This window comes from Micromonospora sp. NPDC047620 (assembly GCF_043205005.1).
Classification (GTDB): domain Bacteria; phylum Actinomycetota; class Actinomycetes; order Mycobacteriales; family Micromonosporaceae; genus Micromonospora.
On sequence record NZ_JBIDDG010000004.1, the window covers coordinates 56,777 to 113,947 of the forward strand.

General features: G+C 73.2%; 51 protein-coding genes (2 of these 51 only partly in view). 30 read left to right on the forward strand and 21 right to left on the reverse strand.

Annotation, left to right across the window (positions count from 1 at the left end):
- The 3 genes from ACGF5C_RS05880 to ACGF5C_RS05890 all read right to left on the reverse strand — a co-directional run.
- Positions 1-895, reverse strand: the 5' portion of a protein-coding gene (locus ACGF5C_RS05880; RefSeq protein WP_393297086.1) for an N-acetylglutaminylglutamine amidotransferase. It extends 890 nt beyond the left edge of the window; the window shows 895 of its 1,785 coding nt (coding positions 1-895); it begins with the start codon at positions 893-895; its stop codon lies beyond the left edge, outside the window.
- A gap of 203 nt (positions 896-1,098) precedes the next feature.
- On the reverse strand, positions 1,099-1,761 hold the full coding sequence (gene msrA / locus ACGF5C_RS05885; protein WP_393297088.1) for a peptide-methionine (S)-S-oxide reductase MsrA: 663 nt from the start codon (positions 1,759-1,761) through the stop codon (positions 1,099-1,101).
- Between the two features lie 82 nt (positions 1,762-1,843).
- Positions 1,844-2,263, reverse strand: a complete 420-nt coding sequence (locus tag ACGF5C_RS05890) for an HIT family protein (RefSeq protein ID WP_393297090.1) — start codon at positions 2,261-2,263, stop codon at positions 1,844-1,846.
- Between the two features lie 112 nt (positions 2,264-2,375).
- On the opposite strand from ACGF5C_RS05890, the gene ACGF5C_RS05895 reads away from it, so the two are divergent.
- From ACGF5C_RS05895 to ilvA, 3 genes are all read left to right on the forward strand, one after another.
- Positions 2,376-3,518 carry a cystathionine gamma-synthase gene (locus tag ACGF5C_RS05895; RefSeq protein WP_393297092.1) on the forward strand — a complete coding sequence of 381 codons (1,143 nt, stop codon included), beginning with the start codon at positions 2,376-2,378 and terminating at the stop codon, positions 3,516-3,518.
- 15 nt (positions 3,519-3,533) lie between these two features.
- A complete protein-coding gene (locus ACGF5C_RS05900) occupies positions 3,534-4,931 on the forward strand; it encodes an amidase (protein ID WP_393297094.1) in 1,398 nt (465 codons plus the stop codon).
- Positions 4,932-5,078: 147 nt separating this feature from the next.
- Complete coding sequence (ilvA, locus tag ACGF5C_RS05905; RefSeq protein WP_393297096.1) at positions 5,079-6,299, forward strand: threonine ammonia-lyase; 1,221 nt, start codon at positions 5,079-5,081, stop codon at positions 6,297-6,299.
- A 91-nt stretch (positions 6,300-6,390) separates the two neighbouring features.
- Here ilvA and greA read toward each other — a convergent pair whose 3' ends face one another.
- Positions 6,391-6,888: a transcription elongation factor GreA gene (gene greA, locus ACGF5C_RS05910; RefSeq protein WP_357462509.1), complete on the reverse strand. Its 498-nt coding sequence runs from the start codon at positions 6,886-6,888 to the stop codon at positions 6,391-6,393.
- Positions 6,889-7,040: 152 nt separating this feature from the next.
- Positions 7,041-7,475, reverse strand: coding sequence for a DUF4307 domain-containing protein (locus tag ACGF5C_RS05915; RefSeq protein WP_393297098.1), 435 nt, complete (start codon positions 7,473-7,475; stop codon positions 7,041-7,043).
- Between the two features lie 194 nt (positions 7,476-7,669).
- On the opposite strand from ACGF5C_RS05915, the gene mca reads away from it, so the two are divergent.
- From mca to ACGF5C_RS05955, 8 genes are all read left to right on the forward strand, one after another.
- The gene (mca, locus tag ACGF5C_RS05920) at positions 7,670-8,551 is read left to right on the forward strand and encodes a mycothiol conjugate amidase Mca (protein WP_393297100.1); all 882 of its coding nucleotides are present in this window, start codon (positions 7,670-7,672) and stop codon (positions 8,549-8,551) included.
- Positions 8,552-8,599: 48 nt separating this feature from the next.
- Positions 8,600-8,893 (forward strand): hypothetical protein, encoded by a 294-nt coding sequence (locus ACGF5C_RS05925; RefSeq protein ID WP_393297102.1) that lies wholly within the window; start codon positions 8,600-8,602, stop codon positions 8,891-8,893.
- A gap of 241 nt (positions 8,894-9,134) precedes the next feature.
- Positions 9,135-11,603, forward strand: a complete 2,469-nt coding sequence (locus ACGF5C_RS05930) for a putative bifunctional diguanylate cyclase/phosphodiesterase (RefSeq protein ID WP_393297627.1) — start codon at positions 9,135-9,137, stop codon at positions 11,601-11,603.
- 83 nt (positions 11,604-11,686) lie between these two features.
- Positions 11,687-13,681, forward strand: a complete 1,995-nt coding sequence (locus tag ACGF5C_RS05935; protein WP_393297104.1) for a thioredoxin domain-containing protein — start codon at positions 11,687-11,689, stop codon at positions 13,679-13,681.
- A gap of 77 nt (positions 13,682-13,758) precedes the next feature.
- On the forward strand, positions 13,759-14,940 hold the full coding sequence (locus ACGF5C_RS05940) for a 5-(carboxyamino)imidazole ribonucleotide synthase (protein WP_393297106.1): 1,182 nt from the start codon (positions 13,759-13,761) through the stop codon (positions 14,938-14,940).
- 29 nt (positions 14,941-14,969) lie between these two features.
- Positions 14,970-15,461 carry a 5-(carboxyamino)imidazole ribonucleotide mutase gene (purE, locus tag ACGF5C_RS05945; RefSeq protein WP_393297630.1) on the forward strand — a complete coding sequence of 164 codons (492 nt, stop codon included), beginning with the start codon at positions 14,970-14,972 and terminating at the stop codon, positions 15,459-15,461.
- A gap of 252 nt (positions 15,462-15,713) precedes the next feature.
- Positions 15,714-16,250, forward strand: coding sequence for a hypothetical protein (locus ACGF5C_RS05950; RefSeq protein WP_393297108.1), 537 nt, complete (start codon positions 15,714-15,716; stop codon positions 16,248-16,250).
- Positions 16,243-17,046 (forward strand): MerR family transcriptional regulator, encoded by an 804-nt coding sequence (locus tag ACGF5C_RS05955; RefSeq protein ID WP_393297110.1) that lies wholly within the window; start codon positions 16,243-16,245, stop codon positions 17,044-17,046. Before ACGF5C_RS05950 ends, ACGF5C_RS05955 begins: the two co-directional genes overlap by 8 nt.
- 38 nt (positions 17,047-17,084) lie before the next feature.
- Here the strand turns inward: ACGF5C_RS05955 and ACGF5C_RS05960 are convergent, their stop codons facing one another.
- The 3 genes from ACGF5C_RS05960 to ACGF5C_RS05970 form a co-directional block, all read right to left on the reverse strand.
- Positions 17,085-17,429: a cupin domain-containing protein gene (locus ACGF5C_RS05960; protein WP_393297112.1), complete on the reverse strand. Its 345-nt coding sequence runs from the start codon at positions 17,427-17,429 to the stop codon at positions 17,085-17,087.
- Positions 17,430-17,478: 49 nt separating this feature from the next.
- Entirely contained in the window at positions 17,479-22,395 is a 4,917-nt protein-coding gene (locus ACGF5C_RS05965; protein ID WP_393297114.1) for an SCO7613 C-terminal domain-containing membrane protein, read from the reverse strand.
- A 164-nt stretch (positions 22,396-22,559) separates the two neighbouring features.
- Entirely contained in the window at positions 22,560-23,987 is a 1,428-nt protein-coding gene (locus tag ACGF5C_RS05970) for a UDP-glucose dehydrogenase family protein (RefSeq protein WP_393297116.1), read from the reverse strand.
- 247 nt (positions 23,988-24,234) lie between these two features.
- Between ACGF5C_RS05970 and ACGF5C_RS05975 the strand changes: the two genes are divergently transcribed.
- Complete coding sequence (locus ACGF5C_RS05975) at positions 24,235-25,398, forward strand: acyl-CoA dehydrogenase family protein (RefSeq protein WP_393297118.1); 1,164 nt, start codon at positions 24,235-24,237, stop codon at positions 25,396-25,398.
- A 41-nt stretch (positions 25,399-25,439) separates the two neighbouring features.
- Here the strand turns inward: ACGF5C_RS05975 and ACGF5C_RS05980 are convergent, their stop codons facing one another.
- Entirely contained in the window at positions 25,440-26,099 is a 660-nt protein-coding gene (locus tag ACGF5C_RS05980; RefSeq protein WP_393297120.1) for a hypothetical protein, read from the reverse strand.
- 23 nt (positions 26,100-26,122) lie between these two features.
- Here ACGF5C_RS05980 and ACGF5C_RS05985 point away from each other — a divergent pair, with 23 nt between their 5' ends.
- Positions 26,123-26,641 carry an acyl-CoA thioesterase gene (locus ACGF5C_RS05985; RefSeq protein WP_357692349.1) on the forward strand — a complete coding sequence of 173 codons (519 nt, stop codon included), beginning with the start codon at positions 26,123-26,125 and terminating at the stop codon, positions 26,639-26,641.
- Positions 26,642-26,848: 207 nt separating this feature from the next.
- Positions 26,849-28,837, forward strand: a complete 1,989-nt coding sequence (locus ACGF5C_RS05990) for an acetoacetate--CoA ligase (RefSeq protein WP_393297122.1) — start codon at positions 26,849-26,851, stop codon at positions 28,835-28,837.
- A gap of 141 nt (positions 28,838-28,978) precedes the next feature.
- Here the strand turns inward: ACGF5C_RS05990 and ACGF5C_RS05995 are convergent, their stop codons facing one another.
- Positions 28,979-29,659 carry a TIGR03089 family protein gene (locus ACGF5C_RS05995; RefSeq protein WP_393297124.1) on the reverse strand — a complete coding sequence of 227 codons (681 nt, stop codon included), beginning with the start codon at positions 29,657-29,659 and terminating at the stop codon, positions 28,979-28,981.
- A 151-nt stretch (positions 29,660-29,810) separates the two neighbouring features.
- Between ACGF5C_RS05995 and ACGF5C_RS06000 the strand changes: the two genes are divergently transcribed.
- Positions 29,811-30,956, forward strand: a complete 1,146-nt coding sequence (locus ACGF5C_RS06000) for a glycosyltransferase family 1 protein (protein WP_357462467.1) — start codon at positions 29,811-29,813, stop codon at positions 30,954-30,956.
- Between the two features lie 62 nt (positions 30,957-31,018).
- On the forward strand, positions 31,019-32,110 hold the full coding sequence (locus ACGF5C_RS06005) for a mannose-1-phosphate guanylyltransferase (RefSeq protein WP_393297126.1): 1,092 nt from the start codon (positions 31,019-31,021) through the stop codon (positions 32,108-32,110).
- Here the strand turns inward: ACGF5C_RS06005 and ACGF5C_RS06010 are convergent.
- A complete protein-coding gene (locus ACGF5C_RS06010; protein WP_393297128.1) occupies positions 32,079-32,705 on the reverse strand; it encodes an NUDIX hydrolase in 627 nt (208 codons plus the stop codon). The two genes, ACGF5C_RS06005 and ACGF5C_RS06010, sit on opposite strands and share 32 nt — an antisense overlap.
- Before the next feature lie 39 nt (positions 32,706-32,744).
- Here ACGF5C_RS06010 and ACGF5C_RS06015 point away from each other — a divergent pair, with 39 nt between their 5' ends.
- Together ACGF5C_RS06015 and ACGF5C_RS06020 are read left to right on the forward strand one after the other, a co-directional pair.
- Positions 32,745-33,779, forward strand: coding sequence for a hypothetical protein (locus tag ACGF5C_RS06015; RefSeq protein ID WP_393297130.1), 1,035 nt, complete (start codon positions 32,745-32,747; stop codon positions 33,777-33,779).
- A gap of 308 nt (positions 33,780-34,087) precedes the next feature.
- Positions 34,088-35,092 carry an ArsR/SmtB family transcription factor gene (locus tag ACGF5C_RS06020; RefSeq protein WP_393297132.1) on the forward strand — a complete coding sequence of 335 codons (1,005 nt, stop codon included), beginning with the start codon at positions 34,088-34,090 and terminating at the stop codon, positions 35,090-35,092.
- An 84-nt stretch (positions 35,093-35,176) separates the two neighbouring features.
- Here the strand turns inward: ACGF5C_RS06020 and ACGF5C_RS06025 are convergent, their stop codons facing one another.
- Entirely contained in the window at positions 35,177-36,265 is a 1,089-nt protein-coding gene (locus ACGF5C_RS06025; protein ID WP_393297133.1) for a coenzyme F420-0:L-glutamate ligase, read from the reverse strand.
- Positions 36,262-37,245 (reverse strand): 2-phospho-L-lactate transferase, encoded by a 984-nt coding sequence (gene cofD, locus ACGF5C_RS06030; protein ID WP_393297135.1) that lies wholly within the window; start codon positions 37,243-37,245, stop codon positions 36,262-36,264. The genes ACGF5C_RS06025 and cofD overlap by 4 nt, the downstream gene beginning before the upstream one ends.
- Before the next feature lie 99 nt (positions 37,246-37,344).
- On the opposite strand from cofD, the gene ACGF5C_RS06035 reads away from it, so the two are divergent.
- The 3 genes from ACGF5C_RS06035 (at position 37,345) to ACGF5C_RS06045 (ending at position 42,367) form a co-directional block, all read left to right on the forward strand.
- Positions 37,345-38,280 carry a hypothetical protein gene (locus ACGF5C_RS06035; protein WP_393297137.1) on the forward strand — a complete coding sequence of 312 codons (936 nt, stop codon included), beginning with the start codon at positions 37,345-37,347 and terminating at the stop codon, positions 38,278-38,280.
- Between the two features lie 243 nt (positions 38,281-38,523).
- On the forward strand, positions 38,524-41,031 hold the full coding sequence (locus ACGF5C_RS06040; protein ID WP_393297139.1) for a bifunctional FO biosynthesis protein CofGH: 2,508 nt from the start codon (positions 38,524-38,526) through the stop codon (positions 41,029-41,031).
- Between the two features lie 1,078 nt (positions 41,032-42,109).
- A complete protein-coding gene (locus tag ACGF5C_RS06045; protein ID WP_007455784.1) occupies positions 42,110-42,367 on the forward strand; it encodes a WhiB family transcriptional regulator in 258 nt (85 codons plus the stop codon).
- Positions 42,368-42,453: 86 nt separating this feature from the next.
- Here the strand turns inward: ACGF5C_RS06045 and ACGF5C_RS06050 are convergent, their stop codons facing one another.
- Positions 42,454-42,903: a metallopeptidase family protein gene (locus ACGF5C_RS06050; RefSeq protein WP_089001916.1), complete on the reverse strand. Its 450-nt coding sequence runs from the start codon at positions 42,901-42,903 to the stop codon at positions 42,454-42,456.
- Between the two features lie 155 nt (positions 42,904-43,058).
- Between ACGF5C_RS06050 and ACGF5C_RS06055 the strand changes: the two genes are divergently transcribed.
- Positions 43,059-43,427 (forward strand): DUF3499 domain-containing protein, encoded by a 369-nt coding sequence (locus tag ACGF5C_RS06055; protein WP_393297141.1) that lies wholly within the window; start codon positions 43,059-43,061, stop codon positions 43,425-43,427.
- A 137-nt stretch (positions 43,428-43,564) separates the two neighbouring features.
- Here ACGF5C_RS06055 and ACGF5C_RS06060 read toward each other — a convergent pair whose 3' ends face one another.
- From ACGF5C_RS06060 to ACGF5C_RS06080, 5 genes are all read right to left on the reverse strand, one after another.
- A complete protein-coding gene (locus ACGF5C_RS06060; RefSeq protein ID WP_393297142.1) occupies positions 43,565-43,720 on the reverse strand; it encodes a hypothetical protein in 156 nt (51 codons plus the stop codon).
- Between the two features lie 37 nt (positions 43,721-43,757).
- Positions 43,758-44,522, reverse strand: coding sequence for an NAD(P)/FAD-dependent oxidoreductase (locus tag ACGF5C_RS06065; protein WP_393297144.1), 765 nt, complete (start codon positions 44,520-44,522; stop codon positions 43,758-43,760).
- On the reverse strand, positions 44,503-44,955 hold the full coding sequence (locus ACGF5C_RS06070; protein WP_393297146.1) for an NAD(P)/FAD-dependent oxidoreductase: 453 nt from the start codon (positions 44,953-44,955) through the stop codon (positions 44,503-44,505). The genes ACGF5C_RS06065 and ACGF5C_RS06070 overlap by 20 nt, the downstream gene beginning before the upstream one ends.
- 286 nt (positions 44,956-45,241) lie before the next feature.
- Entirely contained in the window at positions 45,242-46,189 is a 948-nt protein-coding gene (locus ACGF5C_RS06075) for an aldo/keto reductase (protein ID WP_393297148.1), read from the reverse strand.
- Between the two features lie 87 nt (positions 46,190-46,276).
- Entirely contained in the window at positions 46,277-47,191 is a 915-nt protein-coding gene (locus ACGF5C_RS06080; protein WP_393297150.1) for an aldo/keto reductase, read from the reverse strand.
- A 166-nt stretch (positions 47,192-47,357) separates the two neighbouring features.
- Here ACGF5C_RS06080 and ACGF5C_RS06085 point away from each other — a divergent pair, with 166 nt between their 5' ends.
- Positions 47,358-48,230, forward strand: a complete 873-nt coding sequence (locus ACGF5C_RS06085) for an AraC family transcriptional regulator N-terminal domain-containing protein (RefSeq protein ID WP_393297152.1) — start codon at positions 47,358-47,360, stop codon at positions 48,228-48,230.
- Positions 48,231-48,528: 298 nt separating this feature from the next.
- On the opposite strand, the gene ACGF5C_RS06090 is transcribed toward ACGF5C_RS06085, so the two are convergent.
- The gene (locus ACGF5C_RS06090) at positions 48,529-49,875 is read right to left on the reverse strand and encodes an aspartate aminotransferase family protein (RefSeq protein ID WP_393297154.1); all 1,347 of its coding nucleotides are present in this window, start codon (positions 49,873-49,875) and stop codon (positions 48,529-48,531) included.
- A 635-nt stretch (positions 49,876-50,510) separates the two neighbouring features.
- Between ACGF5C_RS06090 and ACGF5C_RS06095 the strand changes: the two genes are divergently transcribed.
- On the forward strand, positions 50,511-51,281 hold the full coding sequence (locus tag ACGF5C_RS06095) for a Scr1 family TA system antitoxin-like transcriptional regulator (protein WP_393297156.1): 771 nt from the start codon (positions 50,511-50,513) through the stop codon (positions 51,279-51,281).
- Positions 51,272-51,472, forward strand: a complete 201-nt coding sequence (locus tag ACGF5C_RS06100) for a DUF397 domain-containing protein (protein ID WP_393297158.1) — start codon at positions 51,272-51,274, stop codon at positions 51,470-51,472. The genes ACGF5C_RS06095 and ACGF5C_RS06100 overlap by 10 nt, the downstream gene beginning before the upstream one ends.
- Positions 51,473-51,514: 42 nt before the next feature.
- Here the strand turns inward: ACGF5C_RS06100 and ACGF5C_RS06105 are convergent, their stop codons facing one another.
- Positions 51,515-52,027, reverse strand: coding sequence for an Lrp/AsnC family transcriptional regulator (locus tag ACGF5C_RS06105; protein WP_393297160.1), 513 nt, complete (start codon positions 52,025-52,027; stop codon positions 51,515-51,517).
- Between the two features lie 204 nt (positions 52,028-52,231).
- On the opposite strand from ACGF5C_RS06105, the gene ACGF5C_RS06110 reads away from it, so the two are divergent.
- The 5 genes in view from ACGF5C_RS06110 to ACGF5C_RS06130 are tightly spaced (at most 5 nt apart) and all read left to right on the forward strand, a layout consistent with a single transcriptional unit that may run on beyond the window.
- The gene (locus ACGF5C_RS06110) at positions 52,232-53,416 is read left to right on the forward strand and encodes an extracellular solute-binding protein (RefSeq protein ID WP_393297162.1); all 1,185 of its coding nucleotides are present in this window, start codon (positions 52,232-52,234) and stop codon (positions 53,414-53,416) included.
- 5 nt (positions 53,417-53,421) lie between these two features.
- The gene (locus ACGF5C_RS06115) at positions 53,422-54,597 is read left to right on the forward strand and encodes an ABC transporter ATP-binding protein (RefSeq protein ID WP_393297633.1); all 1,176 of its coding nucleotides are present in this window, start codon (positions 53,422-53,424) and stop codon (positions 54,595-54,597) included.
- Positions 54,594-55,505, forward strand: a complete 912-nt coding sequence (locus ACGF5C_RS06120) for an ABC transporter permease (protein WP_393297164.1) — start codon at positions 54,594-54,596, stop codon at positions 55,503-55,505. The genes ACGF5C_RS06115 and ACGF5C_RS06120 overlap by 4 nt, the downstream gene beginning before the upstream one ends.
- A complete protein-coding gene (locus ACGF5C_RS06125) occupies positions 55,502-56,311 on the forward strand; it encodes an ABC transporter permease (protein ID WP_393297166.1) in 810 nt (269 codons plus the stop codon). The genes ACGF5C_RS06120 and ACGF5C_RS06125 overlap by 4 nt, the downstream gene beginning before the upstream one ends.
- Positions 56,308-57,171, forward strand: partial view of an NAD(P)/FAD-dependent oxidoreductase gene (locus ACGF5C_RS06130; protein WP_393297168.1) — the 5' portion only. The gene runs 597 nt beyond the window's last position; the window shows 864 of its 1,461 coding nt (coding positions 1-864); it begins with the start codon at positions 56,308-56,310; its stop codon lies off the right edge, out of view. The genes ACGF5C_RS06125 and ACGF5C_RS06130 overlap by 4 nt, the downstream gene beginning before the upstream one ends.

Sequence of the window (57,171 nt, forward strand, 5' to 3'; positions counted from 1 at the left end):
CGACGGAGTCGAAGCCGATGGAGAAGGTGGCGAGTCCGCGCTGGCCCTCGCCGGCGAGCAGGGCGACCACCAGGCTGGAGTCCAGGCCACCGGAGAGCAGCACGCCGACCGGCACGTCGGCGACCATCCGCCGGCGCACGGCGGTGGTCAGCGACTCGAGCAGGGCGTCCTGCCAGTCCTTCTCGGACCAGCCGGCCCGCTCGGCGGCGCGGGTGAAGGCCGGGTCCCAGTAGACCCGCTCGGAGGTGCGGCCGTCGGCCTCGTAGACCCGTACGGTCGCCGGGGGCAGCTTGGCGACGCCGCGCAGGATGGTGCGCGGCGGCGGCACGATGCTGTGGAAGCTCAAATAGTGCGCGAGCGCGACCGGGTCGATGGTCGTGTCGATCCCGCCGCCGGCCAGCAGCGCGGGCAGGGTGCTGGCGAAGCGCACCACGCCTGGCGTCTCGGCCACGTAGAGCGGCTTGATGCCGAGCCGGTCCCGGGCCAGCACCAGCCGGCCGGTGTCCCGTTCGCTGATCGCCACGGCGAACATGCCGACCAGATGGTCGACGAAGTCGAGCCCCCACTCCGCGTACGCCTTGAGCACGACCTCGCTGTCACCGGAGGAGAAGAAGCGGTGGCCCTTGTCCTGGAGCTCCTCGCGCAGCTCGCGGTAGTTGTAGACGCACCCGTTGAAGACTCCGGTCAGCCCCGCGCCCGGGTCGACCAGCGGCTGCCCGCTCGCGGCGGAGAGGTCGATGATCTTCAGTCGTCGGTGTCCGAGGGCCGTCGGGCCCTGGGCCCAGACGCCGCTGTCGTCGGGCCCCCGGTCGCTCATCGTGGCCGCCATGCGCTCCACCGCCGACACGTCGGCGCGCGAGCCGTCACGGCGGAACTCTCCCGCAAGTCCGCACATGCGGGGCAATGCTGCCAGAGGCTGGTGCGGTTCGCCCGTTGAGCTGATGTCGGGGGAGTGGGCGGTTGCTAGGATGCGCGCCTTCGCGTGTCAAGCCCCCGGGCTGGCCGGAGTTTTCCCGCCCGGCATCGCCTGGTGCCTGATTGGAAACGGGTCTGCGGTGTGACAAACACCGCAGACCCGTTCACGGGCGTCGCGCGGGCTCAGCCGGCGGTGCGGGCGATGCCCACCGGGCAGCTCAGCCCGTTCGGGCCGTGGTTGCAGTACCCGTTCGGGTTCTTCGTGGGCGCGAGGTACTGCTGGTGATGATCCTCGGCAAAGTAGTAGGCGCCGAGCCGGTCGATCTCCGTGGTGATCTCGCCCTTGCCGGCGCGCGCCACGATCGGCGCGAACGCGTCCCGCGACGCCTGCGCGGTGGCGAGCTGCTCGTCGGTGGTGGCGTAGATCGTCGACCGGTACTGGGTGCCCACGTCGTTGCCCTGGCGCATGCCCTGGGTCGGGTCGTGGTTCTCCCAGAAGACCTTGAGCAGGTCCTCGTAGCTGATCGTGCTGGGGTCGTAGACCACCTGGACCACCTCGGCGTGCCCCGTCATGCCCGAGCACACCTCCTCGTACGTCGGGTTCGGCGTGATGCCGCCCGCGTAGCCGGCCGACGTGGTGAACACGCCGGGCAGGGTCCAGAACAGCCGCTCGGCACCCCAGAAACAGCCCATGCCGAACACGGCCACCTGCGAGCCCTCCGGGAACGGACCCTTGAGGGGGGTGCCCAGCACCTCGTGCCGATCCGCGACGGGCATCGCGATCAGACGACCCGGCAGGGCCTGGTCGGGGGTGGGCAGCTCGGCCTTCATACGGCGCAGGAACACGGTGGGACTCCTCTCGTACCTCTCCCAGCGTGCAACACCTCCGGACCCGCCTTCCTTACCCGCCCCGCCGCCACTCAGGCCGTCAGGCGGGGGCCAGGGCGACGGTGATCCGGGTGGCATACGCCCGCGCATCGGCGTCGTCGGCGTAGCGGGTGCGGGGCCAGAAGAAGCCGCGCAGACCGTCGCCCTTCGTTCGGGGCACCACGTGGGTGTGCAGGTGCGGGACCGACTGGGACACCTTGTTGTTCATCGCCACGAACGTGCCACCGGCCCCCAGACCGGTCTCCACCGCCAACGCGAGCCGCCGGACCAGACCGAAGTAGCCGGCCAGCCCCTCGGCGGGCAGGTCGGCCATGGTGACCAGGTGGGTGCGCGGAACCACCAGCACGTGCCCCTTGAAGACCGGCCGGGTGTCCAGGAAGGCGACCCCGTCCGGCTCGTCGGCGACCCGGAACGCCGGCACCCCGCCCGCCACGATCCCGCAGAACACGCACCCGCCCACCCGGGCAGGGTAACCGCCGCCGCGAAGGGCGGTCGTGCGGTGGCAGAGCCGGGTGATCCGTCGGGCGCGGGTTGTGACGCCTCCTGCGGTCCCGGCGACTAGCCTCACGGGAATGAGTCACGGCTTCGAGACGCTCGCCATCCACGCCGGTCAGGACCCGGAAGCCCGCACCGGCGCGGTGATCCCTCCGATCTACCAGACCAGCACGTACGCCCAGGACGCCGTCGGCGCGCCCCGGCTGGGCTACGAGTACAGCCGCTCCGGCAACCCGACCCGCGACGCGCTCCAGGAGTGCCTCGCCGCGCTGGAGGGCGGGGCGGTCGGCCTCGCCTTCGCCAGCGGACTGGCCGCCGAGGACACCCTGCTGCGCACCGTCTGCAAGCCGGGCGACCACGTGGTGATCCCCGACGACGCGTACGGCGGCACGTACCGGCTCTTCGCCCGGGTCGCCGAGCGCTGGGGCCTGGACTACACCCCGGCGCGGGTCTCCGACCCGGACGCGATCCGGGCCGCCGTCGAACCCGGCCGGACGAAGATCGTCTGGGTGGAGACGCCCACCAACCCGCTGCTCGGCATCGCCGACATCGCCGCGCTGGCCGGGGTCGCGCACGACGCGGGCGCCCTGCTGGTGGTCGACAACACCTTTGCCTCGCCGTACCTCCAGCAGCCGATCGCGCACGGCGCGGACGTGGTGGTGCACTCCACCACCAAGTACGTCGGCGGTCACTCCGACGTGGTCGGTGGCGCGTTGGTCACGGCCGACGCGGGGCTCGGCGAGGAACTGCGCTACCACCAGAACGCGATGGGCGCGATCAACGGCCCCTTCGACGCGTGGCTCACCCTGCGCGGCATCAAGACCCTCGGCGTCCGCATGGACCGGCACTGCGACAACGCCGAGCGGATCGCGGCCTACCTGGACGGGCACGCCAAGGTCGGTCAGGTCATCTACCCGGGGCTGCCCTCGCACCCCGGCCACGAGATCGCCGCGAAGCAGATGCGCCGGTTCGGCGGCATGATCTCGTTCCGGGCCGCCGGCGGCGAGGAACACGCCGTGGAGATCTGCAACCGGGCGAAGCTGTTCGTGCTCGCCGAGTCGCTGGGCGGCGTGGAATCCCTGATCGAGCACCCGGGCCGGATGACACACGCAAGTGCTGCCGGCTCGCCGCTTGAAGTTCCCGGCGATCTCGTGCGACTGTCTGTCGGCATCGAGACGGTCGACGACCTGCTCGCCGATCTGGAGCAGGCGCTGGGCTGACCGCTGGCTGGGAGGGTGGCCGTGCAGGACATCATGCCGACCTGGGTGGGGGCGACCGCCAAGCAGATCGCCCGGGGCGTACGCCGGGGCGACGTCACGGCCACCCAGGTCGTCGCGGACCACCTCGACCACATCGCCCGGGTCGACGCCGACCTCGCCGCGTTCCGCACGGTACGCGGCGGGGAGGCGATCACCGAGGCGGAGAAGGTCGACGAGCAGGAGGACCTGGCCAACCTGCCGCTGGCCGGGGTGCCGGTGGCGGTCAAGGAGAACACCCCGGTCGCCGGCCTGCCCACCTGGAACGGGTCGGCCGCGGTCCGTACGCCCGTGGCCGAGGCCGACCACGAGGTGGTCCGTCGGCTGCGCGGCGCCGGTGCGGTGATCCTCGGGGTGACCCGGATGCCGGAGCTGGGCCTCTGGGGGATCACCGACGACGAGACCGCGGTCACCCGCAACCCCTGGGACGCCGGGCGTACCCCCGGCGGCTCCTCCGGCGGCGCGGCCGCCGCGGTCGCCGCCGGGCTGGTGCCGATCGCCCACGGCAACGACGGCCTCGGCTCGATCCGCATCCCGGCGGCCTGCTGCGGCCTGGTCGGGCTCAAGCCGGGGCGGGGCGTGGTCCCGTGCCAGCTCGGCGCGGAGGACTGGTTCGGCCTCACGGAGCACGGCATGCTCACCAGCACGGTCGCCGACGCGGCCGTCGGCTTCTCCGTGCTGGCCGGCCGCCGCCCGGAGACGCTGGTCCCGCCGCAGCGGCTGCGGGTGGGCGTCTCGCTCCGCTCGCCGGTGCGGGGCGTGCACCCCGACCAGCCCAACCGGGACGCGGTCGCCGCCGCCGGCCGGCTGCTCGCCGCCGCCGGTCACGACACGGTGCCGGCCGATCCGGTCTACCCGACCGCGCTGGGCCTGCAGGGGATCGCCACCTGGTTCGCCGCGGCGGCCGCCGACGTGCGCGCCGCCGGGCTGGACCGGCGCGGCCTCCAGCGGCGCAGCCGCCGGCACGTCGCCCTCGGCGAGTGGGCGCAGCGGCGCGGGTACGTCCGGGAGGCCGACCGGGCCGCCTGGCGTGAACGCTCGATCGGCTTCTTCGCCGACCACTCGATCGACCTGCTACTCACCCCGGCCCTGGCCACCGTGCCGCCGGAGGCCGCGAGTTGGTCCGCCCGGTCCTGGCGGGCCAACATGCTGGCCAACATCCGGTACGCCCCGTTCGCCGCGCCGTGGAACGTCGCCGGCCTGCCCGCCCTGGTGGTGCCGGTCGGTCGCCGTCCGGACGGGCTGCCGGTCGGCGTGCAGCTGATCGGCCCGCCCGGCTCCGAGTTGCTGCTGCTCGGCGTCGCTGGCCAGTTCGAGATGCAGGCCCCCTGGTCCCGCCACGCCCCCACCTACCCCCGCACCCCCGCCCCCGTCTAACCCCCCGCCCCGCGATCTTGCGGTTTCCGCCCCGGCAAATGGGGATGAACGGTGCGCTTCTTTGCGGGCCCAAGGTGCAAGATCGCGGATGATTCTGGTGTGGGCGTCGGTGCGGGCGGCGGGGGCGGCGGGTGGCACGATCAGGGCATGACGGAACTGGTCGGTCTCGCCGACGTACGCGCCGCGCGGGAACTGCTCGCGGGCGTCACCCGGACGACCCCGCTGGAGCCCTCCCGCCCGCTCAGCGCGGCGCTGGGCGGGCCGACGTGGCTCAAGTGCGAGAACCTGCAGCGCGCCGGCTCGTACAAGGTGCGCGGCGCGTACGTGCGGATCTCCCGGCTGTCCGAGGCGGAGCGGGCCAACGGCGTGGTCGCGGCGAGCGCCGGCAACCACGCCCAGGGGGTGGCGCTCGCCGCCGGCCTCGTCGGCACGCACGCCACGGTCTTCATGCCGGTGAACGCGCCGCTGCCGAAGGTCGCCGCCACCAAGGGGTACGGCGCCCAGGTCGAACTCGTCGGCAACACCGTCGACGAGTCCCTGGTCGCGGCGCAGACCTTCGCCGAGCGGACCGGGGCGACGCTCATCCACCCGTTCGACCACCGGGACGTGATCGCCGGCCAGGGCACGGTGGCCCTGGAGATCCTCGAACAGTGCCCCGAGGTCAGGACGATCGTCACCGGGGTGGGCGGCGGTGGGCTGGTCTCCGGCATGGCGGTGGCCGCCAAGGCGTTGCGGCCCGACGTGCGCGTCATCGGCGTGCAGGCGGCCAGCGCGGCAGCCTTCCCGCCCTCCCTGGTGGCCGGCGAGCCGGTACGCCTCCCGTCGTTCAGCACGATCGCGGACGGCATCGCCGTCGGGCGGCCGGGGGAGATCACCTTCGCCCACGTCCGCAAGCTGGTCGACGAGATCGTCACGGTCTCCGAGGAGGACATCTCCCGGGCGCTGTTGATGCTGCTGGAGCGCGGCAAGCAGGTGGTGGAGCCGGCCGGCGCGGTGGGCGTGGCGGCGTTGCTGGCGGGCGCGGTCGAGGTGGAGCCGCCGGTCGTGGCGGTGCTCTCCGGCGGCAACATCGACCCGCTGCTGATGCTCCGGGTGATCGAGCACGGCCTCGCCGCGGCCGGCCGCTACCTGCGGGTGACCGTGCGCTGCACGGACCGCCCGGGGCAGCTCGCCTCGCTGCTCAGCGAGATCGCCGAGCACCGGGCGAACGTGGTGGACGTGGAGCACCAGCGGGCCAACCCGCACCTGCGTCTGGGCGAGGTGGAGGTGGCGCTGTCGGTGGAGACCCGGGGCGTCGAGCACTCCGACACGCTGATCAGCGCGTTGCGGGCCAGCGGCTACCAGGTGGTCTTCGCGGCTGAGGCGTGACACCGGTCGGTGTCACGCCTCAGCGGGGTGTGCGGAGTGTCGTCCGGCTCTCACCGCCGTCTGGCGGCGTGCGAGTGCCGGGCGGTGCGGATCAGCCGGAGAACGGCTCGAAACCGACCACGGTCACCTTGATGTCGGCGCCGCTGGGGGCCGTGTAGGTGCAGGTCTGACCGGCCCGGCCGCCCAGGATCGCCTTGCCCAGCGCCGACTCCGGGCTGTAGACCGTCAGGTCGGTGGTCGACGCGATCTCCCGGGAGCCGAGCAGGAACGTCTCGGTGTCGTCCTTGTCGTCGTCGAAGTAGATCGTGACGACCATGCCGGGGGACACCACGTCGGCGGTCGGCGCCTCGCCGACCTGCGCGGTGCGGAGCAGCTCCTTCAGGTAGAGGATGCGCCCCTCGGCCTTGCCCTGCTCCTCGCGGGCCGCGTGGTAGCCGCCGTTCTCCCGCAGGTCGCCCTCCTCGCGCCGGGCGTTGATCTCGGCGGCGATGACCGGCCGGTTGGCGATCAGCTCGTCGAGCTCGGCCTGGAGCCGGTCGTATGCGTCCTGGGACAGCCAGGTGGCGGGCGCCTCGTTGCCAGTGGACACAGGCGGTCTCCTCAGATGTGCGTGCTGGCTGACAGGTGAACCTCCAAGCTACCAGTGCGGTACGACACGGGGGTGTCGACGATCACCGGCGGCACCCCGTCCGGCGCCGCCGTGTCGCCTGTGCCGGCGCGTCCGGCCCGCGTCGTGGCTGCTCAGGCCGGGGGCCGGCAGCGCACCACCTCGCCGATGAAGGGGCGGGCACTGGTGACCAGCCGGTGCTGCGCCGTCACCTGCCGCTGGCCCGGCCGGGCGGTCACCGTGACCTTTTCCTTGGCCACCTCGGCGCCGGCACGGTCCCGGGCGCGCAGCAGGCACACCGCCGACCCGCCCTCGGGCACGATGACCCGGAAGTCGACCAGCACATGGCTGTCGGTGATGCCGGTGTAGGTGATCACCTGGGCGTCGTAGTTCGGGTCGCCGTACTGCCGGTAGAGCCGGACCGTGACCAGGCTCAGGACCGCGACGAGGACGACCACGAGCAGCGCCGCCAGCAGCGGCCGGCGGCGGCCCGGTTCCCGGCGGCGGCCGTACCGGCCGGGCGGGAAGGCCGGCGCGCCCGGCGGAATTGTGGCGTGCGTCTCGGTCACCGGCGGGTATCTCCTGGCGTTGTTGTCGGCGGCATCGGCAAGAATGGCAGAGTTCCATCCTCCCAGCCCGTCCCGTCGTCAAGAATGACACGTCGGCACCGCCAGGTCCCGGCGCGGGGGGAGGATGCCGGCAGGTCAGCCGGGCGGTCCCGCGGGGGGTCCGCCGGCAGAGCCAGAGACGAGGAGCGCCGACGTTGGCAGAGCGACTGCGACTGATGGCCGTTCACGCACACCCTGACGACGAGTCGAGCAAGGGCGCCGCGACCACCGCGAAGTACGTGGCCGAGGGGGTCGACGTCCTGGTGGTCACGTGCACCGGCGGCGAGCGCGGCAGCGTGCTCAACCCGAAGATGGACCGGCCCGACGTCTGGGCCAACATCGCCGAGATCCGCCGGGGTGAGATGGACGCCGCGCGGGCCATCCTCGGCGTCGAGCAGGCGTGGCTCGGCTTCGTCGACTCCGGTCTGCCCGAGGGCGACCCGCTGCCGCCGCTGCCGGAGGGCTGCTTCGCCCTCCAGGACGTCGAGGTGGCGGCCGGCCCGCTGGTGCGGCTGATGCGCCAGTTCCGCCCGCACGTCGTCACCACGTACGACGAGCAGGGCGGCTACCCGCACCCCGACCACATCATGACGCACAAGATCAGCGTGGCGGCCTTCGACGCCGCCGGCGATCCGGAGCGCTACCCGGAGCTGGGCGAGCCGTGGCAGCCGCTCAAGCTCTACTACGACATCGGCTTCTCCAAGGGCAAGATCATGGCCCTGCACGAGGCGATCCTCGCCACCGGCCGGGAGTCGCCCTACGAGGAGTGGCTCACCCGCTGGGAGGACCGGCCCGACAAGGGCCCCCGGATCACCACCCGCGTGGAGTGCGCCGACTACTTCCCGGTCCGCGACGACGCGCTGCGGGCCCACGCCACCCAGATCGACCCGGACGGCTTCTGGTTCCACGTGCCGATGGAGGTGCAGCGGCGCGCCTGGCCGACGGAGGACTTCGAGCTGGTCCGCTCGCTGGTCGACAGCCCGCTGCCCGAGTCCGACCTCTTCGCCGGGGTGCGCGAGACGGTCCATGCCCGCTGATCGGGCGGGCGGCTACGCTGGTCACCAACCGCACACCGGAGGAACGCCATGCTGACCGCTGCACAGGTGCTCGCCCAGAACAACTTCGGGGACACCCGCTCGGGTGGCCTGGCGGGGCCGATGGGCCTCTTCCTCATCCTGGTCCTGGCGACGGCGACCATCCTGCTGATCCGCAACATGAACGCCCGGCTGCGCCGGCTGCCCGACCGGTTCCCCGAGCAGGGGCCGTCTGTCGACGCGCACCGGGCGGACGCGGCGGTCGTCGATCCGACAGACGGGACGCCGGCGCAGAATTCATCCTCGGACGCTTCCAAAGGGCGTCAGCAGCGCCGCAACGGGTAGTCCACGCATGATTCACGTCGAACCGGGTCGTCGCCCCCTGTTGCGGCCACCGGGTTTGCCTTAGCCTTCCGCCGGGGGACCAAGAGTTCCCGAGCCGTGCGCGGAAGGGGGCGCCGATGACCACTACAGCAGCGGCCGCCCGGCGTACCGGCGATCGGCCCGCGGGCGGAGGGGATCGGTGACCTCCGGCAGGGCCGGCGAGCCGCCCGACCGGCTCGAAGACCGCGGCACCCCGCCGCGGCTGCTCCTGCTCACCGCCGCCGTCGCGCTGACCGCCCTGGTCGCCGCCGCGGTGGGGTGGACCCTGCCGACGCGCCTCCCCGCCGACGACGCGATCGGCGGGCCGGCCCGGTTCGGCATCGCCGTCGTCGTGTTCGCCGTCGCCCAGCTGGCCCGGCTGCGGTTCCGCACCGCCGCCGGAATGGTGAGCATCACCTGGGGCGAGGCCGCGCTGATCATCTGCCTCTACCTCGCGCCCGCCGGCTGGCTGCCCTCCGCCACGCTCCTCGGCGCCGGGCTCGCCTGGTCGGCGATGTCGCTGCTCGGCGACCGCCGGCCGGTGCTGGAGGTCGTCCGGATCACGGCCTCGCTGACCGCCGCCACCGCGCTGGCCGTCTCGGTCACCATCGCGCTCGGCCGGCCGCTGCTGGCCGCGCCGACGCCGGGGCTCGCCCTGGCCGTGGTCGCCGGGTCGGTCACCTACCTGCTCGCGACCGCCTGGCTGGGCGGGGCCACCCTGGCGCTCCGGCACGGCGTCCCGGTCGCCCCGCCGCTGCTCGCCGCGCTCCGCGGAAAGCTGCTGATGTTCGTCGGCAACGTCGCCGTCGGGCTGGTCGTGGTGGCGCTGCTGGAACTCGACGCGCGCTGGCTGCTGCTGCTCCCGCCGCCGCTCTGGCTGCTCCAGCAGACCTACCGGCACCGGCTCCGCGCCGACCAGGAGCGCCGCACCTGGCGGACCTTCGCCGAGGCCACCGCCGCGCTCAACCAGCTCGACGAGCGGGGTGTCGCCACCGCTGCGGTGACCGGGGCGCTGGCGCTGTTCAACGCCGAACTCGTCGACGTCGACGTCGCCCGGGGCGACGGCCGGTGGCGGCGCTACCGGGGCGACCCGGGTGGTCACCTGGTCGACCGGGAGGTCGCGCCGCCGGGCCGGAGCGACCCGGAGGGGCACGAGCTGGTCCGCGCCCTCACCGTGGGCGCCGCCCGGGTCGGCGAGCTGCGGGTCCGCTTCCCGCGCTCGGCCCCGCCCAGTGCCCGGGAGCGCGACGCCGTGGCAGCGTTCGGCGACGCCCTCGCTGCCGCCCTGCACGACGCCGCCACCCACCGGGAGCTGCGTCTGGTGACCGCCCGCTCGTCGTACGAGGCGGTGCACGACCAGCTCACCGGGCTGGTGAACCGGTCGGCCATGCTCAGCAAGGGCGACCAGGCGCTGCGGCAGCTCGCCCACGACCATCCGGTGGCGCTGCTGCTGCTCGACATCAACCAGTTCAAGGAGGTCAACGACACCCTCGGGCACGCCGCCGGCGACCAGTTGCTGCGCTTGACCGCCAACCGGCTGGGCACCCTCGCCCGCCCCGGGGACCTGCTCGCGCGGCTCGGCGGCGACGAGTTCGCCCTGCTGCTGACGTCGGTCCCGGTGCTCGGCGACCGCGCCGCCGCGATGGCGTACGCGCTGCGGCAGGCCCGCGAGATCGCCGAGCGGCTCGCCGCGCCGACCGAGGTGGCGGGGGTCCGGATGTCCGTCGAGGTCTCCGTCGGGGTGGTGGTCGCCGCCGCCGGCACCGCCGACCTGACCGAGCTGCTGCGCCGGGCCGACATCGCGATGTACCAGGCCAAGGAGGGCGGCGGCAGCGTCGCCGCGTACGACGCCACCAGGGACGCCGCTAGCACCGACCAACTGGCCCTGCTGGCCGAGCTGCGCGAGGCGCTGAAGGCCGACGACCAGCTGGTGCTGGCGTTGCAGCCCGCGGTCGACCTGGCCACCGGCGCGCCGACCGGGGTGGAGGCGCTGATCCGCTGGCGGCACCCGCGCCGGGGCTGGCTCGGCCCGCACGACTTCATCCGGCCGGTGGAGAACAGCGAGCAGCTCGGCAGCTTCACCCGCTACGTGCTGGACAAGGCGCTCGCCGTCGCCGCCGGCTGGGCCCGGGACGGGGTCGACGTGCCGATCTCGGTCAACCTGTCGGCGCGCAGCCTGCTCGACCCCCGCCTGCCCGCCGAGATCGCCGAGGCGCTGCGGCGGCACGAGGTGCCGCCGCAGCGGCTGGTCCTGGAGATCACCGAGACGGTGGTGATGAGCGAGCTGGAGGTCATCGACGAAGTGCTCACCACGCTGCGGTCGATGGGCGTGCAGCTCGCGGTGGACGACTTCGGCACCGGCTTCTCCTCGCTGACGTTCCTCACCCGGATCGCCGTGGACGAGCTCAAGGTGGACCGTTCCTTCGTGATCCGGATGGCCGACTCGCCGGAGGCGGCGGCGATCGTACGGACCACCGTCGGCCTGGCCCACGAACTGGGGCTGCGGGTGGTCGCCGAGGGCGTGGAGACCGCCGAGCAGCGGTCCGCCCTGGCCGAGCTGGGCTGCACGGCCGCGCAGGGTTACCACTTCTTCAAGCCGATGCCGGCCGACAAGATCGGCGCGGTGCTGGGCACCCTGCTCGACGAGGCCCGGCCGAACGTCTTCCCACTGCGCGCCGACGGCGCCTCCTGACCCGGCCCGGCGCACCGCCCCGCTCGGGCGGGCGCCCCCGCGGAGCGCGGGCGGGCGGGGCACCGGCTGGTTATGGTCGTCGGGTGAACCGACTCGCTGACGCCACGAGCCCGTACCTCCTCCAGCACGCCGACAACCCGGTCGACTGGTGGCCGTGGTGCGCCGAGGCGTTCGCCGAGGCGAAGCGCCGGGACGTGCCGGTGATCATCTCGGTCGGCTACGCCGCCTGCCACTGGTGCCACGTGATGGCCCACGAGTCGTTCGAGAACGAGCAGGTCGGCGCCCTGATGAACGACGACTTCGTCTCGATCAAGGTGGACCGCGAGGAGCGACCGGACGTCGACGCCGTCTACATGACCGCCACCCAGGCGATGACCGGGCAGGGCGGCTGGCCGATGACCGTCTTCGCCACCCCGGACGGCACCCCGTTCTTCTGCGGCACCTACTTCCCCCGGCCGAACTTCGTCCGGCTGCTCCAGTCGGTCGCCACCGCCTGGCGGGACCAGCGGGACGCCGTGATCACGCAGGGCGCCGCCGTGGTCGAGGCCATCGGCGGAGCCCAGGCCGTCGGCGGCCCCACCGCGCCGCTGGACGCCGCGCTGCTCGACGCCGCGGCCGACCAGCTCGGCGGGGAGTACGACGAGGTGAACGGCGGCTTCGGCGGCGCGCCGAAGTTCCCGCCGCACATGAACCTGCTCTTCCTGCTCCGGCACCACCAGCGCACCGGCTCGGCGCGGAGCCTGGAGGTCGCCCGGCACACCTGCGAGGCGATGGCCCGCGGCGGCATCTACGACCAGCTCGCCGGCGGCTTCGCCCGCTACTCGGTCGACGCGCACTGGACCGTGCCGCACTTCGAGAAGATGCTCTACGACAACGCGCTGCTGCTGCGGACGTACACCCAGCTCTGGCGGCTGACCGGCGACCCGCTCGCCGCCCGGGTGGCGGCCGAGACCGCCGCCTTCATGATCGACGACCTGGGCACGCCCGAGGGTGGCCTGGCCTCCGCGCTGGACGCGGACACCGAGGGCGTCGAGGGGCTCACCTACTCCTGGACCCCGGAGCAGCTCGTGGAGGCGCTGGGGGAGGACGACGGCCGCTTCGCCGCCGACCTGTTCGCGGTCACCGAGGAGGGCTCGTTCGAGCACGGCACGAGCGTGCTGCGGCTGGCCCGGGACGTGGACGACGCCGCCCCGGACGTGGCCGCCCGGTGGGAGCGGATCCGGGCCCGGCTGCGCGAGGTCCGCGACACCCGGCCCCAGCCGGCCCGGGACGACAAGGTGGTCGCCTCCTGGAACGGGCTCGCGGTCACCGCGCTGGTCGAGCACACCGCGCTCACCGGCGACCCGGTCACCGCCGCCGCCGCGGTCCGGATCGGCGAGGTGCTCGCCGATCGGCACATCGTGGACGGGCGGTTGCGCCGGGTCTCCAGGGCCGGCGTGGTCGGCGAGCCGGCCGGCGTGCTGGAGGACCACGGCTGCGTGGCCGAGGCGTTCTGCGCGCTGCACCAGCTCACCGGGGAGGGGCGCTGGCTGACGCTGGCCGGTCGGCTGCTCGACGTCGCGCTGGAGCGGTTCGCCGCCCCCGGCGGCGGGTTCTACGACACCGCCGACGACGCCGAGCGGCTGGTCACCCGCCCCGCCGACCCCACCGACAACGCCACCCCGTCCGGGCGCTCGGCGATCGTCGCGGCGCTGGTCGCGTACGCGGCCCTGACCGGTGAGACCCGCTACCGGGAGGCCGCCGAGGCCGCGCTGTCGACCGTGGCGCCGATCGTCGGCCGGCACGCCCGGTTCACCGGCTACGCGGCCACCGTCGGCGAGGCGCTGCTCTCCGGGCCGTACGAGATCGCGGTGGTCACCGAGGAGCCGACCGGCGACCCGCTGGTGGCGGCGGCGCACCGGCACGCCCCGCCCGGCGCGGTGATCGTGGCGGGCCGCCCAGGACAGGCCGGGGTGCCGCTGCTCGCCGACCGGCCGATGGTCGACGGCCAGCCCACCGCGTACGCCTGTCGGGGTTTCGTCTGCGAGCGCCCGGTGACGACGGTGGAGGACCTGGTCGGCCAGCTCGGCCGGCGCTGAGGCCCACGGCCGCGGCGGTGTGCGATCGGCCATCCGGCGGGGCGGGGGACGGGTCGCCCGGATAGGCTGGCGCCGCTATGGATTCCCGTACCGGTCTGCCCGTTGTCGGCATGGTGGGTGGTGGCCAGCTGGCCCGGATGACCCACCAGGCCGCGATCGCCCTCGGCCAGTCGCTGCGCGTGCTCGCGCTGGCCCCCGACGACGGCGCCGCGCTGGTCGCCGCCGACGTCCAGTACGGCGACCACACCGACCTCGCCGCGCTGCGCACCTTCGCCAAGGGCTGCGACGTGGTCACCTTCGACCACGAGCACGTCCCCACCGAGCACATCCGGGCGCTGGCCGCCGAGGGCGTGAAGCTCTTCCCGCCGGCAGACGCGCTGCAGCACGCGCAGGACAAGCGGGTGATGCGGGAGCGGCTCGGCGAGCTGGGCGCGCCGAACCCGGCGTGGCGGCCGGTCGCCGAGCCCGCCGACCTGGTGGCCTTCGGCGACGAGACCGGCTGGCCGGTTGTGCTCAAGGCGGCCCGCGGCGGGTACGACGGCCGGGGCGTGTGGCTGGTCGGCGACGCGGCGCAGGCCACCGAGCTGGCCGCGACGCTGCTCGCCGGCGGCACCCGGCTGATCGTCGAGGAGCGGGTGCCGCTGCGCCGGGAACTCGCCGTGCAGGTGGCCCGCTCCCCGTTCGGGCAGGTCGCCGCGTACCCGGTGGTCGAGACGGTGCAGCGGGACGGCATCTGCGTCGAGGTGCTCGCCCCCGCGCCGGGCCTGCCGGAGGAGCTGGCGGTCGCCGCCCAGCAGCTCGCCATCGACCTGGCCACCGCGCTCGGCGTGGTCGGCCTGCTCGCGGTGGAGCTTTTCGAGGTCGCCGACCCGACCGCGCCCGCCGGCAGCCGGATCGTGGTGAACGAGCTGGCGATGCGGCCGCACAACTCCGGGCACTGGACCATCGAGGGCGCGCGCACGTCGCAGTTCGAGCAGCACCTGCGGGCGGTGCTCGACTACCCGATGGGGGACACCGCGCTGACCGCGCCCGTCGTGGTGATGGCGAACGTGCTCGGCGGCGAGCCGGGCGGGATGTCGATCGACGAGCGGCTGCACCACCTCTTCGCGGCGGAGCCGGGCGCCAGGGTGCACCTCTACGGCAAGCAGGTGCGACCCGGCCGCAAGATCGGGCACGTCACGGTGCTCGGCGACGACCTGGACGACGTACGGACGCGGGCCGCGCGGGCCGCCCGCTGGCTGCGGGAGGGACACCAGTGAGCGTGACCGGTGAACGTGCGGACGCCGCTGTGGGCACCGTCGGGCTGATCATGGGCAGCGACTCGGACTGGCCGACCATGAAGGCCGCCGCCGAGGTGCTGGACGAGTTCGAGGTGTCGTACGAGGTCGGTGTGGTCTCCGCGCACCGCACGCCGACCAAGATGATCGAGTACGGCCGCGCCGCCGTCGACCGGGGCCTGAAGGTCATCATCGCCGGGGCCGGTGGCGCCGCGCACCTGCCCGGCATGGTCGCCTCGGTGACGCCGTTGCCGGTGATCGGCGTGCCGGTGCCGCTCAAGCACCTCGACGGCATGGACTCGCTGCTCTCCATCGTGCAGATGCCGGCCGGCATCCCGGTCGCCACCGTGTCGATCGGCAACGCCCGCAACGCCGGGCTGCTCGCCGTACGGATCCTGGCCGCCGGCGACCCTGCCCTGCTCGACCGGATGGCGGCCTACCAGGCGGACCTGGAGCAGCTGGTCGCCGAGAAGGACGCCGCGCTGCGCGCCTCCCTCGCCTGACCTGCGCGCTTCCCTCGCCTGGCTTGCGCGCCTGCCTCGCCTGACCTGCGCCCTCGGCGCTGTCGGGCATGGGCATGCCAACGGGCCCCGGTCCTGACCGGCCTGGCGGTCGGGGTGCGGGTGACGGCACGGCCCCGCGCCGGCCCCGACCTAGGTGTACCCGGCCACGACGTGGGTCGCGTCGCAGCGATAGGACCGGATCCACGGGGCCCGGCTTGACCCTTACGTTGCGTGAGGCCGGAGGGTGGGTGCATGAGCGACTACTACAACGCTTTTGAGATGAGCCCCGTGCCCGATCCCGGCCCGGATGCGGTTGCGCCGGAGCCGTTCCGGGGCATCTATGGAATGCCCGCGTTCGTGACGATCCCCACGAGCGATTTGGCGGCGTCGGTGGACTTCTGGATTCGTGGGCTCGGGTTCTTCGAGCTGTTCAGCATCCCCGGCAGCCTTGTGCATCTGCGCCGGTGGGCGTTCCAGGACGTACTCCTCGCCTCCGCGGCGAGCGTTCCGGAGCAGGCACCAGCGATGAGCGTCAGTTTCTCGTGCGTGCTTAGCCAGATCGATTCCCTTGTCGAGGCCTGTCGTGCGTTGAGCCCGAACTCGGTCGATGGCCCACGGGAAACTCCCTGGAACACCCGCGATGTGGAGGTGATCACCCCCGAGAACGCACGGATCGTTTTCACTGCGGCGAAGCCCTTCGATCCGGCCAGTCAGGAGGCGCGGAACCTTGAAGCCATCGGGATCACCCCACCGGGCGTCGGTCGCGGCGACAATGAGGATCATGCCTGATGCCACTGACGTCGATGGCCTGACCGTCGGTCAGGTCTCGACGCGTCTGGGCGTGACAGTCCGCGCGCTGCACCACTGGGACGACATCGGTCTGGCGCGACCGTCGCTGCGCACGACTGCCGGATACCGGCTCTACACCGCTGGCGATCTGGAACGCCTACACCGCATCGTCGTCTATCGGGAGATCGGCCTCGACCTGGACAGGATTCGGGCCATCTTGGACGACTCGACCGCAGACGTGCCCGGAGCACTGCGCGCGCAGCGCACCCAGGTTGCCCAACGGATCGACCGCCTCCAGCAGCTCAGCGCCGGCCTGGATCGGATGATCGCCGCCCACGAGCGCGGCCTGCTGTTGACCGTCGAGCAGCAGGCCGCGATCTTCGGCCCCGGGTGGAACCCGGACTGGCCCGCCGAAGCCCGTCAGCGCTACGGAGACACGACGCAGTGGCAGCAGTACGCCGAACGCTCAGCCTCTCGCAGTCCGGAGGAATGGCAGGCCATCGCCGACACCGTTGCTGACCTCGACCGTGCCCTCGGGGACGCGATGGACACCGGTGTCACCCCTGGCAGCCCAGAAGCGCATCAACTCGTCGAGCGGCACCGTGAGGTGTTCACTTCGTACTTTCCCCTCACGAGGCAGATGCAGGTCTGTCTCGGCCGCATGTACGAGGCAGATCCGGCATTTGCTGCCCACTACGACGGCATCCGCGCCGGCCTTGCCACATGGTTCCGTCAGAGCATCGACGCCAGCGCACGCGCCCACGACATCGACCCCGACACCGCCACCTGGCAGTAGAGCGCGGGTCCGGAAACCTGCACTCGTGGGGCGTACACCTAGGCGTCCCTCCGGGTCGGCGTGCGTGACCCGTACGCCGGGCCGAACACCACCAGCAGCGCCAGGTCCTCGGTCACGTCCTCGAACCGGTGCTCCTCGCCCGCGGGCACGAAGATCACCGAGCCGGGGCCGACCTCGGCGGTGGCGTCCGGGGTCACGATCCTGGCCCGCCCCGCGGTCACCACGTAGACCTCGTCCTCGGTGTGCGGGCTCTGATCGTCGAGTCCACCGGCCGGAATGCAGTACGTCCCCACCGACAGGTCCGGCACGCGCAGGTGCTCCACCCAGTCGTTGGCCGCCCCCACGGGCGGGGTCCACGCCCCGGCGCCTTCGATGATCTGCATGGCCGGAGCGTAGCCAACCCCGGCCCGGGCCCGGGAGTGCCCGGAAGCCTCATCTCATGCCGCGCAGGGCGGTCTGCAGGCGCTCCTGGGCGCGGCGGCGGCGCTCGTTGCTCGCGCCGAGCACCAGCAGCAGGAGCCCGACCGGGATCAGCGCCAGCCACGGCCCGAGGCTGAACAGCGCGTGCACCGCCGCGATCGCGGTGACGGCGGCGCCGACGATCACCGGCGCCTGCTGCTGGCTCGTCGAGCCGAAGATGAGCACCGCTACCGCGCCGAGCAGCAGCAGCACCTGGCGCAGCGTGCTGGAGTCGGTGGCCAGCACGATCGCCAGGGTCGGCACGAACGCGGTGACCAGCGCCGGCCCGTACGCGACCCAGCTGCTCAGGTCGGGCCGGTGCCGCAGCTCCAGCACCCCGACGAGCAGGGCGAGCGCCGCGAAGGGCAGCGTGTACGCCTCCGGCAGCGCCACGTCGGCCACCCGCATCAGGATCCACCAGGCGGCGATCTCGCAGACCACAACCGCCCAGAACAGGATGCGCCGCTCCACCGGCCGGCGGCCCGGCCGGGTGGCCGCGACGCCGAGGACCGCGCCCCAGGCGGCCAGCAGCGCCGCGATGTGCCGGGGCGAGTCGAAGGCCAGGGCCAGGGCGATCAGGGCGGCGGCGTGCCCGCTCCACTCCACGGTGGCCGCCTCGCGCTGGGCCTCGGGACGGCGGAGCCGGGGCACGGTCGCGGCGAACACCTGTAGGGCCGCGCCGACCGCCAGCACACCGAAGGCGGACCAGACGGCCGCGAGCCCGGCCACCAGCCCGACGGTGAGCACGAACAGCTGCGCCATCAGCGAGGCGAAGAGCCAGCCGAGGATGCGTGCCCGCTGGGTGGTGCCGAACAGCGCCGCCACCGTGCCGACGCCGACCGCGCCGCCGAGCGTGAAGAGCGTCAGCTCCCGGGTGGCGAGGCTGCCGGCCAGCCCCGCGCCCCCGGCGGCCAGCCCGATGGCGAAGACCAGCACCCGGGTCAGCCGCAGGGAGCGGGCCGGCTCGACCAGCGGCGGGGGCGGGGTCAGCGCCAGGCCCAGCATCGAGATGGTGAACACGGCCAGCGCCGCGAGGGTGCTCGCCGGCCAGCCGTTGCCCAGCGCCACCGGGGTGATCAGCAGGGTCACGGCCGCGCCGGGCAGCACCACGGGCACCGCCCGGGAGCGCCGGCCGCCGCTGAACCCGGTGGCGGCCAGCGCGGCGGTCGCGGTGAGCAGCAGCGCGGTCAGCACGTGGGTGGCGTCGACCGCGCCGGGCGGCGGGGTGAGCAGCTCCGGCGGTGGCCCCTGCCAGACCCGGGCGAGGCTGCGGTGCGGCTCCACCAGGGCGACGACCAGGGACGGCGCGATCGACACCAGCGCCAGGACGGTGGGCAGCGCGGCGACGGCGAGCGCGCCGGCGGCCGGGCTGACCCGCCAGCGCCGCGTGCCGTCGTCCGGCAGCCGCCGCAGCGCCCCGTCGAGCAGCACCGACCAGCGCCGTACCGGCTGGGCCGAGCCGGCCGGCGGTTCGGTCGCGCCGCGGACCAGCTCGGCGAGCACCCCGAGCAGGGCCGCGGCGGCGGCGTAGACCCCGACGGGCAGCCCGGCGGGGACGGCGGCCAGCGCGGTCACGGTGGCGCCGCCGGCCACCGCCGCGCTCGCCCAGGGCAGGTACTGCGGAACCCGTCGCCGGGCGGCGGCCACCGCCGCCAGGCCCAGGCTGGACGCGGCCAGCGCGGCGGTGAGCACCACCTCCGGCGAGTGGCCGAACTCGGCCGCCAGCGCCGCGACCGCGCCCGGGGACGCGAGCAGGGCGGCGCCGGCCGCGGCGCCCCCGATCTGCGCCAGGTGCGGCGGCATCCCCTCGGCCTCGATGTCGTCGACCAGCGGCACGGCCAGCGTCCGGGCCAGCGCCGCCACCACCACGCCGATCAGCGCGATGCTGCCCAGCGCCAGCGCGGTGGTCCACGGCCGGACCAGGCCGGCCCCGGCGGCGTGCAGGGCCACCACGCCCGCCACGACCGCCCGGGACAGCCCGGCGCGCGGGTCGGTCGCCGCCACGGCGGCCATCCCGAAGACCGTGGCGACCATGCCACCGACCAGGACCGGCGACCACCACGGCAGGTCGAACGCGGCCGGCGCGCCGATCGTGGCGAGCACGGCCGCCGCCCCCGACACGTCGTACTTCCAGGGCGGCGGCAGCAGGACCGCGGCGGCGACGCCGAGCAGGGCCAGCGCGACCGGCGCCTGCCACGCCGACCCGCCGGTCGGCGCGGCCGGCCAGCCGGTCAGGTCGCCGGCCCAGATCGGGCCGGGGGTGGCGAGCACCCCCAGCCCGCCGCGCAGCGCGCTCCAGCCGGCCAGCACGCCGATGAGCACGCCGCCGACGGTGAGGCCGAGGATCGGCCCGCGCCGCCACTCCTCGGGCATCGCGCGGGCGGCCACCGCGACCACCAGCACCAGCCCGGCGGCGACGGCGAGCTGGCCGCCGGGGGCGAGCACCGCCGCGATCCGGGCGAGGGTGGCGATCAGGGCGGCGGTCACCGCCGCGGCGGCGAGGTCGGAGCCGTCCAGGGAGACGTCGGAGCGCCGGCCCGCGTCGATGGGGCCGGCGAACACCACCATCGCGGCGGCGACGAGCAGCAGCCCGCCGACCCAGGCGTCGGCGGCGGTGGCGCCGGGGGCCCCGAACGCGGCGGCGGTGACCACGACCGTGCCCAGGGCGGTGCCCACCGCCAGCGGCGCCGGGACGTGTCGCTGGGACACCTGCACGATGGCGGCGTAGCCGAGGGTGACACAGACCGCGAGGAAGCTGGCCGCCAGCACCGGGACGGTGGCCTCGCGCAGGCTCGCCGGGGTGGGCGTCGGGTCGGTCGGCACGGTGGCGGCGACGAAGGCGGCCACCGCGCCCGGCAGCGCGAACGCCGCGCCGCCGGCGGCCCAGGCCGAGACGGTGTCGGCCGCGGCCGGGGCGAGCCGCATCCGGGGCGCCACGGCGACCAGCACCCCGGCGGCGAAGAGCGCGAGCAGGGCCGCGGTCGTCAGCGGCGGCCGGGCCAGGGCGGCGCCCGCCCCGAACAGCCCGACGCTGGCCGCGGCGGCCGCGTGCGCCACCGCCGCCCGTCCGGTCCGGGCGGAGAGCCCGACGACCCCGATGCCGATCGCGGTCAGCACCATCGGCCACGGCGCCACCGCCCACCCGAGACCGAACGACGCGGGTACGGCGAGCGCGGTCAGCGCCGCGCCGACCACCGCGAACTCCCGGCGGATCTCCGGCGGCAGGGCCAGCACCGCGGCCACGGTCAGCAGGAAGGCGCTCGCGGCGAGCTGCCAGGCGGCCGGGCCGACCGCGGCGGCCAGTTCGGCCGGGTAGCGGTCGAGGTCGGCCGCCCAGGCCGGCAGCGCGGCTCGGACGGGGGCGACCCCGGCGCGCAGGGCCCCGCCGGCGACGACCACCCCGCTGACCGTGAGCGCCACCGCCGAGGCGAGCTGCGGGCCGCGCCGGGCGGCCTCCGGCACCGCCCGCACGGCGAGCCCGGTGACGGTGATGACCGCCGCGATCAGCAGCAGCGCCCGGCCGGGCAGCGCCACCGAGGCGATCCGGCTCAGCGCGCCGATCACGGCCAGGGTGAAGATCCCGGCGCCGAGGTCGGGCAACGGCGGCCGGCGCAGCACCAGCGTCCCGGCCAGGCCCACGGCGGCGGCCAGCAGCAGCGCCAGCCCCGCTCCGGCCGCGGCCGGCACGGTGGTCGCCCGCAGCAGGGCGGAGACGGCGTACGCGAGGGCGACGGCGACCGCCATCCCGTGCAGCGTCCAGGTCAGCTCGCGCAGCCACGGCACCGCCCGGGCGGCCGGGGCCGGCGTCGCCTGCTCCGGCGGGCCACCGTCGAGCACCTCGCCGGCCTCCTCCGGGTCCCCCTCCGGCCGGCCCTCGGCGCGACGCTGCCGGGGCGTGGCCGGTGCCGTCGACGTGGCGGGGGCGGCCGGCGGCTCGGGCAGGTCCCGGCGGACCGGCCGCTCCACGGTGACCGGTGACCGGGCCAGCCAGAGGTCGAGCACGGCCACCGCGGTCAGCACCAGCGCCCAGCCGCCGGGGCCGGTGACCCGGTCGTACGCGAACAGCGGCAGCACCGGCTGGGCGGCCAACACGGCGGCGAACCGGGGCGCGCGCAGCCCCGTCCAGCCCGCGTAGCCGAAGGAGACACCGGCGGTGACGGCGAAGATCACCCCGGCGAAGACGGCGCCCGAGGCGCCGCCGTTGCCGACCCGGTCCACCGCCCACAGTGCGTAGCCGGCGAGCGGCACCAGCAGCAGGCCGACGGCGGAGATGGTCTCGGCGGTCGACGTGAGCCCGCGTCGTGCCAGCACGGGCGGGGCGAGCAGCATCAGCACGGTCGCGAGCAGCAGGATGCCCAGCCGGGCCAGCGCGTCCATCGAGCTGGTGGCCACCGCGGCGAAGACCACCGCGGCGACGCCGAGCAGCAGCGCGCCGAGCCCGAGGGGGATGTTCTGCACCTCGCGGGAGGATGCCTCCGGCGGGTGCTCCGGGTCGTCGGCGTCGAGCCAGGTGGCGTTCGGCGGCGGGGGCGGATCCTCCGGGCCGGCCGGGGTGCCCTGCCGGGGCACCCGGGGCGGTGCGCCGGTGGCGGCGGTGGGCGGGCGGCGGCCGGGCCGGCGGCGCAGCACCCGGCGGGGGCGGGCGGCCTGCTTGAGGCGTTCCTCACCGGCGTGCGCGAGGATGTCCCGCTGGAAGAGCGCGGCCTGCATCTTGGCGGCGATCTGCCGCTGCTCGCTGGCGATGGCGGCCTCGCGGGCCTTCATCTCCGCGATGGACCGCTCGATCTCCGCCAGGTGCTCGACCCACTGTGGCTGGTGCGCGCCGCAGTGCGGGCAGCTGACGGCCGGTTTGATCTCCCGGCCGCACGAGGAGCACTGAAAGCTCGCCACGACACCCCTCCACCCGCACTGTGGACTCCCACCTTGGCAGCATGCCGAATGCGGGCGCGGATTTCGACAGTTGTCGGCGGGTCCGGGGCAAAGATCGTCCACGCGGACGGCGAACGGCCGGTCGCGGAGCGTGCTCCACGGCCGGCCGTCTCAGCGGTCGATGGTCAGGGGCGGCCCATGCCGCGGTACTCCCAGCCGGCCTGCGTCCACAGTGCCGAGTCCAGGCAGTTACGCCCGTCGACCACCCGGCGGCCCGCGGCCAGCTCGCCGAGGGCGACGGGGTCGGCGTTGCGGAAGTCGGCCCACTCGGTGAGCACGCAGACGAGGTCGGCACCGGTCACGGCCTCGTTGATGCCGGGCTCGTAGACCAGCTCGGGGGCCACCGCGCGGGCCCGCTCCATGCCCTGCGGGTCGTAGACGTGCACGTCGGCGCCGGCCTTGCGCAGCAGCGACGCGACGGCGAGCGCCGGGGCGTCGCGTACGTCGTCGGTGTTGGGCTTGAAGGTCGCGCCGAGCACGGCGATCCGGGTGCCGGACAGGTCCGGCCCGGCCGGCCCGGACCGACGGCCGAGCAGCTCGGCGGCGAGCTGAACGACCCGGGTCCGGCGGCGCATGTTGATCAGGTCGACCTCGTGCAGGAAGCGCAGCGCCTCCCCGGCGCCGAGCTCCTGGGCGCGGGCCTGGAAGGCCCGGATGTCCTTGGGCAGGCAGGCGCCGCCGAAGCCGAGCCCGGCCTGGAGGAAGCGGTTGCCGATGCGGGGGTCGAAGCCGATGGCCCGGGCGAGGTGGGTGACGTCGCCGCCGGCGGCCTCGCAGACCTCGGCCATCGCGTTGATGAAGGAGATCTTGGTGGCGAGGAAGGCGTTCGCGGCGACCTTGACCAGCTCGGCGGTCGCGAAGTCGGTGACCACCAGGGGCACCTCGCGGTCCTCCGTGGCGGCCAGGTCGAAGACGCCCTTGTGGGCGGCGTAGAGCATGCCGTTGGCCCACTCGCTCTTGACGCCGACCACGATCCGGTTGGGCCGCAGCACGTCGTCGACGGCGAAGCCCTCCTGGAGGAACTCGGGGCTCCACGCCACCTCGACGCCGAGGTCGGCGGGGGTGTGCTTGCTCACGAGCTGCTCGACCCACTCGGCGGTGCCGACCGGCACGGTGGACTTGCCGACGATCAGCGACTTGCGGGTCAGGTGCTGGGCCAGGCTGGTGACCGACGCCTCGACGTACGACAGGTCGGCGCCCATGCCGTCGGCGATCTGCGGCGTGCCGACGCAGATGAAGTGCACGTCGCCGAATTCGGCGACCTCGGCGATGTCCGTGCTGAACCGCAGCCGCCCGGCCGCCAGGTTGCGCTTGAGCAGCTCGTCCAGGCCGGGCTCGTGGATCGGCACCTCGCCGGCGTTCAGCATGGCGATCTTGTCGGCGTCGACGTCGAAGCCGAGCACCTCGTAGCCCAGCTCGGCGTAGCAGATGGCGTACGTCGCACCGAGGTAGCCGGTGCCCAGGAAGGTCACCCGTGGCCGCTGCGCGCCCGAGGGGGGCGTCACCGCGGCGATGGCGGGCATCGGCTGGGTGTTCGGGTACGGGATCGTCACGCCTGTCTTCTCCGCTCGCGCTGGCGTCGCGTCGTCGCGTCGCGTTCTGCTGCGGCGCCTGGGCGGGCACCGGAGGGACTCTATGCCTGTCACTTCCATCATTGCCGGGCGGCGTCGACGCTCGTCATGCCATAGCCTACGCGGCGGTAACATCGCCTGAGGTTGGTCGCTATCCTTCAGTCTGCGCCGTCGACGGTCAGGAGACGTTACAGACTGCGCATGATAGCGGTGAAGGGGAGGGGCCGACATGGCCGCAGAGCAGTCGTTCGACGTCTACCGGTTGCCGGAGGAACACGAGGCGATCCGGGAGGCGGTCCGTGAGGTCTGTGCGGCCAAGGTGGCCCCGCACGCGGCCGAGGCGGACGAGACCGGTGAGTTCCCGAAGGCGTCCTACGACGCGCTGCGCGCCGCGGACTTCCACGCCCCGCACATCCCCGTCGAGTACGGCGGCGCGGGCGCGGACGCCCTGGCCACGGCCATCGTGATCGAGGAGGTGGCGCGGGCCTGCGCGTCGTCCTCGCTGATCCCCGCGGTCAACAAGCTGGGCACCATGCCGCTGCTGCTGGCGGGCTCGGAGGAGCTCAAGCGCCGCTACCTGAGCCGCGTCGCGTCGGGTGACGCGATGTTCTCGTACTGCCTCTCCGAGCCGGAGGCGGGCAGCGACGCGGCCTCGATGACCACCCGCGCCGTGCGTGACGGCGATCACTGGGTGCTCGACGGCGTCAAGCGCTGGATCACCAACGCCGGGGTCTCGGAGTTCTACACGGTCTTCGCGGTGACCGACCCGACGGCCCGGTCCCGGGGCATCTCCGCGTTCGTGGTGGAGAAGTCCGACGCCGGGGTCAGCTTCGGCGCCCCGGAGAAGAAGCTCGGCATCAAGGGCTCGCCGACCCGCGAGGTCTACCTGGACAACGTCCGGATCCCGGCGGACCGCATGATCGGTGCCGAGGGCACCGGCTTCGCCACCGCGATGAGGACCCTGGACCACACCCGGGTCACCATCGCCGCGCAGGCCCTCGGCATCGCCCAGGGCGCGCTCGACTACGCCAAGGGGTACGTGCAGGAGCGCAAGCAGTTCGGCAAGGCGGTCGCCGAGTTCCAGGGCGTCCAGTTCATGCTCGCCGACATGGGCATGAAGCTGGAGGCGGCCCGGCAGTTGACGTACGCCGCCGCCGGCAAGTCGGAGCGCGGCGACGCCGACCTGACCTACTTCGGCGCGGCGGCCAAGTGCTTCGCCTCGGACGCGGCCATGGAGATCACCACCGACGCGGTGCAGCTGCTCGGCGGCTACGGCTACACCCGGGACTACCCGGTCGAGCGGATGATGCGCGACGCCAAGATCACCCAGATCTACGAGGGCACCAACCAGGTACAGCGCATCGTGATGGCCCGCCAGCTCCTCAAGGGCTGACCGGTCGTCGGGCGGGCCGGTCTCCCGGCCCGCCCGATCTGTCACCGGATCTCGGTCGTGTCCTCCGGCCGGTTGCCGGTGCGCGGCGGCGCCGACCACGGCGACTCGCCGCCGGTGCGGCGGGGCAGCGGCTCGGTCGGCGTCGAGTCGTCCGGGTAGCCCAGGGTCAGCGGGGCGGTGTCCCGGTCGGTCGAGCCGGCCGGGGGCCAGTCGGTCAGGGTGAAGTCGTCCCGTTCCGGGCCGGTCGCGGGCTCCGGCGCCACCTCGGCGGCCGGGCGCGGCCACCGGCGCCAGCGCTGCCCGCTGAACGTCGCCATGATCAGCAGCAGCCCGATCAGGAAGAGCGTGCCGTTCTCCACCGGCACGTGCAGCGGCAGGGGGTCACCGAAGACCTTCCAGCCCTCCGGGATGCGGTCCCGCACCTCGAAGGGCGCGGCGAACATCCCCACGTACGGGGCGGCGAGCAGCAGCCCGGCCACCAGCGGGCCGAGCGGTGAGATGCGCAGCGTGGCGAGCAGGCCGAGCAGGATCCCGCCGACGGCGAGGTAGACGGCAGGCTCGATGAGATTGGCCGAGTTGGACGTGCCGATCTCGACCCAACGGTCGACGGTGCCCGCCGACCCGTCCTGCCCGAGCGTGACCAGCACCCACGTGACGGGTGCCACCACCAACCCGGCGAGGAAGCTCCAGAGATGTCGCATCCGCGCACCGTACCGTTTCCGACATGACCGAGCACCCCTCCACCGCGCCGGCCGGTAAGCCGACCTCGTACTCCCGGGTCACCCTGAGCCGGATCATGACCGCCGTCGACGTCAACCTCTACGGCACCGTGCACGGCGGGGTGCTGATGAAGTTCATCGACGACGTGGCGGGGGCGGCGGCCGCCCGGCACAGCGGCGGCACGGCGGTCACCGCGGCCATCGACGAGATCGTCTTCGCCGAGGCGGTCCGGGTCGGCGACCTGGTGCACGCGCACGCCCAGGTGAACTGGACCGGGCAGACCTCGATGGAGGTGGGCGTCCGGGTGGTGGCCGAGCGGTGGGACTCGGCCGAGGACGAGCCGGTCCGGGTGGCCACCGCGTACCTCGTCTTCGTGGGCGTCGACGTGGGCGGCGCGCCACGGGCGGTCCGGCCGGTGCTGCCGGAGACCCTGGAGGACGAGCGGCGGTTCCGGGAGGCGGAGATCCGCCGGGCCCACCGCCTCGCCCGCCGCCGCGCCATCCAGGCCCACCGCGCCGGCTGAGCCGTTAGGAAGGGTCCCTTCCTCTACCGCAGACGTTAGGAAGGTGCCCTTCCTTACACCTGTCCCACACAGGGTGGTGGTGGGGCATGTGGGTTCCGCACGTGCGCCGACAGGGGCCGGGTGCGGAGAATGGCGCTTCGAGGTAGGGCAAGATGGCGCCACGGCCCATTTCACAGTGTCGTGCGGGGCCAGGGGGAGGGTGGAGCAGTGGGTGACGTGCTGTGGACGCCGCCGGCGGACGTACGCGAGCGGTCCCGGATCGGAAACTACCTGCGCTGGCTGCGTGAGCACCGGGGCGTGGACTTCGCCGACTACGACGAGCTGTGGCGCTGGTCGGTCACCGACCTGGAGGCGTTCTGGCGGTCGGTCTGGGACCACTTCGAGGTGGTCTCCCACACCCCGCCGACCGCCACGCTGACGGACCGGGGGATGCCCGGCGCCCGCTGGTTCCCGGGCGCCACCCTCAACTACGCGGAGAACGTGCTGCGGATGCCCGGCCGGGCCGACGACGACCCGGTGGTGATCGCGCACGGCCAGACCCGGGAGCCGGTCACCCTCACCGCCGCCGGGCTGCGCGAGCAGGTCCGCCGGGTGGCCGCCGGGCTGCGCCGGCTCGGCGTCGCCGCCGGCGACCGGGTGGCCGCGTACGCGCCGAACATCCCCGAGACGTACGTGCTGCTGCTGGCCACCAGCAGCCTGGGCGCGATCTTCTCCTCCTGCGCGCCCGAGTTCGGCACCCGCAGCGTCACCGACCGCTGGCAGCAGATCGAGCCGAAGGTCCTCGTCGCCGTGGACGGCTACCGGTACGGCGAGAAACCGGTGGACCGGCGCGGCGAGGTGGCCGCGATCCGGGCCGCCCTGCCGTCGCTGGCGCACACCGTCGGCATCGCCTACCTCGACCCGGCCGGCCCGCCGCCCGAGGGCGCGCTCGCCTGGTCCGACCTGGCCGCCGAGACCGACGAGCCGCTGACCTTCGCCCCGGTCGCCTTCGACCACCCGCTCTACGTGCTCTACTCCTCCGGCACGACCGGCCTGCCCAAGCCGATCGTGCACGGCCACGGCGGCATCCTGCTGGAGCACCTGAAGATGCTGGCCCTGCACCACGACCTGGGCCCGGCGGACCGCTTCTTCTGGTTCACCACCACCGGCTGGATGATGTGGAACTTCCTGGTCTCCGGGCCGGCGGTGGGCGCGGCGATCGTGCTGTTCGACGGCAACCCGGGCCACCCCGACCTGGGCGCGCTGTGGCGGCTGGCGGAGGAGACCGGCACCACGTACTTCGGCACGTCCGCGCCGTTCCTGCTGGCCTGCCGCAAGGCGGGGCTGGTGCCGAGGGAGATCGCCGACCTGACCGCGCTGCGCGGGGTCGGCTCGACCGGCGCGCCGCTGCCCGCCGAGGGCTTCACCTGGGTGTACGAGACGGTCGGCGACGACCTCCAGCTCCAGTCGCTCTCCGGCGGCACGGACGTCTGCACCGGCTTCGTGGGCGGGGTGCCGCTGCTGGCGGTGCACGCCGGGGAGATCACCTGCCGGGCGCTGGGCGCCAAGGTGGAGGCCCGCTCGGCCGACGGCACCCCGGTGATCGGCGAGCTGGGCGAGCTGGTGATCACCGAGCCGATGCCGAGCATGCCGGTGGGCTTCTGGAACGACCCGGACGGCGCCCGCTACCGGGAGGCGTACTTCGACCTCTACCCGGGCGTCTGGCGGCACGGCGACTGGATCACGATCAACGACCGGGGCGGCTGCGTGATCACGGGCCGTTCCGACGCCACCCTCAACCGGGGCGGCGTGCGGCTGGGCACCGCCGAGTTCTACTCGGTCGTCGAGGGGCTGGACGAGGTCGTCGACTCGGTGGTGGTGCACCTGGAGGACGACGAGGGCGGCGCCGGCGAGCTGCTGCTGTTCGTGGTGCTCGCCGAGGGACTGGAGCTGGACGACGCGCTGCGGAAGAAGATCTGCCGGGAGCTGCGTACCGCCCTGTCGCCGCGGCACGTCCCGGACGAGATCCACCAGGTCCGCGCCGTGCCGCGCACCCTCTCGGCGAAGAAGCTGGAGGTCCCGGTGAAGAAGATCCTCACCGGCACCCCGGTCGACTCGGCGGCAGCCAAGGGCGCCCTGGCCAACCCGGAGTCCCTGTCGGCCTTCGCCACCCTCGCCCAGCGCCGCGCCACCCACCCGGAGTCCACCTCCGCCTGACCCGCCCCGCCCTTGCTCTCCTCGCGCGTCGATCTTGCACTTTCTGCCCCGACCCTTGGGGTGAATAGCCCACATCGAGGGCAGCAACTGCAAGATCGGCGCGGTGGGGGTGGGGGCGGTGGGGTGGAGGGCACGGGTGGGTCAGGTCAGGGCGCGGGTGACCTTCTCCGTCGCGGCGCGGGGCTCGGCGCGGGACGGGTCGAGGTTGGCGCAGAGGACCGCGCTGGCGCCGGCCGCCAGCGGGGCGAGCAGCCAGTCGACCGGGTCGGGATACACCCCCGTGTCGACCAGGACGCGGTCGTCGCGGGCGATGCCCAGCTCGCCCGCGCGCCGCCGCGCGCGCTCCACCAGCTCCTCGCCGCCGGCGGCGTACGGGGTGAAGTGGTCCCCGTGCGCGCGCACCTCCGAGACGTAGTCGGCGAAGCCGGCCGGCACCTGCCGCATCGGCAGGGCGAACGGGGCGAGGGCGAGGACGTACCGCTCGCCGGCCGACCAGGCGTCCGCCTCGGCGAGCCGCGCGACGGCGGCGAAGAGCACCTCCACGTCGCCCGGCGTGTCGGCCACCCGCAGCCCGGCCGACCAGCATCCGAGCAGCACCGCCGCGGTCTGCCAGTGCGGCGGGAGCAGCACCCCGGCCGTGTCGCCGGGGCCCACGGCCACCTCGTCCACGAGCAGGTTGGCCGTCTTGGCCACCCAGTTCGCCAGCGTCGCGCCGGAAAGCTCGGTCCGCTCGCCGGTGGCGTCGTCGTACCAGGTCAGCAGCGGTCGGGTCGGGTCGGGCGCGATCGCGTCGGCGAATACCCGGGCAATGTTGTCGGCCATCGGCGCGAACGATACGCCCCCGCCGGCCGTACTCGAAGACAACGACAAGTCGGCGTACCGTCGGGTCGCGGTCAGCGTCCGCCCCGGGCTCCGGCGTAGGCTTGCCCGGAGTGTTGTTCCCCACAGATCCGCCAGTGCAAGGAGTCGCCCCGTGACCGCCGGTCGCCCGCCCCGCGTGCTCATCGACGCCACGAGTGTCCCCGCCGACCGTGGCGGTGTCGGTCGATACGTCGACGGCCTGCTCGGCGCCCTCGGCAAGGTGTGCGGGTCGGGGGTGGAGCTGGCCGTGGTCAGCCTCCGCACCGACCTTGAGCGCTACACCCGGATGCTGCCCGGCGCGGAGATCATCCCCGCCCCGGCCGCCGTCGCGCACCGCCCCGCCCGGCTCGCCTGGGAGCAGACCGGCCTGCCGCTGCTCGCCCAGCAGGTGGGCGCGCAGGTGCTGCACTCGCCCTTCTACACCTGCCCGCTGCGCGCCGGCTGCCCGGTCACGGTGACCGTGCACGACGCGACGTTCTTCACCGAGCCGGAGCACTACGACAAGTCCCGGCGCACGTTCTTCCGCAGCGCCATCAAGACCTCGCTGCGCCGCGCCGACCGGGTGATCGTGCCGAGCAAGGCCACCCGCGACGAGCTGATCCGGCTGCTCGACGCCGACCCGACCCGGATCGACGTCGCCTACCACGGGGTCGACCACGCCGCCTTCCACGCGCCCAGCGAGGAGGAGAAGGCCCGGGTCCGCGCCCGGCTGGGGCTCGGCGGCAGCAGCTACGTCGCCTTCCTCGGGGCCAAGGAGCCGCGCAAGAACGTGCCCAACCTGATCCGCGGCTGGGCCCGGGCGGTGGCCGACCGGGAGGACCCGCCGGCCCTGGTGGTCGCCGGCGGTCAGGGGCACGACGACGACATCGACCGCGCGGTGGCGGAGGTGCCGTCGCACCTGCGGCTGCTGCGCCCGGGCTACCTCCGCTACGCGGACCTGCCCGGCTTCCTCGGCGGGGCGCTGGTGGCCGCCTACCCGTCCTACGGGGAGGGTTTCGGCCTGCCGATCCTGGAGGCGATGGCCTGCGCCGCGCCGGTGCTCACCACACCCCGGCTGTCGCTGCCCGAGGTGGGCGGCGACGCGGTGGCGTACACCAGCGAGGCCCCCGACCAGATCGCCGCCGACCTGGCCGCGTTGCTCGACGACGAGCAGCGGCGGTTGTCCCTGGCCAAAGCCGGTTTCGACCGGGCCAAGGAGTTCACCTGGGAGTCCAGCGCCGAGGTGCACATCGCGGCCTGGAGCCGGGCGCGCGCCTGACCCCGGAGCGGCGGGGTGGCAACCCGGCGTCCGGGCGGGCCCGGTTCGGGCATGATGTGCTGATGCTCTACGCCGTCATCCCGGCGGGTGGCAGCGGCACGAGGTTGTGGCCGCTGTCCCGTGCCGGCCACCCCAAGTTCCTCCACCCGCTGACCGGTTCCGCCGCCTCGCTGCTCCAGGCCACGGTCGAGCGGCTGGGCCCGCTGACCACCGCCGAACGCACCCTGGTGGTCACCGGGACCGCGCACGTCGCGGCGGTGGCGCGCCAGCTGGCCGGGCTGCCGGAGGAGAACATCCTGGTCGAGCCGTCGCCCCGGGACTCCTGCGCGGCGATCGCCCTGGCCGCCGCCGTCATCGCGCAGCGCGAGCCGAAAGCGGTGATGGGCTCCTTCGCGGCCGACCACCTGATCGGCGACCCGGAGCGGTGGCGGGAGGTCGTCCGGGAGGCGGTACGCGGCGCCGAGCAGGGCCTGCTGATGACGGTGGGCATCACCCCGACGCGGGCCGAGACCGGCTACGGCTACCTCCAGACCGGCGACCCGGTCGACGACGGCCCGCTGCGCCCGGTCGCCGAGTTCAAGGAGAAGCCGAGCGCCGAGGTGGCGGAGGCGTACCTGCGCTCCGGGCGGCACCTCTGGAACGCCAGCATGTTCGTCTGGCGGGTCGACGTGTTCCTCGCCGAGCTGGCCCGCCAGCAGCCCGCCCTGCACGCCGGGATCGTCGCGATCGCCGAGGCGTGGGGCACCGAGGGGCAGGACGACGTGCTCGGCACGGTCTGGCCGACGCTGCCGAAGATCTCCGTCGACTACGCGGTGATGGAGGGCGCGGCGACCGCCGGGCGGGTGGCCACGGTGCCGGGCGACTTCGGCTGGAACGACGTCGGCGACTTCCACACGCTGGGCGAGGTGCTGCCGGCCGACCCGGACGGCAACGTGGTGCTCGGCGGCGACGCCAAGCCGGGGGTGCTGCTGCGGGACAGCTCCGGGCTGGTGGTGGTGCCGCACTCCGGGCGGCTGGTGGCCACCGTCGGAGTGCACGACCTGATCGTCGTCGACACCCCGGACGCGCTGCTGGTCTGCCCGCGCGACCGGGCGCAGGACGTCAAGAAGATCGTCGACGAGCTCAAGGAGCGGGGCGAAGAGGGGCTCGTCTGAGCGTCGCCAGGGCCGGGGCGACCAGCTTCGCCGTCCCCCCGGCCAGCGGCTCCGGCAGGTGGTCCGGCGGAAACCAGGCCAGCGCCTCGGACTCGTCGCTGACCCGTTCCGTCGCGGCGGGCGGGGCGAGGACGGCGAACCGGACGTCGTAGTGCAGGGAGCCGCCCTGGCAGTTCACCGGATGGATGTCCACGTCGATCGGGACCGGGTCGATCCGCAGGCCCGCGATCCCGGACTCCTCGCCGGCCTCGCGCAGGGCGGCGCCGGCGAGGGTCCGGTCGGCCGGCTCGCAGTGCCCGCCGAGCTGCACCCACTTCCGGAACTTGCCGTGCAGGCAGAGCAGCACCCGCGAGCCGGTGGCGTCGAGCACCAGCGCGCTCGCCGTGACGTGCCCGGCCCGGTGTGCCCGGCTCATCGCCACCGGCCCGGCGGCCAGTAGCCGCACGGTGCAGTCCCGGGCCTCGGCGGCGGCCGGGCCGGCCGGCTCCCAGCGCTCCAGCGTGGCGACGGCGTCGGCGTGCAGCGTCGCGTACACCTCGGCGTCCGTGGGCGGCGACGTCCGGGGGCCGGCGGCGGCGGTGGGGGATTCGGGCATGCCGACACTGTACGAGCCGGCGCTTCGTACCCTGGCCGGGTGACCCTGCGACTGCTGGAATTCGTCGTGGCCGGCAACGAGGCCAGCGACCTGCTGCCGGTGCGTTCCGTGGCGTTGCTGCGCGCGCACGGCGCCCGGCGCGGCTTCTGGACGGTGCTCGACGAGGGGCCGGTGGAGCACTGCCTGGCCCTGCTGCTGGAGCGCGACGACGGCGAGTGGGTCGCCCGGCACGTGACCGCCGACGCCGGGGCCGAGAACGGCCGGACGGAGGACGGCGAGGCCCTGGCCCACCACGACGGCTGGGTCTACGTCTTCGGCTCGCACTTCGGCTCGAAGGGCGGCCCGCTGCGCCCCAGACGCGCCTTCGTGGCCCGGTTCCGGGAGGACGACGCGGCGGGTGGCGTGCTGCCGGTGCAGGTGGTGCGCAACCGGTTCCGGCTGCACCGGGCGGTCAACGACGCGCTGCTCAAGGCGCCGTTCACCCCGCTGCCGCCGGCCGCGCGGGTGCGGGCCCGGTTCATCGGGGAGACCGTCGCGCGCGGCACCGCCCGGTCGAAGGGCTGGGTCAGCCGACTCGTCCCCGACGACCTGCCGCTGAACGTCGAGGCTGCCGCCTTCACGCCGGCCGGCGGCGTCCTGATCGGACTCCGCTTCCCGGTCACGGCCGACGGCGAGCCGATCCTGGTCGAGCTGACCGGCGTGCCGGGCATGTTCGATCCCGTGCCGACCTGGCCGGAGGCGACGGGCGCGTACGTGTTGACGGGGGTGACCCCGCCCGGCGCGCTCGCCGGCTTCCGGGCGATCGCCCCCACCGACGACGGCGGCTACGCGGCGGTCGTCGGGTCCATCGACGCGCTCGGCAAGGGCTCGGTGCTGCTCGACGAGCACCCGACCGGCGGTGACGTCACCTCCCGGCACGTCCGGTTCCCGCCGCCCAGCGACGGGCATCTGGTCCCCGGTGAGCTGGTGGTCGACCTGGCGCCGTTCCACCATGTGGAGGGGGTGGCCGAGCTGGACGGGCGCAGCTTCTACGTCACCGACGAGGACCACCGCGTGGCGCTCTGGGTGGGGTGAACGGGCGGGCGCCGGCCGACGCGGGGGAGCCACGGCGGGCCGGCGGCCGGACGGCACCTCTGCGGAGCAGGCCCGCAGACCCTCGTGGTGCCGCCCGGCCCCCGGGTCCTCCCCGTCCCCCAGGGCGCCCCGGTCCGCGATCGCGTCGCCGACGCGATCGTCCCCGTGTGGGCAGTGGAAGCATGCCCAACCCCCACCATGGACGTCGAGGTTTTTCAGCTCAGGCTTAAAGACGGAGATAAGTGCCGCCCAGGTAGGCTGCAACGGTCACCCGGCATCCCCCCGGCCGGGCGGCACGGGAGCACTCCATGCTGAAGATCTATTTCTCCGCCGAGGACATCCTCCGGACCCGGGTGGCTCCGGCGGCGGACCCGGTGTGGGAACTGGTCCTCAGTCTGCACCTGCTGCCGGGTCGCGGCCGGGACCCGCTGCTGGCGGGCTGGCGGCGCAGCGTGACCCGGGCACTGCGCCAGGGCATCGGGTCCCCCGGCCTGAGGCTCCTCCTGTCGCTCAATCCGCCCCGCGGCTACTTCCCCGACTTTCTCACCCCCTACCAGAGCGTGTCCGGGTTCGAGGCCGGCATGGAGGCGGTCCGGAGCACTCCCGTGTCGCTGCTGCAACGCGACCTGTCGCTGCTCGCCACCGGCCACACCCTGCCGGCCGGCGCTGCCGCGGTGGCCCGGGGCGAGCCGGACACGCTGCGCGACCTGACCGGCGCGATGGCGCAGTACCGCGACCTGGCGATCGACCCGTACTGGACCCGGATCCAGGCGGCCGTGGAGGCCGACCGGTCCCGGCGGGCCCGGGCGCTGCTCGACGGCGGGGTGGAGGGGCTGCTGGCCAGCCTGCGGCCCGCCATGCACTGGGAGTCCGGGGTGCTCCAGGTCCGCGGCTACCCGCACAGTCGCGAGCTGCACCTGGACGGGCGCGGCCTGCTGCTGGTGCCCTCGTTCTTCTGCGCGCCCACCCCGGTGGCCCTGCTCGACCCGGCGCTGCCCCCGGTCCTGGTCTACCGGGTGGACCGGCTGGGCGGGCTGCTGCCGGCGCCCGCCGAGGGCGCCGGCCCGGGCACGCCGGACACCGGACGGGAGGCGCTGGCCGCGCTGCTCGGCCGCACCCGGGCCGCCGTGCTGGCGGTCAGCGACGACGGCTGCACCACCGGGGAGGTGGCCCGCCGGCTGAACATCTCACCGGCCGCCGCCAGCCAGCACACCGCCGTGCTGCGCAACGCCGGCCTGCTGGTCAGCCACCGCGACCGCAACAGCGTCCTGCACACCCTCACCCCGCTGGGGCGGGCGATGCTCAACTCCTGAGCGCCCAGCCCGCTCCCGTGCCCCGCGCCGTCCACCTCGCACCCGCCGCGCGGGCGCGGCGGGGAACCGGGGGCGGGAGGCCCGTCAGAGGGCCAGGCAGGCGGCGGCGGGGGTGCCGGCGGGCGGGGGGAGCGGGAGCGAGGCGACGCCCTCCGCCGCCAGGGCGGCGCGCAGGCGGTGCAGGTCGGCGCCGAAGCGGACCAGCTCGGCCGGGCCGGCCGGGGCGGCCGGGGAGCCGAGCACCAGCGCCGCCGCCTCCGCCGGCCAGCCGGGCACGGCGGTGACCATTTCGGTGCGTACGGCCTCGTCGGTGACCAGGGTGAACTCCGTGCCGGGCGCGACCACGCCGGCGACCGCGGCGATCGCCCGCCGCACCGCGTCCCGGTCGGGCGGGGTCGGGTTGGGGGCGTCCGGCAGGGTGGCGGCGGCGGCCAGCCCGGCCGCCCTCGCCTCGGCGGTGCCCAGCGAGAACAGGTCCATCGCGGCGTCCCGGACCAGCGTCGCCGCCCCGGCGCCGTCGTCCGGCCGGGGCGCGGTGAGGTAGCCGCGCACCACGGCGACCGGCACCTGGTCGCACTTGCCCTTGATCAGCTCGCCCGCGCCGGCCAGCTCGTCCACGACCGCCATCTGGGTGAGCTGGAGTTCGTTGCCGTACGGGTCGACCTCGCCCCGGTGGTCGCGGATCGCGTCCATGCCGGCGACGCCGAGCGCCACGTCGGTGAGCCCGTTGCGCCAGGGCCGGCCCATCGTGTCGGTGATGATCACCGCGACGTCGACGTGGTAGCGGTCGCGCAGGGCGGCGCGCAGCGCCCGGGCCGAGGCGTCCGGGTCCGCCGGGAGCAGCACCAGCCGGGTCTTGTCGACGTTCGAGGCGTCGATCCCGGCCGAGGCCATCACGAAGCCGTGGTGGGTCTGCACGATCCGGGTCGCGCCCCGGGTCGCCACCACCCGCGCCGTCTCGGCGGCCAGCACCTCGTCCCGCGCGGCGAGCCGCTCCGGCCCGTCCGCCGGGACGTCCACCAGTCGCCCCTCCGACTTCGAGACGATCTTGCTGGTCACCACCAGCACGTCGCCGTCGCGCAGCCACGGCGCGGCGTTCGCGATCAGGGCGGCCAGGTCGTCGCCCTCGGACACGTGACCGATGCCCGGCACCGGCAGGATCTCCAGCCTCATGTCAGCTCCAGCGCGGCGCGGACCATGGCCGCCGTCGCCGTCTCGTCGGTCATCAGCAGCGGCACCGCGCGCACCGTCACCTCCGGCACCACGACGCCGGCGTCCTCCTCGGCGACCAGCCAGCCGTCGAGCAGCCCGCCGGCCGCCCGGCCGCCGTAGAGGCGGCCCACCCCGGCCGCGCTGCACTCGACCCCGAGCACCTCCAGGCAGCGGTCCGCCATGCCGCGCACCGGCGCGCCGCCGATGATCGGCGAGACGCCGACCACCGGGGCGGGGCCGTCGGCGACCGCCTCGCGCAGCCCGGGCACGGCCAGGATCGGGGCGATGCTCACCACGGGGTTGCTCGGCGCGACCAGCACCACGTCGGCCCCGGCGATCGCCGCCACGACGCCGGGCGCCGGCTTCGCCGTCTCCGCGCCGACGAAGACGAACCGGTGGGTGGGGACGTTCCCGCGGTGGCGCACCCACCACTCCTGGAAGTGGATCGCCCGTTGGCCGCCGTCGGGCCCGTCCGCGCCGGATTCGCCCGCGACCGCCGGCCCGCTCACCACCACGTGCGTCTCCAGGCGGTCGTCGGTCGCCGGCAGCAGGCGTACGCCGGGCTGCCAGCGGGTGGCGAGCGCCTCGGTGACCGCGTGCAGCGGGTAGCCGGCGTTGAGCATGGTCGTGCGCACCAGGTGGGTGGCGACGTCCCGGTCGCCGAGCCCGAACCAGGTCGGCTCGGCGCCGTACGCGGCCAGCTCCTGCTTGACCGTCCAGCTCTCGTCGACGCGGCCCCAGCCCCGCTCGGGGTCGGCGCCGCCACCCAGCGTATACATGACGCTGTCCAGGTCGGGGCAGACCTTGAGCCCGTGCAGGAACAGGTCGTCGCCGACGTTGACCACGGCGGTCACCTCGGCGCCGACCTCGCGGGCGTACGCCCGGACGCCGAGCAGGAAGCGGGCACCCCCGATGCCGCCCGTCAGAACCACGATGCGCATGCCGAACATCCTCGCGCACGAGCCGCCCGGGATCCGCCGCTGGCCCGGGAGACTAGGCTCACGTCGGCAACTGTCCGCTTTCGCCCCAAGGGGGATCCCGTGACCAGCCCCGCCGAGCCCGCGTCCACCGACGCGACGCAGGCCAGCCAACTGACCAAGCCGCTGCGTGAACTCGCCGCGTTCGTGCTCCTCGGCGCGAACGCCGTGTTCCTCTTCGTCGGCCTGATCCGGTTGCTGACGCCGGCCGAGTACGTACCCTTCGCGGGCCGGGCGGGCAACGCCTTCCCCGCCTTCGTCGGCATCGAGGCGGTGGCCCTGCCGCTGCTGGCCGTGCTGCTCGCCACGCACGTGCGTCCCCCGGCGCCGAAGGCGAAACTGATCACCCAGGTTGCCCTCGGTGAGTACGCGTTCAGCGCGCTGTTCGGCGTGCTGACCTTCCTGGTCTGGACGCTCGACCTGCTGTCCCAGGGCCAGGTCCTCGACGCCTTCCTCGGCCTGCTCTCCCGGGTGGCCTGGCTGGGGCTCCTCGCGCTCGCCGCGTTCGTCGTCTTCAAGATCTGGCGCACCCTGTACTACGTCCCGAAGCCGAAGCCCCAGCCCGGCGTGTACGGCCAGCCGCAGCCCGGTTGGCCGCAGCAGCAGGCCGGCTACCCGGCCCCGGGCCAGCCGGTCCCCGGTCAGCCGGGTCAGCCTGGCCAGTCGATCCCCGGTCAGCCGGGCGCGTGGCCGGCCCCCGGCCCGTACGGCGCCCCGTACGGCCAGCAGCCGGCGCCGTTCGGCGGCCCGCAGGCGACCCCGCCGTTCAACCCGGCGCCGCAGCCGGGCCCGCCGGCCGCCACCGCGCCGCAGTCGGCGCCCCCGTTCGGGTCGTCGCCAGCCGCCCCGCCGTTCGGGCCGCCGCCCTCGGCCGAACCGACCCAGGCGATCCCGCGCCAGTCCGTCGAGCCCACCCAGTCGATTCCGCGCCCCGTGGACGGGGAGCCGGACCGCACCCAGCGCATCAACCCGGGCGACACCCCCGACGCCCCGCGCTGACCGGGCGGCAGCACCGCATCCGAGCGCCCCGCGCGACCACGTGCGGGGCGCTCGCGTTTCCCCGGCCCCCGGCATCGGGCCCCCGGCGTCCGGCCGGGCGGTCGTGTCCGGCGTCCGGCCGGGCGGTCGTGTCCGGCGTCCCGCCGGGCGGCCGGTCCGGCGGTGGGGCGAGGGGTGCGTGCCCTTCTTCACCGTGCGGGCCGGGCGGGCGGGGTGCGGCCGGCGAGCGCTTAGGCTGGGCGGATGGTTGATCGCACCGAGCCCGGCCCGAGTGACGCGAGCGTGCGGCGGGCGCTGCGCCGGGCGGCGACCGGGCGGGCGCTCGACGTCGACGAGGCCACCGCGCTGCTGAGCGCCCGGGGCGACGCGCTGGACGAGCTGCTCGACGTCGCCGGCGCCGTCCGCGACGCCGGGCTGCGCGAGGCCGGGCGGCCGGGCGTGGTGACGTACTCGAAGAAGGTCTTCATCCCCCTCACCCGGCTGTGCCGGGACCGCTGCCACTACTGCACGTTCGCCACCGTGCCGCACCGGCTGCCGGCGGCGTTCCTCGACCGCGACGAGGTGCTCGCCATCGCGCGGGCGGGCGCGGCCCAGGGCTGCAAGGAGGCCCTGTTCACGCTCGGCGACCGGCCGGAGGAGCGCTGGCCGGCGGCCCGGCAGTGGCTGGACGAGCGCGGCTACGACTCCACCCTGGACTATTTGCGCGCCTGCGCGGTGGCGGTGCTGGAGGAGACCGGGCTGCTGCCGCACCTGAACCCGGGCGTGCTGTCCTGGTCGGAGTTGCAGCGGCTGAAGCCCGTCGCGCCCAGCATGGGGATGATGCTGGAGACCACGGCGACGCGGCTCTGGTCGGAGCCGGGCGGCCCGCACTTCGGCTCGCCGGACAAGGAGCCGGCGGTCCGGCTCCGGGTGCTCGACGACGCGGGCCGGGTCGGGGTGCCGTTCACCACCGGCATCCTGATCGGCATCGGCGAGACCCCCGCCGAGCGGGTCGACGCGATCTTCGCCATCCGCCGCGCCCACCGGGAGTACGGCCACCTCCAGGAGGTGATCGTGCAGAACTTCCGCGCCAAGCCGGACACGGCGATGCGCGGGATGCCCGACGCGGAGCTGCACGACCTGGCCGCCACGGTGGCGGTGGCCCGGGTGCTGCTCGGGCCGAAGGCCCGCATCCAGGCCCCGCCGAACCTCATCGAGGGCGAGTACGACCTGCTGCTGCGCGCCGGCATCGACGACTGGGGCGGGGTCTCCCCGCTGACCCCGGACCACGTCAACCCCGAGCGCCCGTGGCCCCACCTGGACGAGCTGGCCCGGCAGACGGAGAAGTCCGGGTTCACCCTGCGCGAGCGGCTGACGATCTACCCCGAGTACGTGCGGGCCGGCGACCCGTGGCTCGACCCGCGCCTGCTGCCGCACGTCGGCGCGCTGGCCGACCCGGCGACCGGGCTGGCCGTCGAGGAGGCGCGGCCGGTGGGCCGCCCCTGGCAGGAGCCCGACGAGACGTACGGCGGCCGGACCGACCTGCACGCCACCATCGACACCACCGGGCGCACCGGCGACCGGCGCGGCGACTTCGACCACGTCTACGGCGACTGGTCGGAGGTGGCCGGCAAGGTCACCGGCGGGGGCGGGGGCGGGACCGACCGCGACCTGCGGGCCGGGCTGCGGCTGGCCGCCGACGACCCGGCGGCGCTGCTCGACCCGCGGCACGCCGACGCCGCGCTGGCGCTGTTCGCCGCCGACGGGCCGGCGCTCGACGAGCTGTGCCGGCTCGCCGACGACGCCCGCCGGGCGGCGGTCGGCGACGACGTGACGTACGTGGTCAACCGCAACATCAACTTCAGCAACGTCTGCTACGTGGGCTGCCGGTTCTGTGCCTTCGCGCAGCGGGAGCGGGACGCCGACGCGTACCGGCTCTCGGTGGAGCAGGTCGCCGACCGGGCCGAGGAGGCGTGGGCGGCCGGCGCCAGCGAGGTCTGCCTCCAGGGCGGCATCGACCCGAAGCTGCCGGTGACCGTCTACGCCGACATGGTCCGGGCGATCAAGGCACGGGTGCCGGCGATGCACGTGCACGCGTTCTCGCCGATGGAGATCGTCACCGCCGCCGCGAAGGCCGGCGTGTCCGTGCGGGAGTGGCTGACCGGGCTGCGCGACGCCGGGCTGGACACCATCCCGGGCACCGCCGCGGAGATCCTCGACGACGACGTGCGCTGGGTGCTCACGAAGGGCAAGCTGCCGGCCGCCGCCTGGGTCGAGGTGGTCGGCACGGCCCACGAGCTGGGCATCCGGTCCAGCTCCACGATGATGTACGGCCACGTGGACCACCCCGCGCAGTGGCTCGCGCACTTCCGGGTGCTGGCCGGGTTGCAGGACCGCACCGGCGGCTTCACCGAGTTCGTGGCGCTGCCGTTCGTGCACACCAACGCGCCGATCTATCTGGCCGGCATCGCCCGTCCCGGGCCGACCTGGCGGGAGAACCGGGTGGTGCACGCGATGGCCCGGCTGCTGCTGCACGGCCGGATCGACAACATCCAGTGCTCCTGGGTGAAGCTCGGCGACGAGGGCACTGCGGCGATGCTGCGGGGCGGCTGCAACGACCTCGGCGGCACGCTGATGGAGGAGACGATCTCCCGGATGGCCGGTTCCGGCAACGGTTCGGCGCGTACCGAGGAGCAGTTGATCGCGATCGCGGCGGCCGCCGGACGCCCGGCCCGCAAGCGCACGACCGCGTACGGCCGCCCCCGGCCGTAGGATCGTCGAGCCTTTCCCCGCTGCCGGCCCGGCGCGGGTTCCCGGGCGCCCGGCCGAGCCTTGTCGACGTCGAGGGGTTCCACGGCTCAGCTCCGGCGATCCATTTCGCACGGTTGGCTTCTTCGAGTTCGGCGACGACGTGCGATACGAGTCCATATCGACAACGACGGTGACGGGTGGGCCGACGTCACCTACCGGTTCGAATTCACCACCGGGATCACGAATCCGAACAGCTTTCTCTGCCGCCGGGGCTGAGCGCCGCCGACGTTCCCCGACTTCCCCTAGCCGGATACGCCGGGTTCCCCAACCCGCCGGCGTCGTCCTCGATCCCGGCGGCGACACCGGCACCCTGATCATCTACCCGGGACGAAACCCGCACGGCCGGGAGATCGAGGTCAGCCGGGACGACGGGCCGCGTACGCACCCGGCGGCCCGGGAGCGCCGGGTGCGGAACGGGGCGTTCCACAGTGCCGTCCACCCGGAGCTGCCCGCCGGCGTCTGTACCGTTTGGTGGGACGATCGGCTGCTGGCCGGCAGGGTCGGCGTCACCGCCGGTGTGATCGCCGATTTCACGTGGCCGACCAGCGTGCCTCCGGTCTCCGATCGAGCCGGCCGGCACCGCCCGCAGCGGCGCCTCGTCCACATCGTGGACGGGATGCCGTCGGTCGTTTCCGGCTCGACGGGCGGTCGACGCGAACTCGGGTTAACCTTGTCCCCCACCAAGATCAACGATGTGGTGGGTGGTCTTTCGGGGGTCTCCAACGGCCTGTCCGGTCGGGCCGGCGGGGAAGCGCCACGGGAGAAAACTCGGGCAACTCGCCGGAGAGGGCGTTACTCGGCCGGGGTCTGAATCGATAGGGCAGGTTGCGAGGCCGGGCGGCCGGGTGGTCGTCCGGAGTGTTGTCGGGAGGGCGACTCCATTATCAAGTTCGGCTTGACGGCGCACGCATTACACGCGTGTAATTTGAATGGGGTTGTTCGCACGGTACGCAACAAATCGGGACCGGACGGACACGCGCGCCTTTCGCGTGGGGGGTTGCAGCGGCGATGACGCCGGTGCGCGACAAGGAGGCATTTGATGGACGGCCAGCTTGAGGTGGCCGACCTGCTCGGAAACGCGCCGGAGTGGCAGGAGCGGGCGCTCTGCTCGCAGACCGATCCGGAGGCGTTCTTCCCCGAGAAGGGCGGCTCGACCCGCGAGGCGAAGCGGATCTGCTCGCGCTGCGAGGTCAAGACGGAATGCCTCGAATACGCTCTCGGGCACGACGAGCGGTTCGGGATCTGGGGTGGGCTCTCGGAGCGGGAGCGGCGCAAGCTCAAGCGGCGGGCCGCCTGAGCGCTGCCGGGCCGGGGCGGTGGGGGCCGCCCGGCTCAGGCGCAGTCGAACCGGTCGCCGTTCGCGGCGGCATCCGGCGGGGCGGCTCAGGCCAACTCGTCCGGATCGACCCCGAGCAGGTTGGCCACCTGCTCGATGATCACGTCGTGCACGAGATCGGCGAGATCCTCGCGGTCCATGGCGCGGAACTCCAGCGGCCGGCGGTAGAGCACGATCCGCGGGGGCACCTCCTGCCGGCCCGGCCGGCCGGGCAGCAGCCGGGCGAGCGGCACCTCGCCGTCCTCCAGCACGTCGGAGTCGTAGACGTTCAGGTCCGGCGGGACGTCCTCCACCGCGAACTCGACCCCGGCCAACTCCTTGGCGAACCGCCGTTCCAGGGTCTCGACGGTGTCCAGCACGAGGTCGTCGAAGATCTCCGCCTTCGTCCGCGCCAGCGGCACCGTCGCCGGCACCAGCCGCCCGCGCAGGCCGCGCCCGTGCCGGTCACGGTGGGCGCGCCGGCCGGGGCCGGGGCGGCGGTGTTCCGGGCTCGTCATGAGGGACAGGTTAGCTCCCACACCGACCTGGCCTGCGGCAGCGCGGCGGGTGTGGCGCGGCGCGGGTCGCGCCGGGCCGAATTGTGATCACCGTGACGGGCGTGTCGCAACGCGAAGCAGTGCGCCGGACCCGGTAATGGAGATACCCTGCCGCCGTGAGGTCACCACGGCGCTGCTCCCGTAACGGCTGCCCCCGGCAAGCGGTCGCCACGCTGACCTATGTCTACAACGAGTCGACAGCCGTGGTGGGGCCGCTGGCCGCCTTCGCCGAGCCGCACACCTACGACCTCTGCGAGCCGCACGCCCGCAGCCTGACCGCGCCACGCGGGTGGGACGTCGTCCGGCACGAGGGCGAGTTCGAGCCCCCGCCGCCCACCACCGACGACCTGGTCGCCCTCGCCGAGGCCGTCCGCGAGGCCGCCCGCCCGGTGGCCCCCCGCCCACCCGAGGACGACGAGACCCTCAACACGGCCCCCCAGACGGGCCGCCGCGGCCACCTCCGCGTAATCCCCCCCACCCACTAACCCCCCCGGCCCCCCGGCCCCTCCGGGCCCCCACCCCGCCCTCGCCCGTTGATCATGAAGTTGTTGCCGCGCGCTTCGGCGTGTCGCGGCAACAACTTCATGATCAACGGGCTCGTGGGTGGGGTGGGGGTGGGGGGTTAGTGGGCTCGGAGGCGGGTGGGGTGGGTGGCGCGGCGGGCGGGGCGGTCCGTGCGGTTCTCCGCCGCGTCGGCGGAGAACATCAGCCGCAGGCCCGCGTTCACGGCCAGCCAGCGCAGCGGCTCCGGCTCCCACTTCGGGGAGCGGTGGTTCACCCAGGGCAGGGCGGTCAGGTCCGTCCGCTCGCCCGGATCAGGTCGGCCAGGGTCCGCCCGGCGAGGTTGCTGGTGCCCACGCCGTCGCCGACGTACCCGCCGGCCCAGGCCAGCCCGTCGGCCCGGTCGAGACCGACCGAGGCCGCCCGGTCCCGGGCCACCCCGAGCGGGCCGCCCAGGTGTGGGTCACCGGCACGTCAGGGCCGAGCACCGGGAACAGTTCGCCGAGCGTACGGCGCAGTGCCGCGAAGACCGCCGGCTCCCGGTCGTAGCCGGGGGTGACCCGGGAACCGAAGTGGTAGGGCGCGCCCCAGCCGCCGAAGGCGAGTCGGCCATCGGCGGTGCGCTGGCCGTAGACGATGACGTGCCGGTGGTCGGAGAAGGTCTCCCGCTCGGCGAGGCCGATCCGCGCCCAGGTCGCGGCGGGCAGCGGCGCGGTGGCGACCATCAGCGAGTAGACCGGCGCGACGGCGCGGCGCTGCCCCGGCAGGCCGGGCGTGTAGCCCTCGGCGGCCCGCACCACCACCGGTGCGCGCACCGTGCAGGCCGGGCGTGTAGCCCTCGGTGGCCCGCACCACCACTGTTGCCGCACCGTGCCGGCCGGGGTCACCGCCGCGCCGGGCCGGATCCGGGTCACCCGCGTGCCCTCGTGGATCGTCACCCCTCGGCGTTCCACCGCCCGGGCCAGGCCGCGCACCAGCCGGGCCGGGTGCACCGCCGCGCAGTGCGGGGTGTACGTGCCGCCGCGTACCCCCTCGGCGGCGCAGCGGGCGGTGGCCGCGTCAGCGTCGAGCAGCGCCAAGTCCTCCGGCCCGAGCCCGTATGCCCGTGCCTCCGCGACGGCCGCGCGCCCGGTCGAGCTGGGGGCCGGTGCGGGCGAGCACCACCGTCCCGCCGTACGCCCAGTCGCAGTCGATGCCCTCGGCCGCGACGACCCGGCCGACCTCGGCGACGGTGGCGTGCAGGGCGCGCTGCATGGCGATCGCCGCGTCCCGCCCGCGCCGCCGGGCCAGCGCGGGCAGCGAGGTGGGGAACAGCGCCGAGCACCAGCCCCCGTTGCGGCCCGACGCGCCGTAGCCGGCGACCTGTGCCTCCAGCACGGTGATCCGCAGCGTCGGGTCGGCGACCGCGAGGTAGTACGCCGTCCAGAGCCCGGTGTAGCCGGCCCCGACGATCACCACGTCCGCGTCGGCGTCGCCGGTGAGCGGCGGGCGCGGGGTCAACGGCTCGTCCACCGTGGACAGCCAGTCGACGTCGTCCGCGCGCTGGCCCAGGTTGCCGGCGGGAGCGCCCCGCCGCCGCGTCGGGCGATGTCGGACGCTGACCGTACGGTTTCACCATGCAGCAGGCAGACGTCTCCTCCACACCCACCAGGGCGCCGATGCTCGTCGTGCGATGGGAGGCACTTGAGGACTAATGCTCGGAGAAAGCCCTGTTAGGTAAGATCATCTTTGGTGGGGGCCGGACGTCGTCTTGGCGGATGTGGGGGCAATAATGATCGTTTTCGCCCCCATGCACCCATTACCACCGATCGCCTACTACGCCCTGATTGATAAGGGATTCAAGACGGTCCAAGTGCTCTGTTCGCAAGGTGATATCTTGAGATGCCCAGTTTTCCTCCAGGCGTTCGGTTTTCCGCGTCCCTGGCATCGCGGTGACACCGCGCAAAAGAATCCATGCCAATGCGACCTGAGCCGGCGTGGCTTCCATCTCTTCCGCGACGTCAACTACAAGATCGGCCAATCGGCTGTTCTTGGCGATTGCTTCCTCGGTGAATCGCGGATTGTCCAACCTCCAGTCTCCGGGTTCTAGATCGCTTCGCGAGCGGATCGCCCCGGACAGGAATCCTCGGCCAAGGGGGCTGTAAGCCACAAATCCGATGCCAAGTCTTTGAATTGTTGGCAGGATGTCGGCCTCAACGTCCCGCGACCACAATGAGTACTCGGTCTGGAGCGCACTGATGGGATGAACTTCGTGGGCTCGGGCGATGGTTTCCGGGTCTGCCTCACACAGGCCGATATAGCGTACCTTCCCCGCCTCCACGAGATCGGCCATGGCGCCGGCCGTCTCCTCGATCGGTGTTTCGGGGTCCACGCGATGCTGATAGTAGAGGTCGATGTAGTCGGTCCCGAGGCGCTTCAGTGAGGCATCGCAACAAGCCTTCACATAATCCGCAGTTCCTTTGACACCTTGCCAGCTGCCGTCTTCGCCTCGGGAGACGCCGAATTTGGTTGCCAAGGTTATTTGGTCGCGGCGCCCCTTGAGCGCCTTGGCCAACAACATTTCATTCGTGAACGGGCCGTACATGTCTGAGGTGTCCCAGAACGTGCATCCAATGTCTGCTGCCCGGTCGAGAACGGAAAGATTCTGAGCTTCCGAAGAGGACCCGTAAAATTCCGACATTCCCATGCAGCCCAAGCCGATCGCAGGCACACGAAGGCCTTGGGACCCGAGGTTGATCTGTTTCATAACTTTGATGCTCTTTCGCTCAGAACAGGCGGTCGCCGCCGGCACCAGCCGCTTGCGGCGCGGTCGGAGTGCTGCTGCTGGGTCGGCTCATGGAGCCTTGGTGGGGTCCCCCATGGCCCAGGCGACCCCGTCGCCGCGGTCCATCTTCTCGATCGCAGCCATGTCCTCGTGGTCGAGGTTGAAGCCGAAGATGTCGGCGTTCTTTCGGATGCGGTCGGGGTTGGTGCTCTTCGGAAGCACCGGGTACCCCTTCTGGACGGCCCAGCGCAGCAGGATCTGCGCCTCGCTCACACCGTACTTCGTGGCCATGACCTTGAAGGGGGCGTCCGCTCGCTCGCCGTCGTCCTTCATCTGGTCCGTCTTTGCGCTGTCGTGCCCCTCGGCGGTCCGCCAAGTGGAGAGCGGGACCAGGCTGCTGTAGGCGATGGGTGCGACCGCGTTGTCGTTGAGGTATCGAACTAGCTCGGGCTTCTGCGACCAGGGATGAAGCTCGATCTGGTTGGCATCCGGCATGGGCAGGCCCGCTGCCCTCAGCTCCTCGATGTGCTTGATGCTGAAGTTGCTCACGCCGATCGCACGTGCTTTTCCCTGTCGCTTCAACTCGACGAGCCCGCGCCACTGGGCGAGCCTCTGGTCGCGTTCGAACGGCGCATGGATCAAGTAGAGATCCACATAGTCCAGCCCTAGCCGCTCGAGGCTCTCGTCGAGCGACGCCACCGTGGACTCGGTGGTCTTCGCCGGCTGCCCCCACGCCGGGTTTCCGGGCCAGAGCTTCGTGGTGACGAAGAGGTCGCTCCTCGTCAACCCCTCGGACTCGAGCGCCTGCTTGATGCCCGCCCCGACGCCCGATTCATTCTGATAGCCCTCCGCGGTGTCGATGTGCCGGTAGCCGGCGCGAATGGCCTCACTCACCGCTGCGGCAACCGCGCCGTCGGGGATGAGGAACGTGCCAAAGCCGAGGTACGGGATTTCGACATCAGTGGTCAGTGTTCGATTCTTCAATCGCTTCTCCTTGGAACTCGACAGGTGAAGACCCTAACCAGCCCCGGGCCTACAGCGCCTGCCCGTTCCTCTAGGTCGCTTGCCTATTCCTGCACATGTCGGGAGAGGCTGACTGGTCCCAGGACTGATACAGTGGCCGGTCGAGGAGATCGATGGAGGCTGAAGCATGCACGTGGAACGGCTCATCGAGCAGGCTTCTCGTCGCGTCCCGGCGGCCGGAAACGACCAGCAACAAACCGCCCAGCCGATCGATGGTCTCCAAGTCTTCCGGCAGAACTCCCCGAGTTCGTTGGAAGCTTCGCTGTACGAGCCCGTCCTGTGCCTAATCCTCCAAGGCGGGAAACAGGTCGCGATCGGAGAGCAGACGTTGTCGGTCGGCCCGGGAGAGTGCCTCCTCGTGAGTCACGACCTGCCCGTGTGCTCCAGAATCACGAAAGCTCCATACCTGGCGCTGGTCTTCGAGGTAGACATCACCACCATCAGGGAGCTCTACGACAAGGTCACAGAATCGGCGCTCGACAGCGAACGCGCTCGCGCGGCGCAGACGCATCAGGCGGATCCCGCGCTGCTGGATGCACTGCTTCGATACTTGGCGCTCTCCGACTCGCCTACGGACGCGAAGGTACTCGGCCCGCTCACGTCGAAGGAGATCCACTACCGCTTGCTGGTCGCTCCGTTTGGCGGAATGCTTCGCAGTCTCATTCGCCACGACAGCAACGCGAGTGCCATCACCCGCGCCATCGGCCACATCCGCGATGACATCCGCTCGCCGATTGCGATTCCGGATCTCGCAAGGCGAGTCGGAATGAGCGCGTCGTCATTTCACAAACACTTCAAGACGATCACCTCAACGACCCCGCTGCAATACCAGAAGGAGGTTCGCCTGCTCGAGGCACGGCGACTCCTGATGACGGGCGGCGCCTCGGTCACCGCCACCGCTTTCGATGTCGGGTACGAGAGCCCGAGCCAGTTCAGCCGCGAGTACGCACGCAAGTTCGGGATCCCCCCGAGCCAGGATTTAGCACACGCGACCGGCTAGAGTCGGCTCGGAATCCTATCTCCTCCAATGGCCGGATAACTGCACACCGGGGCAAGTTGCCCCCTCAAGATCACCCTGCTATCCCTTCCGGCCATATCCCGGCAGCCCTATCGGGACTTCTTGGAGCATTGGTCCTCAAGGGCCTGGAAGGCCGGCAAGATCCACGTCAGCCAGGACGGGCATCAAGACATGGTGCGACGACAGGTCCTGGTAGCGCATCGGCCGCTCCCGGTGCGGAAACGGCCGGGTCGACCACACGCCGCGGGGCGCGCGGCCGGCCCGGCCGGGTGGACGAGGGTTACAGGCGCGCCCACGCCTCGGTGAGCACGGCGCGCAGGATCTGCTCGATCTCGTCGAACTGCTGCTGCTCGGCGATCAGCGGCGGCGCGAGCTGCACGACGGGGTCGCCCCGGTCGTCGGCGCGGCAGTAGAGCCCGGCGGAGAACAGCGCGGTGGACAGGAAGCCGCGCAGCAGCCGCTCGGACTCGGCCTCGTCGAAGGTCGCCCGGGTGGTCTTGTCCTTGACCAGCTCGATGCCGTAGAAATAGCCGTCGCCGCGTACGTCGCCGACGATCGGCAGGTCGTGCAGCTTCTCCAGGGTGGCGCGGAAGGCCGCCTCGTTGGCCCGGACGTGCCCGACCAGGTCCTCGCGGGCGAAGACCTCCAGGTTGGCCAGGGCCACCGCGCAGGAGACGGGGTGGCCGCCGAAGGTCACGCCGTGGGCGAACATGCCGGTCTCGGTCAGGAACGGCTCCATCAGCCGGTCGCTGGCGATCATCGCGCCGAGCGGGGCGTAGCCGGAGGTGATGCCCTTGGCGGTGGTGATGATGTCGGGCTGGTAGCCGTACCGAACGGCGCCGAAGTATTCGCCGAGCCGGCCCCAGGAGCAGATCACCTCGTCGGAGACGAGCAGCACGTCGTACGCGTCGCAGATCTCCCGGACCCGCTCGAAGTAGCCGGGCGGCGGCGGGAAGCAGCCGCCGGAGTTCTGCACCGGCTCCAGGAACACGGCGGCGACCGTGTCCGGCCCCTCCCGCTCGATGGCCCGGCCGATCTCCTCGGCGGCCCAGCGGCCGAACGCCTCGGGGGAGTCGCCGTGCTCGGGGGCGCGGTAGAAGTTGGTGTTCGGCACCTTGATGCCGCCGGGGACCAGCGGCTCGAAGTCGCTCTTGATGCCGGGCAGGCCGGTGATCGACAGCGCGCCCATCGAGGTGCCGTGGTAGGCGATGTAGCGGCTGACCACCTTGTGCTTGTTCGGCCTGCCGGTGCGCTTGAAGTAGGCGCGGGCGAGCTTCCACGCCGCTTCGACCGCCTCGGAACCGCCGGTGGTGAAGAAGACCCGGTTCAGGTCTCCGGGGGTGAGCGTGGCGATCCGCTCGGCCAGCTCGACGGCCTTCGGGTGGGCGTACGACCAGAGCGGGAAGTAGGCCAGCTCGCACGCCTGCTTGGCGGCGGCCTCGGCCAGCTCGGTGCGCCCGTGGCCGGCGTTGACGACGAAGAGCCCCGCGAGGCCGTCCAGGTAGCGGCGGCCCTGGGCATCCCAGACGTACGCGCCCTCGCCGCGCACGATGGTCGGCACCTCGCCGGCGGAGTAGCTCGCCATCCGGGTGAAGTGCATCCAGAGGTGGTCGGTGGCGTCGGCCATGTCAGCCCCATCGGGTCTCGGGCCGGTCAAAGGTGACACCGGCCGCTCTGCCCACGGTTATCCCACAGTCCGGCGGCCAAAAGCAAGTGGGATCGGTGGTATGTGGTCCATTCGGCAACGGAATCAGCGAGCGCGTGTCCGGTCGGCAACGGAATCCGTATCGGTTGTTGACGGCTGGTCGGCGTCCGTCGGTGCCGTCAGGGTGCGCCCCTGTCGCCCTGTCGAGCTGAATCGTCTGCGACATCACCGCCGGGCTGGAGCGCGCATCGTGGCGCTGACGGGGTTGATTCGTCTGCGGCATCGCGCCGGGCTGGAGCGCGCATCGTGGCGCCGACGGGTCTGATTCGTCTGCGACATCAGCTCGACAGGCGTTGGCAAGGCAGGGGGCCGGGTCGTTCACGACCTGTCGTGACGCCCGCGAACCAGCACCGCGCTTTCCGCGCCGGTCGCCCTTCCGGCGCTCGCCGTTGGACGGCGGAGAGTGCGCGGGGGCAGGTCCAGGGCCTTTCCCGGGCGGTTGCCGGGCGGCCCGGATGCGCGAAAGACGTCCAGGCGCGACACGCCGGTTGGCGTGCGACTCGGGGGCTGAGCGTGGCTAGGGTGCGCCGGAGTGTGATCCCGGAACGGAGGGTCGGATGGCGAACGAGGCGCTGTGCGTGGCGATGGCCGCGAAGGGCGAGACCGTCGAGTCGCTCGCGGAGAAGGTGCGCGTCGACCCGAAGACGGCGGGCCGGTGGCTCACGTCGGGCCGCATCCCGCACCCCCGGACCCGGCTGGCGGTGGCCGAGGTGCTCGACCGCGACGCCGCCGAGCTGTGGCCCGAGCCGTTCCGCCGCCGCGATCTTCCCTGGTTCCGACCCTGGGCCGAACTGGAGCAGGACGCCACCTCGATCCGGTCGTATGAGCCACTGTTGGTGCCGGGCCTGCTTCAGACCGAGGGGTACGCCCGCGCGGTGCTGGGGACCGGCGGCCTGCTCCCGGCGGCCGAGGTGGACGAGATCGTCGCCGGCCGGCTGGCCCGGCAGGCGATCCTGGCGCGGGACGCTCCGCCGCAGCTCGTCGCCGTGATCGACGAGGTGGTGCTGCGGCGGCTCGTCGGGGACCGGGCGGTGATGGCCGGCCAGTTGGCTCACCTGCTGAGGGTCGTTGAGCAGGAGCACGTGCAGGTGCGGGTGATCCCGGCCGAGGTCTCCTGGCGCACCGGGCTCGCCGGGCCGTTCGTCCTGATCCGTCTGCCGGACGGCGCCGAGGCGGCCTATGTGGACAACCAGCTGCGCGGTCAGGTCGTGACGGAGAGTGCCGACATTGCTAGCCTGGGCGGCAGATGGGAGAGCGTTGCCGGCGAGGCGCTGCCGCGACGCCGGTCGATCGAGCTGATCAGGGAAGTGGCGACGACATGGACATGACCGACGCCCGCTGGCGCACCGCCACCCGCAGCAGCAACAACGGCGGCAACTGTGTCGAGGTGGCCGACAACCTGCCGGGCCGGGTGCTGGTGCGGGACAGCAAGGACCGCGTCGGCGGCACCCTCACCTTCGCGCCCGCCGCGTGGCGGGCGTTCGTCGCCTCGGTGGGGCGCGGCGGGGGCGCCGGCTGAGGTCGACCAGCGGCCAGAGCTGACAGGCGGCGAGCGGCCCGCTCAGGCGGTGCCCCAGGTGTACGTCTGCTTGCGCAGCTTGAGGTAGACGAACGCCTCGGTGGAGAGCACGCCCTCGACCGACCGCAGCCGCTGGAGGATCTCCAGCAGGTGGTCGTCGTTGCGGCAGACCACCTCGGTCAGCAGGTCGAACGAGCCCGCCGTGATCACCACGTAGTCGACCTCGTCCAGCTCGGCGAGGCGGTCGGCCACGGCCTCCAGGTTGCCGTTCGTACGCAGGCCGATCATGGCCTGGCGGGGGAAGCCGAGCTGGAGCGGGTCGGTCACCGCGACGATCTGCATCACCCCGGCGTCGAGCAGCCGCTGCACCCGCTGGCGCACCGCCGCCTCCGACAGCCCGACCGCCTTGCCGATGGTCGCGTACGGTCGGCGGCCGTCCTCCTGGAGCTGCTCGATGATCTGCTTCGCCACGTCGTCGAGCAGTGCGTGGCTGGCACCCTCGCGGACGGTGACCCTGCGTCCGCCGTTGGCGTTGTCCTGCTGCCGGTTCGTCATCGACCGCTCCCCATGTCCGTACCCGGGCTGAGCCTAGTGCCCCCGGGCAGTCTGGCGTATTTCGTCGTGCAGAGCTATTCCGGCAACGGAATCCCTTGTAAGGAAGGTCACCCCATGTCAGGATCAGTCGTCCACCGCACCTGACCCTCCCGTCGGCGCGCCACCCCCGTCCCGCCGCCGACGATGACCCCTAGGAGTCGTCACATGCGTACTCCCTTTCGGCCCCTCACCCGGCGTGGACTCCTGACCGGCACCCTCGGCTCGGCCGCGCTGCTCGCCGCCGGCGGCTCGCTGGCCGGCTGCGGCACCAAGGCCGCCACCCAGACGGAGGCCGGCTGCGTCAGCGAGGACCTGTCCGCCACCGAGAAGAAACTGGCCTTCTCCAACTGGCCGCAGTACATGGACGTGGACGAGAAGGACGAGTCCAAGCGGCCGACCCTTGACGCGTTCGTCGCCCAGAGCGGCATCCAGGTCGCCTACACCGAGGACGTCAACGACAACAACGAGTTCTTCGGCAAGGTGCAGAACCAGCTCGCGGGCTGTCAGGGCACCGGCCGGGACGTCATGGTCCTCACCGACTGGATGGCGGCGCGGATGATCCGCCTCGGCTGGGTCCAGAAGCTCGACAAGTCGAAGCTGCCCAACGTCGAGGCCAACCTGCTGCCGTCGCTGCGCAACCGGTCCTTCGACGCCGAGAACCAGCTCGCCATCCCGTGGCAGTCCGGCCTGGCCGGGCTGGCCTACAACGGCAAGGTGACCAAGGAGATCCGGACGGTCGACGAGCTGCTCACCCGCCCCGACCTCAAGGGCAAGGTGACGGCGCTGTCCGAGATGCGCGACACCATGGGCCTGCTGCTCCAGTCGAACGGCCACGACCCGGCGAACTTCACCGGCCCGCAGTTCGACGACGCGCTCAACAAGCTCAAGAAGGCCGTCGACTCCGGCCAGATCCGCCGGTTCACCGGCAACGACTACGCGCCGGACCTCGCCAAGGGCGACATCGCCGCGTGCATCGGCTGGTCCGGCGACGTCATCCAGCTCGGCTTCGAGGACGACAAGGTCAAGTTCGTGGTGCCCGAGTCGGGCGTGATGCTCTGGTCGGACAACGTCCTCGTGCCGAACAAGGCCACCCACAAGGGCAACGCCGAGCAGATCATCAACTACTACTACGACCCGGCGGTCGCCGCGAAGCTCGCCGCGTTCGTGAACTACATCTGCCCGGTCCAGGGCGCCAAGGCCGAGATGGAGAAGATCGATCCCGAGCTGGCAGCCAACCCGCTGATCTTCCCCGACGACACCATGCTGTCGAGGTCCAAGGTCTTCATGGCGCTGGACGAGAAGCAGGAACGCGAGTACGAGAGCAAGTTCCAGCAGGTCATCGGGGCGTGAGCGGCATGGGCGGCATGGGCGGGGCGACTGTGGGGCGCGAGACACCGGCCGGCGACCTGCGGCTGGCCAACCTCACCAAGCGGTTCGGCATCTTCACCGCCGTGGACGACCTCAGCCTGACCGTCCCGCAGGGCTCGTTCTTCGCCCTGCTCGGGGCGTCCGGCTGCGGCAAGACCACCACCCTGCGGATGATCGCCGGGCTGGAGGAGCCGACCAGCGGGCAGGTGCTGCTCGGCGACCGGGACATCGCCCGGCTGCGCCCGTACAAGCGGCCGGTGAACACGGTGTTCCAGAGCTACGCGCTCTTCCCGCACCTGAACGTCTTCGAGAACGTGGCCTTCGGGCTGCGGCGGCGCGGCATCCGATCGGTCGACGACCAGGTCATGGGCATGCTCGCGCTGGTGCAGCTCGACGACTACGGCCACCGCCGTCCCGCCCAGCTCTCCGGCGGGCAGCAGCAGCGGGTCGCCCTGGCCCGCGCCCTGGTCAACCGCCCGCAGGTGCTGCTGCTCGACGAGCCGCTGGGCGCGCTCGACCTGAAGCTGCGCCGGCAGATGCAGATCGAGCTGAAGCGGATCCAGACCGAGGTCGGCATCACGTTCGTGCACGTCACCCACGACCAGGAGGAGGCCATGACGATGGCCGACACGGTCGCGGTGATGAACGCCGGGAAGATCGAGCAGCTCGGCGCACCCGCCGACATCTACGAGTTCCCGGCCACCGCGTTCGTGGCGAACTTCCTCGGCCAGTCCAACCTGCTCGCCGGCGAGGCCGCCGGCCCGGGCGGCGGCGAGGTGGCGGTCTCGGCGCACGGCAACCGCTTCTCGGTGCCCGCCGGCCGGGCCCGGGTCGACCGGGGGCCGGTCCACCTGGGCGTACGCCCGGAGAAGCTGCACCTGGTCGACTCCGTCGACCAGGTTCCCGCCGGGCACCAGCACGTCAGCGGGTTGGTCACCGACGCCTCCTACGTCGGGGTCAGCACCCAGTACCTGCTGCGCACCGGCTGGGGCAGCGAGCTGTCGGTCTTCGTGGCCAACAGCGGCGTGACCGGCCCGCTGGCGGTGGGCAGCGAGGCGGTGGCGCACTGGGACCCGCGGCACGCCTTCCTGCTGCCCCGGGCGCCCGGCGAGCACGACCGGACCACGCCGGTCCTGGACGAGCCGGTGGGTGCGTCCTCGTGACCGCCCTCGCACACATGCCCGGTTCGGGACGGTCGGCGGCGCCCCCGCCAACCCGCCGGTCCGGTCGGCACCGGTTCCTGCCGTACCTCCTCCTGCTGCCCGGCGCGGCGTGGCTGTTCCTCTTCTTCGCCGTGCCGCTGTTCCAGCTCGCCGCCGCCAGCCTCTACGACCCCGCCGGCTCGCTCGCCACCGGGTACGCGCTGACCTGGGCGGTCGGCAACTACCCGGACGCGCTCGCGGCGTACTGGCCGCAGTTCACCCGGTCCTTCGGCTACGCCGGCATCGCGCTGGTGCTGGCGCTGCTGATGGGCTACCCGCTGGCGTACGCGATCGCGCAGAAGGCCGGCCGGTGGAAGAACCTGCTGCTGGTCTGCGTGGTCGCGCCGATGTTCACCAGCTTCCTGGTGCGCACGCTGGCCTGGAAGACGATCCTGTCCGACAACGGCTGGGTCGTCGGGCTGCTGCGCGACGTGCACCTGCTCGCCCCCGACGGCCGGCTGCTGGCCACCCCGGTCGCGGTGGTGCTCGGCCTCACGTACAACTTCCTGCCCTTCCTGGTGCTGCCGCTGTACGCGAGCCTGGAGCGGCTGGACCACCGGCTGCTGGAGGCGGCGAGCGACCTCTACGCCAGCCCGCTGCGGGTGTTCCGCCGGGTCACGCTGCCGCTGTCCATGCCGGGCCTGGTCGCCGGCACGCTGCTGTTCTTCATCCCGGCCAGCGGCGACTACATCAACGCCGAACTGCTCGGCACCCCCAACGAGTACATGATCGGCAACGTCATCGACTCGGCGTTCCTGGTCCGGCTGGACTATCCGCAGGGCGCGGCGCTGTCCTTCCTGCTGATGGCGGCGATCCTCGCGGTCGTCTTCGTCTACCTGCGCCGGGCCGGCACGGAGGAGGTGTTGTGACCGTGGGGCACCGCATCGGTCGCTGGCTCGCCGAGCGCTGGGTGATGGGCGTGGCGCTGCTGGTGCTCGGCTACCTCTTCCTGCCGATCGCCGTGGTCGCCGCCCTGTCCTTCAACCGCCCGTCCAGCCGCCTGTCGTACGACTTCCACGAGTTCACCCTCGACAACTGGCGCAACCCGTGCGTCACCTCCGACATGTGCGACGCGGTGGTGCGCAGCGTCCAGATCGGCTTCATCTCCACCGTGGTCGCCACGGTGCTCGGCACCCTGATGGCGTTCGCGCTGGTGCGGCACCGGTTCCGCGGCCGGTCCGGGATCAACGTGCTGATCTTCCTGCCGATGGCCACCCCCGAGCTGGTGATGGGCACCTCGCTGCTCGCCCTCTTCGTCTCCGCCGGGGTGCCGCAGGGCTTCTGGACCATCGTCATCGCGCACGTCATGTTCTGCGTGTCGTTTGTGGTGGTCACCGTCAAGGCGCGGCTGGCCGGGATGGACTCCCGACTGGAGGAGGCCGCGATGGACCTCTACGCCAGCGAGTGGCAGACCTTCCGGCGGATCACCCTGCCGCTGGTGCTGCCCGGCATCGTGGCCGCCGCGCTGCTGGCGTTCTCGCTGTCGTTCGACGACTTCATCGTCACGAACTTCAACGCCGGCACCACCGTCACGTTCCCCATGTACGTCTGGGGCGCCGCCCAGCGGGGCATCCCGCCGCAGGTCAACGTCATCGGCACGGCGATGTTCGTGGTCGCGCTGCTGCTGGTGCTCGCCAGCACCCTGCGGGGCCGGCGGGCGAAGCGGCTGCCATGACGCCCCCGCCCGCCGGCCGGGCGCTCGCCGACGCGGCGCCCGTGCCGTACTGGCTGGACCGCCCGGAACGCCCCGACCCGCTGCCGCCGCTGCACGGCGGCACCGACACCGACCTGCTGGTCGTGGGCGGCGGCTACAGCGGCCTCTGGACGGCGCTGCTCGCCAAGTCCGACGACCCCGGCCGGGACGTGCTGCTGGTGGAGGCGGGCACCTGCGGCTGGGCGGCGTCCGGGCGCAACGGCGGGTTCTGCGCCGCCTCGCTGACCCACGGCCTGGCCAACGGCGTCGAACGCTTCCCCGACGAGATCGGCGCGCTGGACCGGCTCGGCCGGGACAACCTGGACGCCATCGCCGACACCGTGGCCGCGTACGGCATCGACTGCGAGTTCGAGCGCACCGGCGAGCTGTCCGTGGCGGTCGAGCCCCACCAGCTCGACGGGCTGGCCGCCGACGTCGACCTGGCCCGCCGGTTCGGCCACGACGTGCGGCTGCTCGACCGCGACGAGGTACGCGCCGAGGTGGACTCGCCGACGTACCTCGGCGGGCTGTGGGACCGCGACCGGGTGGCGATGCTCGACCCGGCGAAGCTGGCCTGGGGCCTGCGCCGCGCCTGCCTCGACCTCGGCGTGCGGATCCACGAGCACACCCGGGTCACCGGGCTGCGCCGCGACGGGGCCGCGCTGCGCGCCACCACCCGCGGTGGACCGTCCGACGCGCCCGGGGCCGACGACCCGGGACCGGGCGGCCACGGCACCCCCGGCTCGGTGCGCGCCCGCCGGGTGGTCCTCGCCACCAACGCGTTCCCGCCGCTGCTGCGCCGGCTGCGGGCCTGGCTGGTGCCGGTCTACGACTACGCGCTG

Excerpts from the sequence above, each read along its gene's own strand:
- ACGF5C_RS05985 (WP_357692349.1), top strand. The coding sequence starts at position 26,123 with ATGACCGAGCACCCCTCCACCGCGCCGGCCGGTAAGCCGACCTCGTAC.
- ACGF5C_RS06010 (WP_393297128.1), bottom strand. The coding sequence starts at position 32,705 with ATGCCCGAATCCCCCACCGCCGCCGCCGGCCCCCGGACGTCGCCGCCC.
- ACGF5C_RS06005 (WP_393297126.1), top strand. The coding sequence starts at position 31,019 with ATGCTCTACGCCGTCATCCCGGCGGGTGGCAGCGGCACGAGGTTGTGG.
- ACGF5C_RS06115 (WP_393297633.1), top strand. The coding sequence starts at position 53,422 with ATGGGCGGCATGGGCGGGGCGACTGTGGGGCGCGAGACACCGGCCGGC.
- ACGF5C_RS05925 (WP_393297102.1), top strand. The coding sequence starts at position 8,600 with ATGCTGACCGCTGCACAGGTGCTCGCCCAGAACAACTTCGGGGACACC.
- ACGF5C_RS06040 (WP_393297139.1), top strand. The coding sequence starts at position 38,524 with ATGGTTGATCGCACCGAGCCCGGCCCGAGTGACGCGAGCGTGCGGCGG.
- ilvA (WP_393297096.1), top strand. The coding sequence starts at position 5,079 with ATGACGGAACTGGTCGGTCTCGCCGACGTACGCGCCGCGCGGGAACTG.
- ACGF5C_RS05960 (WP_393297112.1), bottom strand. The coding sequence starts at position 17,429 with ATGCAGATCATCGAAGGCGCCGGGGCGTGGACCCCGCCCGTGGGGGCG.
- ACGF5C_RS06045 (WP_007455784.1), top strand. The coding sequence starts at position 42,110 with ATGGACGGCCAGCTTGAGGTGGCCGACCTGCTCGGAAACGCGCCGGAG.
- ACGF5C_RS06085 (WP_393297152.1), top strand. The coding sequence starts at position 47,358 with ATGCACGTGGAACGGCTCATCGAGCAGGCTTCTCGTCGCGTCCCGGCG.
- ACGF5C_RS06050 (WP_089001916.1), bottom strand. The coding sequence starts at position 42,903 with ATGACGAGCCCGGAACACCGCCGCCCCGGCCCCGGCCGGCGCGCCCAC.
- ACGF5C_RS06110 (WP_393297162.1), top strand. The coding sequence starts at position 52,232 with ATGCGTACTCCCTTTCGGCCCCTCACCCGGCGTGGACTCCTGACCGGC.
- ACGF5C_RS05975 (WP_393297118.1), top strand. The coding sequence starts at position 24,235 with ATGGCCGCAGAGCAGTCGTTCGACGTCTACCGGTTGCCGGAGGAACAC.
- ACGF5C_RS06020 (WP_393297132.1), top strand. The coding sequence starts at position 34,088 with ATGCTGAAGATCTATTTCTCCGCCGAGGACATCCTCCGGACCCGGGTG.
- ACGF5C_RS05995 (WP_393297124.1), bottom strand. The coding sequence starts at position 29,659 with ATGGCCGACAACATTGCCCGGGTATTCGCCGACGCGATCGCGCCCGAC.
- ACGF5C_RS05980 (WP_393297120.1), bottom strand. The coding sequence starts at position 26,099 with ATGCGACATCTCTGGAGCTTCCTCGCCGGGTTGGTGGTGGCACCCGTC.
- ACGF5C_RS05940 (WP_393297106.1), top strand. The coding sequence starts at position 13,759 with ATGGATTCCCGTACCGGTCTGCCCGTTGTCGGCATGGTGGGTGGTGGC.
- ACGF5C_RS05950 (WP_393297108.1), top strand. The coding sequence starts at position 15,714 with ATGAGCGACTACTACAACGCTTTTGAGATGAGCCCCGTGCCCGATCCC.
- ACGF5C_RS06095 (WP_393297156.1), top strand. The coding sequence starts at position 50,511 with ATGGCGAACGAGGCGCTGTGCGTGGCGATGGCCGCGAAGGGCGAGACC.
- ACGF5C_RS06105 (WP_393297160.1), bottom strand. The coding sequence starts at position 52,027 with ATGACGAACCGGCAGCAGGACAACGCCAACGGCGGACGCAGGGTCACC.
- ACGF5C_RS05895 (WP_393297092.1), top strand. The coding sequence starts at position 2,376 with ATGAGTCACGGCTTCGAGACGCTCGCCATCCACGCCGGTCAGGACCCG.
- ACGF5C_RS06090 (WP_393297154.1), bottom strand. The coding sequence starts at position 49,875 with ATGGCCGACGCCACCGACCACCTCTGGATGCACTTCACCCGGATGGCG.
- ACGF5C_RS05955 (WP_393297110.1), top strand. The coding sequence starts at position 16,243 with ATGCCTGATGCCACTGACGTCGATGGCCTGACCGTCGGTCAGGTCTCG.
- ACGF5C_RS06100 (WP_393297158.1), top strand. The coding sequence starts at position 51,272 with ATGGACATGACCGACGCCCGCTGGCGCACCGCCACCCGCAGCAGCAAC.
- ACGF5C_RS06025 (WP_393297133.1), bottom strand. The coding sequence starts at position 36,265 with ATGAGGCTGGAGATCCTGCCGGTGCCGGGCATCGGTCACGTGTCCGAG.
- cofD (WP_393297135.1), bottom strand. The coding sequence starts at position 37,245 with ATGCGCATCGTGGTTCTGACGGGCGGCATCGGGGGTGCCCGCTTCCTG.
- ACGF5C_RS06075 (WP_393297148.1), bottom strand. The coding sequence starts at position 46,189 with ATGAAACAGATCAACCTCGGGTCCCAAGGCCTTCGTGTGCCTGCGATC.